This is a genomic window from Lentzea sp. NBC_00516 (genome assembly GCF_036346835.1).
Taxonomy (GTDB): Bacteria; Actinomycetota; Actinomycetes; order Mycobacteriales; family Pseudonocardiaceae; genus Lentzea; species Lentzea sokolovensis.
In genome coordinates this window covers 9469708-9524166 of the sequence record NZ_CP107840.1, presented here as the reverse complement: position 1 = coordinate 9524166, position 54459 = coordinate 9469708, and the positions used below count along the sequence as shown (strand labels likewise).

Here is a 54459-nt window from a genome sequence, read left to right as displayed (position 1 = left end):
AGCCGAACTCGCCGCGCACGCTGAGGATCCGGCCGAAGAAGCCGCCGTCGATGAGCCGCTTGAGCTTGCGGATGCCCGGCAGGTACAGCTTGTCCGCCACCACGCCGTGCTTCAGGCCCAGCGAGTCGGCCAGGCGTCCGAGCTCCAGCGCCTGCTCGACGGTGTCCGAGACCGGCTTCTCGGTGTAGACGTGCTTGCCGGCCCGCAGCGCCTTGGTGATCGACTCGACGTGCCTCGACGTGACCTGCGAGTCGAAGTAGATCTCCACGGACGGGTCCGCGAGCGCTCCGTCGAGGTCCGTCGTCCAGTGCGCGAGGTCGTGCCGCTCGGCGATCTCCTTGAGCTTGTCGGCGTTGCGGCCCACGAGGACCGGTTCCACCTTCAGCACGGTCCCGTCCTGCAACCGCACGCCCTCGTCGCGCAACGGCAGCAGTGAACGGACCAGATGCTGGCGGTATCCCATCCGCCCCGTGACGCCGTTGACCGCCACGCCAATGGTCCTGACCGCCATCGCACCTCCCTGGTAGCAGCGCTGGAAAGCGCTTTCCCGCCACGCTAATCGCGGTCCTTGACGGCCGTCAACCTCCTCGCGAGTTAGTCTCAGCGCTCACATGCACGTTGACGGAGGTGGTCGTGTCCGCCCGACAGGTGACGCTCGCCGAGGTGGCGAAGCAGGCGGGTGTGTCGCTGGCGACCGCTTCTCGCGTGCTCAACGGCAGCACGCGGCAGGTGAGCGAGGATCTGAGCGAGCGGGTCCTGCGCACCGCGGAGGAGCTCGGCTACGTGCCGAACGCGTCCGCGCAGGCGCTGGCCCGCAACTCCAGCTCGCTGGTCGGGCTGGTGGTCCACGACATCACCGACCCGTACTTCTCGTGCATCGCGGCGGGGGTGACGAAGGTGGCCGAAGCCGCCGGGCTCTCCGTCGTCCTCGGCACGACCGGGCGCCGTCCCGAGCGTGAGGCGGAGCTGCTCTCCACTCTGCGTGCGCATCGGGCCCGTGCGGTGGTGCTCGCCGGTTCCCGCACCACGGACCGTGCGGCGCAGTCGCGGCTCGCGGCCGAGATCGACGCGTTCACCGAGCAGGGTGGGCGTGTCGCGTGCGTGTCGCAGGCGAAGCTCGGCACCGACACGGTCGTTCCCGGCAACCGTGCGGGTGGTCGCGCCCTGGCCCGTGCGCTGGCCGAACTCGGGCACAAGAAGTTCGCCGTATTGGGTGGACCTTCCGAACTCGTGGTGGCCCGCGACCGGCTCGCCGGGTTCAAGGCAGGCCTCGCGGACGCCGGGATCGCGCCGCCCACGGTGATCAACGGTGCCTTCACCCGGGACGGCGGGTACGCCGCCGCGATGGAGCTGCTGGCGTCGAAGTCGCGCTCTACCTGCGTGTTCGCCGTGACGGACGTCATGGCGATGGGGGCCATGGCCGCGCTGCGCGAACGTGGCGTGCGCATCCCGGAGGACATCTCGATCGCCGGGTTCGACGACATCCCGACGCTGCGCGACACGGTTCCGGCGCTGTCCACCGTGCGACTGCCGCTGGAGGAGATGGGCGAGATCGCCGCAGGTCTCGTGCTGGACGCCGGGGGTGACGAGGCCCGCACCGTCCGTGTGGCGGGTGAGGTGGTGCTCAGGGCCTCCACTGCCCACAATTAGACTCGTCTGGCTATTCACGTACTTAGTCATGAGGAGTTGAGCCGTCCCCATGGGGTCTGGCCCTGGCTGGCATACCAACCCGGTCATCCGCTCGCTTGGAGCGCGTAGGTGACCGGAATACTTCTGAGCGTGCTCGGTCTGGTCGCCGTCGTGGCGCTGACCGCGGGCACCTTCATCGCGGTGGCGGCGGAGTTCTCGCTGACCGCGCTGGAACGGAGCACCGTCGAACGCCACGTCGCCGAGGTCGGCGACGCGAAGGCGCGGACCATCGACCGTGCGCATCGCACTCTCTCGTTCCAGCTCTCCGGCGCACAGCTCGCCATCACGCTGACCACGCTGATCACCGGTTACATCGCGGAGCCCGCGATCGCGAACCTGATCGAGCCCGGACTCACCGCGGTGGGCGTGTCCGAACCCGTGGCCGACTGGTTGTCGCTGGCCCTCGCGCTGGCGATCGCCACGGCGTTGTCGATGGTGTTCGGCGAGCTCGTGCCCAAGAACCTGGCGATCGCGAAGCCGTTGGAGACCGCGCGGGGCGTGGTCAGCATCCAGGCCGGCTTCTCCACGGTCTTCCGCTGGTTGATCAACTGGATGAACAACTCGGCGAACTGGCTGGTCCGGCGCCTGGGCGTCGAGCCGGTCGAGGAGCTGGCGTCCGCGCGGTCGCCCGAGGAGCTCGGCGCGCTGGTGCGCAGTTCGGCCGAGCACGGCACGCTGGACCAGGGCACCGCGGTGCTGCTGGACCGGTCGCTGCGCTTCGGCGACAGGACGGCCGGCGAGCTGATGACGCCGCGCGTGCGGGTCGAGGCGTTGCGCGCCGACGCGACGGTCGCGGATCTCGTGCTGAAGGCGCGGGAGACCGGCTTCTCGCGGTTCCCGGTGCACCACGGCTCGTTGGACGAGGTGAGCGGGATCGTGCACGTGAAGCAGGCGTTCGCCGTGCCTTCCGCTTTGCGCGTGTCCACTCCCCTGTCGGCGTTGACCCGGCCCGTGTACTCGGTGCCGGAGACGCTCGAAGGCGACGCGCTGCTGGACCGGCTGCGGGCGTCCGGGCTGCAGACCGCGCTGGTCGTCGACGAGTACGGCGGCACGGCCGGGCTGGTGACGCTGGAGGACGTGGTCGAGGAGATCGTCGGCGACGTGCGCGACGAACACGACCGCGGTGAGGCGGCGCCGGTGCGTTCGCTGGGCAAGGACAGCTGGATCGTGTCCGGGTTGCTGCGCGACGACGAGGTGGCCGAGGCGACCGGGTTCACCATGCCCGAGGGCGACTACGAGACGCTGGCCGGCCTGGTGCTGGCGCGGCTCGGGCGGATTCCGGACGTCGGCGACGAGATTCGCGTCGACGGGTGGAGGGTGACCGTCATGAGGATGGACAAGCACCGCGTGGCCGAGCTGCGGGTGGTGGCGTCCTCATGAACTTCCTCATCATCGCTTTGCTGCTGGCCGGTAACGCCTTCTTCGTCGGTGCCGAGTTCGCGGTGATCACCGCGCGCCGGGACCGGCTGGAAGCGTTGGCGGACAAGGGTTCTTCGCGGGCCCGTACCGCGATCAAGGCGTCGCAGCAGCTGCCGTTGCTGATCGCGGGCGCGCAGCTGGGCATCACGTTGTGCTCGCTGGGCCTGGGTGCGATCGCCGAGCCCGCGCTGGCTTCTGTGCTGGAGGGGCCCCTCGGGGCCGTCGGGTTGCCGTTGGCCGTGGTGCACGGTGTGGCGTTCGCGGTGGCGTTGGTCATCGTCGTCGCGCTGCACACGATCCTCGGCGAGATGGTGCCGAAGAACCTCGCGATCGCCGGTCCCGAACGGGCCGCGGTGTGGCTGGTTCCGGTGCACTACGGGTTCTCGCGGATGATCGCGCCGGTGTTGGCGCTGTTCAACGCTGTGGGCCGGTGGGTGCTGCGCCGGTTCGACGTGGAGCCGGTCGACGAGTTGGAGTCGGCCTACACGCCGGACGAGCTGGCGTTGCTGATCGGCCAGTCCCGGTCAGAGGGGCTTTTGGAGGACTCGGAGCACCGGCGGCTGGCGCAGACGTTGTCGTCGGCCGCGCGCACGGTCGCCGATGTCCTGGTGCCGCTGGAGAAGCTGACGACGGTGTCGGCCACGCCGACCGTGGGCGAGATCGAGAACGTGGTCGCCACGACCGGGTTCTCGCGCTTCCCCGTGCTCTCCGACTCTCGGCTGATCGGATACCTGCACGTCAAGGACGTGCTGGACCTGGAGGGCGCGACGACCTCGGTACCGCGTGATCGTGTGCGCGGGTTGCCGGAGGTGCCCGTCGACGCCCGTCTGGACGAGGCACTGGCCGCGTTGCGCCGGGCCCAGTCGCACCTCGCGCGCGCGGTGGCTGCCGACGGCACGGTGATCGGTGTCGTGGCGTTGGAGGACCTGGTGGAGGAGTACGTGGGCACCGTGCGAGACGGCACCCACGTGCGCTGGGTCTAGAGGCTTTGGCCGGGGGCTGTGCGGATTTCCAGCATCGTGCAGCCCTCGTCCGTCCGATAGGGACCGTGGGGCATTCCGGGGCGGCGGCTCGCGAAGTCGCCCGCCCGGAACGTCCTGTCCAGCGTCAGGTCGGTGAGGTCGCCTTCCAGCAGGTAGACCTCCTCGTGGTAGTCGTGGCGGATCACGCCTTGGGTCTCCAGGCCCGGTTCCCAGCGCGCGATTCTCGTGAGGGTCGAGGTGTCCGGGTCGCGGCTCAGGACGCGTTCGGTGATGCCCGGATCGGCCGGTCGCCAGTCGATCGCCTCGACCGGGAAGAACTCGTGTTCCTCGCGCATCACAGCCTCCGGTTGGCCAGGACGGGCAGCTTCGCGCGGACCTCGTCGACGAGGTGGGTGTCCACATCGGACAGGATCGTGCCGGGGGCGCCGCCGAGCCGCTCGCGCACCGAACCGATCGGGTCGGCCACGGCGCTGCGGCCGATTCCCGTGGGGGCGGAGCCGTGATCGGTGTCCGGGTCGGCCTGGCCGCAGGCGAGGATCCAGGAGGTCGCGTCCAGGGCGCGGGCCTGGACCAGCAGGTCCCACTGGTCTGCCTTGCCGGGGCCCGCTCCCCAGGAGGCGCCGAGCAGGATGACCGGCGCGGTGGTGGCGAGGGCGCGGAAGAGTTCGGGGAACCTGACGTCGTAGCAGGTGGCGAGGCCGATCGTGGTGCCGTCGACCTCGAACGTCACGGGCTTCTCGCCGGGGGTGACGGTGTCGGACTCGCGGAAGCCGAACGCGTCGAACAGGTGGATCTTGTCGTAGCCGAGGTGCAGGCCGGCGCCGGTGACGAGCGTGGTGTTGGTGACCCGGTCGCCCTCGCCGGGCGTGAACATCCCGGCGACCACGACGACGTTGTGCTCGTCGGCGATCTCGCGGACCGCCGTCGCCCACGGGCCGTCGAGGGGTTCGGCGATCGGCTTCAGTGGCACGCCGAAGCGGCACTGGGTGGCTTCCGGGAACTGCGCCACGCGTGCGCCATTCGCAGCAGCGGCGGCTACCTCGGCGCGGACGGTGGCAAGGTTCTCCTGCGGATCAGCGGTGGAACTGATCTGGCACAACGCGAAGCGCATGATCCTCCTCTGGTATACATGTTGTATGCAGGGTGCGGCCAGGGATAGCGACAGTCTGTCTGGCAGAGAAAAGGCCTACGAGTTCCTCAAGGACACGATCCTCGCCGACCCTGAGATGCAGGGGCGGTTCATCAGCGAGCAGGACGTCGCCAACCAGATCGGCGTCTCCCGCACGCCGATCCGCGAGGCCCTGCTGCTGCTCGCGGCCGAAGACCTCGTGCAGCTCATGCCGAAGAAGGGTGCGTACGTCGCGCCGTTGTCCTCGCGGCAGATCAGCGAGTTGATGGAGCTGCGCGGCGTCGTCGAGCGGTACGCCGCCGAGCGCACGATGTCCGAGGGCACCGTTCCGTTGCGGCAGATGCAGGAGCTCGTCGAGCAGCAGCGGTTCCTGGTCGAGGACGCCCGGCAGTTCATCGACGTCGACAGGCAGTTCCACGCGCTTCTGGTGGCGGCGACGGGCAACGAGCTGTTGACGAAGACCTACGAGGGGTTGCGCGCACGGCAGGTGCGCGCGGGTGTGGTCGCGTTGTACCGGGCGCACGGCAGGCAGCAGGCCGTGATCGACGAGCACAACGAGATCGTGGCCGCGCTCGAGTCCGGAGACGTCGGCGCGGCCACCGCGGCGATCACCGCTCACTTGGACACCACGCTGAAGGTGCTGCTCAGCGGCTGAATCTCGTCTTCCGGCTGAGGATCGCGGCCGAGCCAGAGCCCTGCCAGCGTCACCACGCACGCCACCGAGACGTAGAGACCGACGATCACCCACGTGCCGAACCCGGCCAGCAACGCGGTGAAGAGCAACGGGGCGATCGCGCCACCGATCACGCCGGCCAGCGTGTAGGCGAGCGAGCTTCCGGTGTAGCGCAGGCGTTCGGTGAACTGCTCGGCGATGAACGCGGCCTGCGGCCCGTACATGAACGCGTGGAAGGCCAGTCCCACCACGACACCGAGCACGATCAGCGGCCACGACTTCGTGTCGATCAGCGGGAACAGCACGAACGGCCAGATCGCGCCGCACACCGCGGCCGCCGCGTAGAGGCCGCGCCGGTTGACCCGGTCGGACAGCCAGCCGGCGAACGGCATCAGGAACAGCTGGAAGCCCGAGGCGATCAGCACGGCGACGAGGCCGACGTTGCGCGGCAGCTTCAGCTGGGTCGTGAGGTAGGTCAGCACGAACACGGTGTGCAGCGCGTACAGCACGTCCGGGCCGACGCGGCACAGCACGGCGGCGACCAACGGCCGGGTCTGGGTGCGGAACACCTCGCTGATCGGCGCGGACGGGCGGTCGCCGCGTGCCTCGATCGCCTTGAAGACCGGGGTCTCCTCCAGCTTCACCCGGATCCACAGGCCGAAGATCACGAGCACCGCGGACAGCAGGAACGCCACCCGCCAGCCCCACGACATGAACGCCTCGTCCGACAGTGCGACGCCGAGGAGCGCGAGCACGCCGTTCGCCATCAGGTTGCCGGCGGGAGGACCGATCTGGGCGGCTGACGCCCAGAAGCCGCGCTGCTTCGGGTTGCCGTACTCGCTGGACAGCAGCACCGCGCCGCCCCACTCGCCGCCCAGGCCGACGCCCTGCGCGAACCGCAGCAGCACCAGCAGCGCACCGGCCGCGGGGCCGATCGCGGCGTGCGTGGGCAACAGGCCGATGAGCAGCGTCGCGATGCCGGTGATCAGCAACGTCGTGACGAGCACGCGTTTGCGGCCGATCTTGTCGCCGAGCCGGCCGAACAGGAATCCGCCCAGCGGACGGGACAGGTAACCGACGGCGTACGTCGAGAACGCGAGCAACGTCGCGGTCAGCGGTTCGGAGCTCGGGAAGAACAACGGGCCGAGCACGACGGCCGCGGCGACGTTGTAGATCGCGAAGTCGTACCACTCCAGGGCGGTACCGGAGAGCGAGGCCACGAAGGCGCGCACCAGGGCCGAACGAGGCACGTCCTGTGGCGTTCCCGTATTCGATGTGGCTGTCGTTGCTGAATCAGGCGGCATGGCGTAATACTGCCTGTATACAACTCGTATGCGCAAGGAGTACCGGATGTCCACCGCTTGTACGCTGGTCTTTGATCTTCCCGACGGCAGCACCGCCGAGGTCGCCGTGACGACCTTGCTGAACGGCGGATACGCAGGTCGCAGCCAGGACGACGTGGCCGCTCACGTGCGCGAACTCGCCGAACTGGGTGTGCCCGCACCGTCTGTGACGCCGAGCCTCTACCCCGTGTCGCCGTACCTCGCGCAGCAGACCTCGACGGTTCCCGCGCAGCACGGCAAGACGTCCGGCGAGGCCGAGTGGGCGTTGATCGTCCCCAATGATTTCGAAGCAGGTTCAGATGTGCTGCTGACGGTCGCATGCGACCACACGGACCGCGCGCTGGAAGTGCACGGCGTCGCGTGGAGCAAGAACGCCGGCCCGGACGTGCTGGGGCGCAAGGCGTGGCGGTTGTCCGAGGTGGAGGACCGGATCGACGAGATCGAGCTCACGGCGTGGGCGGACGGCGTGGAGATCCAGCGCGGCACCCTCGCCGAGCTGCTCACCCCGCGGTACTGGGTGGAGCGGTTGCGCGAGCTGGACCTGCTCAAGCCCGGCACCGTGCTGCTGTCCGGCACGATCCCGATGCACCACGGCGTGGACCAGTTCGCGGCGAAGTGGCGGGTCGAGCTGCGCGACCCGGCGACCGGTGATGTCATCGACTGCGACTACGAGGTCACCAGGCTGCCCGAGCCCATCGGCTGAACCGGTATGTGCCCCCGGCGATCGTGTCGATCCGGAGGCCGGCGTGTTCGACGTACCTGTGAAGGAACACGACACAGGGAGGCACAAGATGGGCAAGGTCTACACGGGCGCCAGCACCTCGATCGACGGCTACGTCTCCGGCCCGGACTTCTCCGGCTTCGACAAGCTGTTCGCCTGGTACGAGGCGGGCGACGTGGCGTTCACGGTCCCGACCGGCACCATGACCTTCCACCTCACGCCGGCCAGCGCCACCTACTTCGGCGGGCTGATCCAGGCGACCGGCGCGTTGGTGGTGGGGCGCAAGCTTTATGACTTCACCAACGGCTGGGGCGGCCGGCACCCGATGGGCGTGCACACCGTCGTGCTCACCCATCGGCCGTTGGAGGACAACGAGCACTTCACGTTCGTCACCGGTGGCATCGAGGAAGCAGTGGCGGTGGCGCAGAAGCACGCGGGCGAGAAGGTCGTCGGCCTGAACTCCGGCGAGATCGCGCGGCAGGCCATCGACGCGGGCCTGGTGGACGAGATCTTCCTCGACCTGGTGCCGGTGATCCTCGGTGGAGGCACGCCGTTCTTCGCGCCCGGCAAGGGGTACGAACTGGAGGGCCCGGTCTCGGTCGTCGAGAGCGCCTCCGTCACGCACCTGCGCTACAAAGTGAAGTATGAAGCTCCGGAGACTGAGTGACGCCGACGCGCCGGAGCTGTTCCGAGCCGTCACGGAGTCGCTCGAGCATCTGCGCCTTTGGATGCCGTGGGCTGCCAACGGCTACGACGCGTCGATGCTGGCGGAATTCCTCGACGGAGCCGCCACGGGCTGGGACCGCGGGACGCTGTTCCCCCACGCCATCACCGTCGACGACGCGATCGTCGGTCTGGTGACCGCGAACCGGAACCACGGGGACGATCTCGTGGAGATCGGCTACTGGCTGCATCCGGCGCACACCGGGCAGGGTCACGCCACGGCGGCGACCGCCGAACTGGTCGAGTTCGCGTTCGCGCTGGACGGCGTGCGCCGGATCCAGATCTGGCACGACGAGGCCAACGTCGCGAGCAGCGGGGTGCCGCGGCGCCTCGGGTTCACCGAGATCGACCGCCGCACACCGCCGCGCGAACCCGCGATCGGCAACCGGGTCGGGGTGGACGTGGTGTGGGAGCTGCTGCGCTAGGGAACGATCTCCAGCTGCGCCATCATGCCGATCCACGAGTGCTCGAGGAAGTGGCAGTGGTAGACGTAGCGGCCGGCGTAGCCGGTGAACGTCGCCTGCACCTTCACGGTCTCCCCCGCCGTGATCGGGATGGTGTCCTTGAGGCCCGCGTCGCTCGGGTGGGGCGGGCCGCCGTTGCGTTCCAGCACGCGGAACTGCACGAGGTGCAGGTGGAAGTTGTGCTTCACGCCGGTCGGATCGGAGCTCTTGATGAGCCAGGTCTCGGTGGCGCCGCGTTTGATGGTGAAGTCGACGCGGTCCATGTCGAAGACCTTGCCGTTGATCACGCCGTCCGGGCGGTCGTTGGGCTTGAAGACGTAGAACAGGTCGACCTCGCGGTCCACTGTGGACAGCGGTAGCGCGGGCAGCGGGCGCAGCGCGGCCGGGACGCGGCTCGAGTCGGAGGCGCGGCGGACCACGTCGAAGCGGAGGATCTCGCCACCCACGGAGTCGGTCAGCGTGATCTTCGAACCGACCGGGTACTTCGAGAAGTCGACGACGACGTCGGCGCGTTCGGCCGAGGAGAGGAGCAGTTCCTCCGTCTCCACGGAGTTGGCGTACAGGCCGCCGTCGGAGCCGATGCGGGTGAACCTGTCGCCGGTCAGCCTGAGGTGGAAGATCCGCTGGTTGGCCGTGTTGATCAGGCGGAAGCGGTACTTGCGGGCGGCGACCTCGAAGTAGGGCTGGGGCACGCCGTTGGCGAGGACCGTGGTGCGCTTGCTCGGGTCGTCGAAGACCACGATGTTGCCGCTGTCGTCGAACTGGATGTCGCGCAGCATGATCGGGACGTCGTAGGCGCCGGACGGGAGGTTCAGGCCCCGCTCGGAGTCGTCCTCGATCACGTAGGCGCCGTGCAGTCCCAAGTAGACATGCGCGGCCTCGGTGCCGTGGCTGTGGTCGTGGTACCAGAGGGTCGTGCCCTGCTGGGAGTTCGGGTAGAGGTAGAGGCGGGTGCGACCGGGCTCGATGAGGTCCTTCGGGTGACCGTCGTGCTCGGGCGGCACGTGGCCGCCGTGCAGGTGGACGTTCGCGGCCTCGTCCATCTTGTTCTGGAACATGATCAGGGTCTTGCGGCCCGTCTTCGCCTTGATCGTCGGGCCGACGAACTGACCGCCGAAGCCCATGACCGGCGACTGCAGGCCGGGCAGGATCTCGGCGGTCGTGCGTTCGATCGAGAGCTGGTAGACCTCCTGCTTCGAGGTGGAGACCAGCGGTTTGAGCACGGGTGGGACGGGCATCGGGCGTGTCCACGGGACTATTTCCGGTCTGGTGCCCGAAAACGACTTCGACTCCTGGAACGCCACCGGCTCGTGCGCGGCGTGCGTCGTGTTCTCGTGTCCCTCGGCCGGCGCGAGCAGCTTCGGCACTCCGAACACTCCCGCCGCGATTCCGCCCGCGGCGAGCACACCTCGTCTGTTGAGCATCACTGTTCCCCTAAGCGCCCCAGGCGGATGCGATCAGGAGAACGCTCCCGCAGCGGTTGGATGCGGCGGAAACCTACGCCGGGCGATCGGGGACAACACCTAGTTCCGAGTCGGCCTCGCGTGTGCAGGGCCGACCGTCTCAAGAGGCCAGTGAGGCCTTCACCGCACGGGTGCCGTCATCCGCGAGCACCTCGTCATCACCATTCTGAATCGCTTGCAGTACTTGGGAAACGACATCCTCCGGCGCGACCTTGGGCCCCTCGATGTGCGCCGCCATGTCGGTGTCCATGTAACCGACGTGCACGCCGACCACGCTGGTTCCCTGCTCCCGCAACGCATCCCGCGTGGACTTCGTGAACGACCACCCCGCCGCCTTGGACGCCGCGTAGCCGCGGGCCGCCGGGTAGCCGAGCCACGACAGGATGCTCAGCACGTTGACGAGAGCGCCGCCGCCATTGGCTTTCAGAATGGGCGCGAACGCGTCCGTCGTGCGGACGAGCCCGTAGAAGTTGACCTCGAATTCTGCCTTGATGCTGTCAACTCCCTCGCCGGTTCCGGTGACACCGGCGTTGTTGATGACGATCGAGACGTCGCCGAGCTCCTTCGCCGCGGCCTCCACCGAAGCGTCGTCGGTCACGTCCAGCTGGACCGGGATGACGCCCTCGTCCACAACGGACGCCGGATTGCGCGCGCCGCCGTAGACCTTCGCCCCGCGCTTCACGAGCTCCTGCGTGAACGCCCTGCCGAGCCCGCGGTTGGCTCCGGTCACCAGCACCGCTGCACCGTCGAAGTCCATGACCCCTACCTCCTAAGTTGGCTTTCCCAACTCACGTTAGCGAGGTAAGTTGGATTTGCCAACTCACTGATAGGATGGTCACATGGCCCCTCGAACCTGTTCCATCGCGAACGCGCTGGAGGTGGTGGGCGAGCGCTGGTCACTGCTGGCGTTGCGCGAGGTCTTCCTCGGCAGCACCCGCTTCGACCAGATCGCCGCGAACACCGGCGCCTCCCGCGACGTGCTGACCGTGCGACTGAAGAAGCTGGTCGCGTCCGGCGTGCTGGAGAAGCACCAGTACTCCGAGCACCCGCCACGGCACGAATACCTGCTCACGGACACGGGCCGCGCCCTGCACAACGTGATGCTCGTGCTCAAGGAGTGGGGCGACACCTACGTGACCGAGGGCCCCCTCCCCCTCGTGTGGGAGCACTCGTGCGGCGCCGTGCTGGAGCCACGCGTCGTGTGCGCGGCGTGCGGCGAAGAGGCGACGCCGGAGTCGCTCACTCGTGCGACGGAGTTGACCCACTAAGTTGGGCGGCATGAGTGAGGACGACGAGGACGAGTTCGCCGAGGACGACGACTTCGAGGACGAGGAAGACCCGGACGACCTCTTCGCCGTCACGCCCGAGCCGCGCACGGTCTGTCACCTGTGCGGGGGTGCGAGCTACATCGCCGCGCCGACGCTCGCGATCATCGGTGGCGCGCCGCGGACCGTGGACAACGGGCGGGAGTGCCCGCACTGCGCCGGCGCGCGGACGTTCACCGGGCTCGTGCCGCCCCTCTAGGGCTTGACCGTGCGGTACCAGGCGAGGAACGCGTCGACCGGCACGCTGGCGATCTCGTCTCCGATGACGTCGAGGGCGAGGTCGGAGGAGCGCTTGAAGCGCACGCAGCTCTTGCCCATGTCGAGCTTCTTGCCGGTGGCCTCGTACCTGGAGCGGAACGACTCCTCGCCCTCGCCCGTCACCGTGGTCAGGTAGACGGAGTAGTGGCGTTTCTGGGCCGCCAGGGCGACGTAGCTGAGCGGCTGCTTGTTGTAGGTCGGGCCGCTCACCTCCATCGGCACGGACCAGGTGATCATCCCCCACATCATCGCCTCGACGTAGCCGCCGGGAAGGTTCGCGACAATGACTTCGCGCACGGTCTCGACCTCGGCACGCCGCTCATCAGGGAGTTCTGCGAGATACTGGTCGACCGTCGAGGCTTGGCTCTGCACCATGCGCGTACGGTAATCGCTCGTGGAGGTCTTGACCCGAGCCGAATGGCACGAACTGCGCGATTCGCACGTCGCGCGCGTACGCCGGTTCACGGGGCCGCATCAGGAGCGGAAGCTTCGCAAAGAGAAGCACCCGGTGATGGACTTCCTCTTCACCTACTACAGCCATCGGCCCGTGCGGCTCGAACGGTGGCATCCGGGGCCTGGCGTCGTCCTGGAGGACGCGGCGGAGTACCTGGAGTTTCCGCACTACAAAGCCACTGCTGACGGCGTCACGCTCGACGTCGGGAGCTTCGTCGGGCAACGGGCCAAGACGCTGGAGTTCGTGCGGGCGTTGCTCACGGCGACGCTCAGCCGCCCTGCCCGGCTCGGCTGTTTCGGGCTGCACGAGTGGGCGATGGTCTACCGGCAGCAGCCGGAGGAGGTCCGGCACAACGCGTGGCCGTTGCGCCTGGGCAGTGACGGCACGGATGAGGTGGTCGAGGCGAGCCGGATCCAGTGCGGGCACTTCGACGCGTTCCGGTTCTTCACGCCACCCGCTCGGCCGCGTAACGCTCTGCAGCCCACTCGCGACGATCAGTTGCTGAACGAACAACCCGGGTGCCTGCACGCGAACATGGATCTGTTCAAGTGGGCCTATAAACTGGAGCCCGCTACACCGTCAGAGCTGGTCGCGGACTGCTTCGAACTGGCCGCTGACGTGCGCGAACTCGACATGCAGGCTTCCCCGTACGACCTGGCGGGGCTCGGGTACGGGCCGGTGCGGATCGAGACGCCGGAGGGCCGTGCGGAGTACGCGCGCAGGCAGGCGGAGTTCGCTGAGCAGGCAAGACCGTTGCGAGAACGGCTCATCTTCGTTTGCCAGTCGATACATGGAGTGACTTCACTTCGCTGACGAAGTTCACCTGTTAGCGTGATTGGCGGTCGTCGGGGGCCGCTGAGTAGTTGTGAGGGATCGATGTCTCGACACCGCACTCTGCGGGCGAAGGTGAAGCGCGGAATCGCCAAGTGGCCCGTGCTCATCGTCGTGCTCGTGGTGCTGCTTGGCCTCAGCTGGCTCGCACTGTCGTGGGCCGGCGGAGTGCTCGACAAGCGTTCACAGGCCCTGGCCCAAAGCTGCAGCGAGGGTGACTCGGTGCTGCGTGTCTCCGTGACGCCGAGCGTCGCGGAGGCTGTCCGGGACGTCGCACGCGCCTACAGCGCGACACGGCCCGTTGTGTACGACCACTGCATCGCGATCGAAGTGACTTCCGCGGACTCCTCCGCGGTGCTGGAAGGCCTGACGACGACCTGGGACGAGTCGAAGCTCGGCAAGCGGCCCCACGCGTGGCTGCCCGACTCGACGCTCTGGGCGAACCGGCTGACCGCGTTGAACGCGAAGCTGGTCGGCTCGGCGCCGAAGTCCGTCGGCACGTCGCCGGTGTTGCTCGCGGCTCCCGAGGCCGCCGCGCCGGTGTTGAAGGACTTCCGCTGGTCGGACATGCCCGGGGTGACGGACTGGAGCAAGTACGGCCAGTCCTGGGGCCGGTTCAGCGTCGCGATGCCCGATCCGGCCGCGAACACGGCGTCCGCGCTCGCGATCCAGTCGGCACTGGCCGGCGGCGTGGGTCCCGTCACGCCGGAGTCGCTCGGGTCGGACGCCTCGAAGTCCGCGCTGACCAAGCTCGCGGCCACTGTGCCGCCGGAGGTTCCGCCGACGACGCGCGACGCGTTGCGGCGCCTGGGTGACAGCGCGACGGTCAACGCGGCGGGCTTCTCCGCCACGCCGGTGTTCGAAGTGGACCTGTTCAAGCACAACACGGGCAAGGAGGCCCCGTCGAAGCCTCTGGTCGGCGTGCTGCCGGCCGGACCGGCCCCGGTGGCGGACTTCCCGTACGTGGCACTGGGCGGCACCGAGGTCGGCGAGGCGGAAGTGCGTGCGGCGCAGGCGTTCCGCGACTTCATGACCGAACCGGGCCAGCAGGCCATCCTGGCGCGCGGCGGGTTGCGCGTCGAGTCCACTCAGGACCGCCCGTCGCCCTCGCCGGGCGTGTCCTGGTCCCCTGTCACGGAGAACCTCGTCGCCGCCGACGCGACGACCACGCAGCAGATCTCCTCGGCCTGGGCGTCGGCGGACCGCGGCGGGCAGGTCGTCACGGTGCTGACGGACGTGTCCACGTCGATGAAACCCCGGCTGGACAAGGTGAAGTCGGCCCTGCGCGGCCAGGTCGACCGATCGGTGTCTGGCTCGTTCGGGCTGTGGGAGTTCGCCCGCGACCTCGACGGTTCGAAGCCGCACAAGCAGTTGGTCGCGACCGCGCCCGTCGCGGACAAGCGTGACGCGTTGCGCAGGTCGATCGACGCGCTCAAGACCGCGGAGGGTTCGCAGCTCTACAGCGCGCTCGCGGCCTGCTACGAGACCGCGCACGACGGGTTCGTGGCCGGGCGGGTCAACCGGGTCGTGGTGATCACCGACGGCACCTCGGACGGCGGCATCGACCTGGCGGCGCTGAAGTCGCAGCTGCACGGGACGGACCTGCCGGTCAGCTTCATCGCGATCGGCGGCGACGTCGACAAGGCGGCGCTGACGGACATCGCGCAGACGACCGGCGGGTCGGTGTCGGTGGTGGAGAACGTGGACGGCGTGGAGGCGGCGCTCGGTCAGGTGCTGTCGACGAAGGCCTGACCGAGCGCGGTCAGCCAGCCGGTCAGGCGGCGTTGAAGCGGTCGGGGTCAGGGCCGGTGCGGGTGCCGTTGTCGAGCTCGGTGATCACGAGCATGTCGTCCTGGGCCAGCTCGAAGTCGAAGATGTCGATGTTCTCCTTGATCCGGTACGGCGTGACGGACTTCGGGATCACGACGATGCCGAGCTGGACGTGCCAGCGCAGCACGATCTGGGCCGGTGTCTTGCCGTACTTCTCGGCCAGGCCGACAATGTCGGGCTCGCGCAGCAACGCGCCCTGCCCGAGCGGCGACCACGCCTCGGTGACGATGCGGTGCGTCACGTGCACCTTGCGCATCTCTTCCTGTTGCAGCAACGGATGCAGCTCGATCTGGTTCACCGCAGGCGTGGTCGGGAACTCGTCGAACAGGCGCTGCAGGTGCGGGGTGTGGAAGTTGGACACGCCGATCGCGCGTACGCGGCCGTCGGCGTAGAGCCGTTCCAACGCGCGCCACGTGTCGGCGTACAGGTCGCGCTTGGGCGTCGGCCAGTGGATGAGGTAGAGGTCGAGCACGTCGCGGCGCAGGCGGCGCATGCTCTCGTCGAAGGCGCGCAGCGTGGAGTCATGGCCTTGGTCGGCGTTCCACAGCTTGGTCGTGATGAACAGGTCGGGGACGCCGGCGATGGCGTCGCCGACACCGGACTCGTTTCCGTAGGCGGCAGCGGTGTCGATGCTGCGGTAGCCGGCCTCGATGGCGGTCGTGACCGCGCCTGCCACCTGCTGCTCCGGCACCTGGTAGACGCCGAAGCCGAGTTGAGGGATCCGTACTCCGTTGTTCAACGAGATCAGCGGAACCATGCGGGTAGCTTCGCATCGTTGTAGACGTCGTGCATCGCCTTGATTGTTTCGACCAGTTCTCGTCTCACCTCGTTCGGTGCCAGCACTTCCACGTCCGCACCGAATTTGAGCAGGTCAGCGACGACGTGCCGATGTGACTCCGTGGGGAAGCCGAACTCCTCACCAGGTTCCGGTGCGGCGTCTCGGACGACGCGGGCCTGGTAGCCGCTGAGCAGGTACTGGGACTTGTCGAGTCCGGCACGCGTCATGCGGACCGTGACGCGCTCGCCGTACATGCGGGCCTCGAACTCCAGCGACCACTCCGCCCAGTACCGCGCGAGGTCGAAGTCCTTGGGACGTTCGAACGAGTCCGGAGTGGCCTGAAGGGACAGCACGCGCGAGACGCGGTAGGTGCGGCCGCTGCCGACGAAGTACCAGGTGCCCGCCTTCAGCACGAGCCCGTACGGGTCGACCTCGCGTTCGACGGTCTGGTTGCCCCAACGCCGGTAGGTCATCCGCACGCGGCGTTGCTCCCACACGGCGTCCGCGATCGTGGCGAGGTGCTCGGTCGGTTCGTCGCCGCGGAACCACGTCGGGGTGTCGAGGTGGAACCGCTGGCGGATCTGGTCGGCCCGGTCCCGAAGCTCGGTCGGCAGCGCGGCGAGGAGCTTGAGCTGGGCGGCGGCCGCGAACTCCTTGAGCCCCAGCGCTTCGGCGGGTCCGGGGAGCCCGGCGAGGAACAGCGACTGCGCCTCGTCGGTCGTCAGGCCGGTCAGCCGGGTGCGGTAGCCGTCGACCAGCTGGTAACCGCCGGCCGGGCCGCGGTCGGCGTAGATCGGGATGCCGGAAGCCGAGAGGGCCTCGACGTCGCGGTAGATCGTGCGCGGCGAGACCTCCAGTTCGGACGCCAGCTCGTCGGCCGTCATCCGGCCCCGGGACTGCAGGAGCAGGAGGACCTGGAGGAGCCTGCCGGATTTCATTCCTCAAACCTGACACGATCTGTCAGGAATAGCCAGCAGAGTGGTCCCCATGAAGGCAACCGGGACCATCGAAGTGAAGAGCTGGGACGAGAAGACCTGGGACGGCCGGTCCTACAAGGAGGTCGAGGGACGCAAGCTGACCGAGGCGCACGTCCAGTTCGGCTACGCGGGCGACGTCAGCGGCGTCGGCAGCTGCCGGTACCTCATGTACTACGGCGACGACGTGGCGTGGACGACCGCGCTGGAGGAGATCGTGGCGGACGAGGGCACGCTGGTGCTGCGGCACGTCGGCGCGTACCGGTCCTCTGTGGAGGCCGTGATCGAGATCGTCGACGGCACCGGGAAGTACCTGAACGCGCGAGGTGCGGTGAAGGTGGACTGGGCGGAGGATGGCAGCGGCACCTACACCCTGGAGTACGAGGTCTGACGATGACCAACGCCCCCGTCTACGACGCGGCCAAGACCCGGATCACCTCACTCGTCGAGGGGCGTGATCCGCAGACGCCGGTCGCGGCGACGCCCGGCTGGTCGGTGAAGGACGTGGTGGCGCACCTCGCCGGCGGTCTGCGCGACTTCGCGGACCGCCGGTTCGACGGCGTCGAGTCCGGCGAGTGGGGCGAACGGCAGGTCCGCGACCGCCGCGACAACTCGCTGGAGGACGCCTTCGCCGAGTGGGACGCGAACCTCGCGCTGGTCCAGCCGTTGTTCGACACCCCGATGGGGCCGATCCTCGTGTCCGAGGTGATCGCGCACGAGCACGATCTCCGCGCGGCGCTGGGGGTTCCCGGCGATCGGGACGGCGTGGAGGTGCGGGCGGCGCTGGTGCGGCCGTTGCAGGAGCTCGACCAGCGGATGCGGGAGAACGACGTGCCGGCGTTGCGGATCACGCTGGAGCACGGGGACCGCGTGCTCGGGCACGGCGAACCGGCCGGGACGTTGCGGACCACGTCGTTCGAGCTGATGCGGGCCATCGGCGGGCGGCGGTCGGCCGACCAGATCAAGGCGCTGGACTGGGACGGCGATCCGGACACGTGGATCGCCGCGCTGGCGTTGTTCGGACGGCACCGGCCGGAGCCGTTCGAGGAGTAACTTCCCCCGGCGTGAGCGACTGGTTGACGGACACACGCGACTCCTACGACACGGTCTCGGTCAGTTATGCCGAGCACACGCGCGACCTCCTGGACGGTCTCCCGCATCTGCGGGCGGCGCTGCGGTTGTTCGCGGAAGAGGTGCGCGGGCCCGTCGCGGACGTCGGCTGCGGCCCCGGCAACATCACGGCGCTCCTGAACGGGCTCGGCGCGGACGCGTTCGGGATCGACCTCTCCCCCGCGATGATCTCGCTCGCCCGGCAGAACCACCCCGGGCTGCGGTTCGAGGTGGGGTCGATGACCGAACCGATCGGCCACGAGGTCGGCGGGATCATCGCCTGGTGGTCGCTGATCCACGTGCCGGACGACGAGGTGCCCACTGTCTTCGAGCACTTCCACCGGGCGTTGCGGCCGGACGGGTTGCTGCAGCTCGGTTTTCACGTCGGCGACCGCACGAACCTCAAGACGCAGGGCTACGGCGGGCATCCGATGCGCGTGCACGTTCATCTGCGCAAGCCCGAGCGCGTGGCGGACTGGCTGCGGGAGGCGGGCTTCACCGTGGAGGCGCAGTGGTTGCTGGGCACCGACGGCGCGATCCTGTTCGCACGGCGTGGGTGAGACCATTTGCGCGTGTCAGAAGAACAGACGTGTCAGCGGTGCGGTGAGACGGTCGAGCTGGAACGGGAAGACTTCGAGCTGTTCGAGCGGATGCATCCCGACTGCTTCCACTTCGCGTTCGAGCACGACCTGAACAAGCCGGGCCTGAGCGTGGACGAGAACTGCGGCGACGACGCCTGCCCCGTCGGAGCATGAAAATGGGGCGCACCCCCGAGTGCGCCCCAGTTCCACTGCGGGCCTAGCTGCTGTACGCCGAGAGCGGCGGGCAGGAGCAGACCAGGTTGCGGTCGCCCTTCGCGCCATCGATGCGGCGGACGGGCGGCCAGATCTTCGGAGTCGCGCTCTGACCCGCCGGGAAGACGGCCTCTTCGCGGGTGTACGGGTGGTTCCACTCGCCGACGGTCACGCAGGCCGCGGTGTGCGGGGCGTTGCGCAGCGGGTTGTCCTCGACGGTCCACTCGCCGGCGCCGACGCGGTCGATCTCGTGCTTGATGGCGATCATGGCGTCGATGAACCTGTCGATCTCGGCCAGGTCCTCGGACTCGGTCGGCTCGACCATCAGCGTGCCGGCGACCGGGAACGACATGGTCGGGGCGTGCAGGCCGTAGTCGGCGAGGCGCTTGGCCACGTCGTCCACCGTCACGCCGGTGGCCTTGGTGATCGGGCGCAGGTCGAGGATGCACTCGTGAGCCACGAAGCCGCCCTCGCCGGTGTAGAGGACCGGGTAGTGCTCGTCGAGGCGGCGTGCCACGTAGTTCGCGGCGGCCACGGCGGTCAGGGTGGCGCGGCGCAGGCCGTCGCCGCCCATCATGCGCACGTACGCCCACGAGATCGGCAGGATCGACGCGGAACCCCACGGGGCACCCGAGATCGGGCCGACACCGGTGGCCGGTCCTGCCGTCGGCTGCAGCGGGTGGTTCGGCAGGAACGGGGCGAGGTGGGACTTCACGCCGATCGGGCCGACGCCGGGGCCGCCGCCGCCGTGCGGGATGCAGAACGTCTTGTGCAGGTTCAGGTGCGAGACGTCCGAGCCGAACTTGCCGTAGCGGGCCAGGCCGATCAACGCGTTGAGGTTCGCGCCGTCGACGTACACCTGGCCGCCCGCGTCGTGGACCAGGCCGCAGACCTCGCGGACGGTGTCCTCGTACACGCCGTGGGTCGACGGGTAGGTGATCATGATCGCGGCGAGGTCGTCGGCGTGCTCGGCGACCGTCGTGCGCAGGTGGCCCATGTCGATGTTGCCCTTGTCGTCGCACTTCACGACGACGACGCGCATGCCGGCCATGACGGCGGACGCGGCGTTGGTGCCGTGCGCGGACGACGGGATCAGGCAGACGTCGCGGTCGGCGTTGCCGTTCGCGCGGTGGTAGGCGCGGATCGCCAGCAGACCGGCGAACTCACCCTGGGAACCGGCGTTGGGCTGCAACGACACCGCGTCGTAGCCGGTGACCTCGGCGAGCCACTCCTCCAGGTCGGACACGATCTTCAGCAGACCCTTGGCGTCCTCGACCGGCGCGAACGGGTGCAGCGTCGAGAACTCCGGCCACGTGATGGACTCCATCTCCGCGGTGGCGTTCAGCTTCATCGTGCAGGAACCGAGCGGGATCATGCTGCGGTCCAGCGCGACGTCCTTGTCGGACAACGCGCGCAGGTAGCGCAGCAGCGCGGTCTCGGAGCGGTGCGCGTGGAAGACCGGGTGGGTCAGGTAGTCCGAGGTGCGGCGCAGGTCGCCCGGGATGCCGTCGGCGGTGTCGGCGTCGATCGCGTCCACATCGGACCCGGTGACACCGAAGGCCTCCCACACGGCGACGATGTGCGCGCGCGTGGTCTTCTCGTCGCAAGCGATTGCCACGACGTCGTCGTCGACCTTGCGCAGGTTGATGCCGGCCTCGCGGGCCTTCTCGACGACAGCGGCGGCCTGGCCCTCGACGCGGACCTGGACGGTGTCGAAGAACTCGCCGTGCACGACGTCGAGTCCGGCCTCGCACAGGCCCGTGGCGAGCACGGTGGCCAGGCGGTGCACTCGGGTCGCGATCGAACGCAGGCCCTCGGGACCGTGGTAGACGGCGTACATGGACGCGATCACGGCCAGCAGCACCTGCGCGGTGCAGATGTTCGACGTGGCCTTCTCACGGCGGATGTGCTGCTCGCGCGTCTGCAGCGCGAGCCGGTAGGCCAGCGAGCCGTCGGAGTCGACGGAGACACCGACGAGACGGCCGGGCAGCTGACGCTCCAGACCGGACCGGACGGCCATGTACCCGGCGTGCGGGCCGCCGAAGCCGATCGGCACGCCGAAGCGCTGCGTGGTGCCGACGACGACGTCCGCGCCGATCTCGCCCGGCGCGCGCAGCAGCGTCAGCGCCAGCAGGTCGGCGACGACGACTGCCTGCGCGCCGGCGGCGTGGATCTCCTCGATCAACGCGGCCTGGTCGCGCACGACGCCGGAAGCGCCGGGGTAGGACAGCAGCACGCCGTAGAAGTCGCCGCCCAGGCCGAGGCCCTCGATGCCCTGCGACAGGTCGGCGACGACGATCTCGATGCCCAGCGGCTCGGCGCGCGTCTCGATGACGGCCAGCGTCTGCGGCAGCGTGTCGGCGTCGATGACGAACTTGTTCGACTTGGACTTGCCCGCGCGGCGCACCAGGGTCATCGCCTCGGCGGCGGCGGTCGACTCGTCCAGCATGGACGCGTTCGCGACCGGCAGGCCGGTCAGGTCGCCGACCATGGTCTGGAAGTTCAGCAGCGCCTCGAGACGGCCCTGCGAGATCTCCGGCTGGTACGGCGTGTACGCGGTGTACCAGGCGGGCGACTCGAGCACGTTGCGCAGGATCACGCCCGGCGTCACGGTGTCGTAGTAGCCGAGGCCGATCATCTGCGTCATCGGGCGGTTCTGCGACGCGAGCTCACGCAGCTCCGCGAGCGCCTCGGTCTCGGTGGCCGGGGCGGGCAGGTCCAGCACGAGGTCGCGCTCGTGGATGGACGAAGGCACCGCGTGCTGCGCGAGCTCCTCGAGCGACCCGACGCCGATGACGTCGAGGATGCGCGCGAGTTCGGCGGGGCGCGGACCGACGTGGCGGTCGGCGAACGGGGTGCCGTGCTCGAGAGCTGCGAGCGGAATGCGGTCCTGCGTCATCAAACGCCTCCGGGGGGCTGCGGGCACACGTGTCCTGGTGCCCTCCCCGCTCTGTCCGTACCCCGAAGGGCGCCTGAGAGGTTCACCCACCTGTCAGGATGGGCTTTCACCGTCGGCGGGATCCCTAGAGATCCACTTTCCAGAGGCGTCTCGCTCGGCGGTCCTGGATGCCTGAGAGGTTCCCGGGGAGGGACTTGCTCCTTCGGCGCCGGGCTCGAAACCCGGTCTCTCCCGCCAGAGTTCGGCGACTACCCGAGAAGAATACCCGCAGGCAGCCCCGCTAGTCCCCAGGGACGCGACCTACATCTCAGTGCCAAGACCGGCGAGCGCCCCCGCGACGGGGTCCGCCGGGTCGTCGCGCAGCGCCACGAGCAGGTGCGTGGTGCCCACGACCGCGTCTCCGCGCCGGGCAGCGACGAGCTTCGCCCGTTCCATCGCACGCTCCACCTTGCCGCCGCTGACGGGCAGCGCGGCCGGGTCGATCCCTGCCTCGCGCAACGCCGCCGCCCCGCCCGACTCGAGCTCCGGCTTCAGCTTCCTGCCCGCCACCTTCAACTGGCGGTCGACCGTCAGCACCGCCTCCACCAGATCGCGAGACGACACCTCTCGCCTCGCGGCCACGGCCAGCCGTCCGGCCTCGTTGCGCACGACGGTCAGCACCGGCCCGCCCAGCCCCTGACCGCGGGCGATCCAGCGCATCAGCCAGCGCACGTACCCGCCGCCGGACTCCCCTTCCAACGCTCCCGCTTTGCGCAGCAACCGCACGGCGGGCGCTTCCTCGATCTCCGCGTGGGTTCGCGCGGCGTCCGCTCGCACAGCGGCGGCCGTCGCGCCGACGTCCACTCCGCGCAGCACGAACAGGTCGGCGGCACGGCCGGAACCCTGCTCCAGCAACGCCAGCGAGAGGTGGGTGGTGGTCAGCACGCCGTCACCGGCCCGGGCGAACGCCGAGAGCAGACACTCCTCCAGCGCACGGCTGACGGGCGGCACGGTCTCGATGACAAGGCGGTCGCAGGCGACGTTCACCAACGCCGTGACGTCCGGATGAGCCTCGGGAACGACGCCACCGTCGTCGTCGGCCCAGTGCTCGGGTCCCCGCGCCATCGCCTGGGCCCGCAACGACTTCACGCCGAGCTTGCGGCCGGGTCCGATGGTGTCGATCAGCGAGATCAGCAGGTTCTCGGTGCCGAGGAAGCCGAACTCCAGCCGGAGCGCGCGCTTCGCCGCCACTTCCAGCACCTTCACGACCTGATAGGAGGGGGTGATCGTCATGCAGGCAACGCTAGGGACCGGCAGGGTCTGATCGCTGCTGCCGACCGGCCATCCCACGGCGCCAGTCGGCCACGTTCACAGTGCTGATCGATCACAGTGCCGATCAGTCGGGGCCGGTCAGCCGGTGGCGCGCTCGCGACGCCGGCGGGTCAGCTCGTCCTCGGTCATCGGAGCGATCTCGACGCCGTCCGCGCGTTCGGCCGGGAACTCGTGGATCGTGCCGGAGATCTCGCGCATCGCACCGCTGACCGCGATGCCGAACACGCCCTGACCGCCCTGCAGCAGATCGACGACCTCTTCCGGCGAGGTGCACTCGTAGACGGTGGTGCCGTCGGAGAACAGCGTGATGCGCGCCAGGTCCTGCACGCCGCGGCGCCGCAGGTGATCGACAGCGACCCTGATGTTCTGCAAGGAGACACCGGTGTCCAGCAGCCGCTTCACGACCTTGAGCACCAGGATGTCCTTGAAGGAGTACAGCCTCTGACTCCCGGAGCCGTGCGCCATCCTTATCGTCGGCGCGACCAGCCCGGTCCTTGCCCAGTAGTCGAGCTGCCGGTACGTGATCCCCGCGATCTGACATGCCGCGGGTCCTCGGTAACCGACGAGCTCGTCCGGCAGCGAGGAGTCCGGGAACAGTTCACCCTGCAGCCCGGATTCGGCCCGCAAGGGCGCTTCCTCGACCACGCCTGCCTCCCCTCGGAACGGCCACGAAACTCATGACCGTCAAGCCGCTACGTCAGCTCACGCGAACCAGCGACATCCACTCGAGTTCGACGGTAAGACCGGTCCGAGGGCTGGTCAACGCGACGCGCGGGGAGTTGCGACCCTCAACCTCAAGTGGAGAGTCATACCGTCACCCGAACTGGGACGTTCAGGTGACGTTTAGTGATCGTTTAGCGAATAAAACGACCGTAAGTAGTCCGTTCGAGGGACATCCAAACGAACTGACTCACGGCCCATACAAGACGGAGTGCGACACCCGGAAAACTCAGGTGTCGGCACCTCTGCTGTGCCTATGTGTCCGCTCCGCGGAAGTCTTCAGGAGAGACGGAGTCGAGGAACTCGCGGAACTTCTCCACCTCGTCCTCCTGCTCGTCCGGGATGATGAGGCCCGCCTCGGCCAGCACGGACTCCTCCGCGTGGATCGGCACGCCGACCCGCAACGCCAGAGCCACCGAGTCGGACGGCCGCGCGGACACCCGCACGTCACCGTCGAACACGAGCTCGGCGAAGAAGGTGCCCTCCTGCAGGTCGGTGATCCGGACCTGTTCGAGGTTGCGCCCGAGCGCCCCGATGACGTCCTTGAGGAGGTCGTGGGTGAGCGGACGGGCAGGACGAACGCCCTGCTGCTCCAACGCGATCGCCGTGGCCTCGACGGAGCCGATCCAGATCGGCAGGTACCGCTCGCCCTCGGTTTCACGCAGAAGAAGGATCGGCTGGTTCTGGGGCAGCTCCACCCGCACGCCGACGACGCGCATTTCGCTCATCGGGCCTCGCCTCCCTCTGTTCGTTCGAGGACGACCCGGTTCACACCCGAGCATCCCCCGGCGTACATGTCCGACGCTACCCGCCAAGCGGGCCGTGTGCTCAATCGTTGCGGGCAGATAGTGATCAACACTGCACCCCTGTCCGGTAGATCAGGACTGCCGCAAGCCCGCTCTCACCAACAACGTGTGCAACGAGGTGAACAGGTCAGCCAATTCCCGAACCGTCTCGGGATCTGAGAAAGATTTCAGCACGACCACCTCGTGGTCCGCTGCCGCGCGGACCGCGCGCAGGTGCTCGCGCTCGACGCCGAGCCCGGTCATCGTCCGGATCGTGCGGAGCGCGGTGATGTCCTCGGTGGTGAACCGGCCGCCGGGGCCGGGGCGCAGCAGACCGTCGCGTTCGAGCTGGGACAGCTGCTCGGCGGTGAAACCGGTCTGGGACAGCAGATCGAACCGCGACAGCGACGTGGCGTCCTCGGGGACGGAGTCGAGCTGCTCGCGGATCACTTTGAGCGGCAGGTACCTGTCCCGTTGTGCGGACAGCACGAACCGCAACCTCTCGACGTCCGCCACGGCGAACTGGCGGTAGCCGGAGGCGGTGCGTGCCGGGCGGACCAGCCCCTCCGCTTCCAGGAAGCGGATCTTGGAGATGGTGACGTCGGGGAACTCGGGACGAAGCTGTGCGAGCACAGCCCCGATGCTCAAGCCCCCGCGTTGTGGCCGCCCGGCCGTCACGCGTCAGGCTCCCGCGGAGCCAGGACCCGTCAGGAAGACGAGGCGGAACTTGCCGATCTGAACCTCGTCGCCGTTCGCGAGGACGGCCTGGTCGACCGGCTCACGGTTGACGTAGGTGCCGTTGAGGCTGCCCACGTCGATGACGACGAACTCACCGCTTTCCCGGCGGAACTCGGCGTGGCGGCGCGAGACCGTCACGTCGTCCAGGAAGATGTCGCTGTCGGGGTGGCGCCCCGCACTCGTCGTGTCACGGTCCAGCAAGAACCGGGAACCGGCGTTCGGGCCGCGCTTCACCACGAGCAGCGCGGAACCGGCGGGAAGGGCGTCAACACCGGCAACAGCCGGCTCCGGGGCGGGGGTGCCTTCCATCTCCTGGAGGAAGTCCGCCCGGAAGACGGAGGTCCGCTCCGGGGACTGCTCCGGCGGAACGCCTGGGCCGTCGTTCGTGCTCACCTGAGCTCTCCTCCTGCTGCTGGATCCGTCACTTCCGGTAAAACCTATCGCGTTGGGGTCACCGCCTTCAGCGCGGCTCCCCTTCCGGCCGAAGATCCGGCGAAAGATCGACGTCACTCCTTCTCCACCAACGCCTTGTAAGCGTCCGCGTCCAGCAGGCCTTCCAGCGCCTCGGGGTCGTTCAGCCTGATCTCGACCATCCAGCCCTCGCCGTACGGATCGGTGTTGACGGAGTCCGGCGTCTGGACCAACGCGTCGTTGATGGCGACGACCTCGCCGTCGAGCGGCGAGTAGAGGTCGGACACGCTCTTGGTGGACTCGACCTCGCCGAACGTGTCGCCGGCCGCCACGGTGTGGCCGACCTCGGGCAGCTGGACGAAGACGACGTCACCGAGCTGTTCCTGGGCGTAGTCGGTGATGCCGACGCGCACTGTGTTCTCGCCGCGGGTGGCGATCCACTCGTGCTCCTCGGTGTAACGAAGCTCCTCGGGAATCAACTGACTGCGCTCCTCGTGCTGAACCTGTATGGGGTGATCTTTTCACGCGACCGTGCGAGGTGTACCCCGCAGGGCCAGGAAGAACTGGTAGACGTACAGCAGCGCCGACCACAGGTAGAGGGCACCGCCCCACACCGTGAACGCGTAGGCGAGCGGCTGGGCTGCCTGCGCCCACGCCGAGTCGCCCTGCGCGAGCAGCAGCAGGGGGAAGGCGTACAGCAGGTTGAAGGTGGCGGCCTTGCCCAGGTACGTCACCTCGAACGGGCCCCAGCCCCGTTGCCGCAGGATCAGCAGGCAGATGCCGACGACGATCTCTCGCCCCACGAGCACGAGGGCGACCCAGAGCGGCACGATGTCCCTGATCACGAACGCCAGCAGCGTGCAGAACACGTAGAGGCGGTCGGCGGCGGGATCGAGCAGCGCGCCGAGGTTGCTCATCTGGTTGAGCCAGCGCGCGAGCTTGCCGTCCAGCCAGTCGGAGAAGCCCGCGAAGACGAGGACGAGGATCGCCCAGCCGTCTTCGCGGGGTCCCAGCAACAGGTAGAGGAAGAGCGGAACACCGGCCAGCCGCAACACGCTGAGCAGGTTCGGAATCGTCAGCAGGCGATCAGCCGGATCACGCACACCCGCACTCTAAACGAGTGACTGCGCAAGGGCTGCCGGATGGCGTCACGGCACGCGGTGCGACTGGTTGCGGGTGGTGCCCGATGTGCGATCTCACTGTGTTCGTTTCCAGCAGGTAAATCTCAGGCTGTCCGGGTGAACGTCCATCCTCGGCGCTGCATCTCGGCACCGGTGATGGCGTGCGGGCGGCCCCGGTCGTCGCGGCCCACCCAGCGAGCGCGGAAACCCTCGAGCACGTAGGCGTGACCCCGGCTCCACACCACGCTGCACGGCGTGGTCGGCAGAGCGGAATCGCAGTCCGCGTCCTGCATCGGCTGGGTTTCCATGGCGGTTCTCATTTCAGTCCCTCCGTGACATCAGGGATGTCGCGCACCGGGGCTCCGGCGTTATCCCTGGAAACGAATTCTGTCGGACTGTGGTTCAGAACACGTGTCCTGTTTGGGTCCTAAGCGTTAACTGGATCGAACCGCGCGCCGAGCTGTTCGGGCCCGAAGCGGAACGGAAGACCGGGTCCTTGCCTGCGCAACCGTTCGTCGTACGACGATGACCGCACGGCTCGTCCAGTTCATCGGCCGGGCCTAATCTCAGCGCGTGAACCAGGTGAAATTCGGTGCGGAACTCATTTCGCGAGTGATGGACCACCTGTGCTCGCAGCTGGACGGCTGCGAGGGCGCGGGCCTGAGCGTGTGGCCGGACGGCAAGTTGATCAGGGCCCACGGGGTCGCCGTGGAACTGGACGCCGAGCAGCTGACCAGCGGCGCGGGACCGCTCGTCGAGGCCTCGCGCGACGAACGGCAGGTGTCCGGCGAGGTCGGCGGCATGCACGTCGTCGCGGTGCCGGGCAGCTGGGGGGACAGCGGGCCGGTGGTGCTCACGGTGTACCTCTCGCACGCGCCCCAGGTCGCGGATCTGAAGGCCATCGAGGAGATCGAACCGCTCATCGCGACCGCGGCGGCGGTGGTCGAGTTCTGCGCGGGCGAGGTGATGCGCGCCGACCAGATGGTGCGGATGGTCCAGCACCGCCGCTACATCGAGCAGGCGAAAGGTCTGGTGATGGGGGCGCGGCCGAGCGCGCCCGGCGAGGCGTTCGAACTGCTGGTGCGGGCGAGCCAGCGCGCCAACGTGAAGCTGCGGGACGTGGCCACCGCGTTGGTGCTGGTCGTGGGCGGGACGCTGGAGGACAGCGCGGAGGAGGCGGTCGAACCGCCGGCCGCCGCGTTCGACGTGGCGCGACGACTTTGGGAGGCACTGCGCGTTTGAACCGACCATTGTCTGGGTATGGCTAGGTCGATCTGTCCTGTCGAGCGGTCACTCCCGTACGGTGGTGTCCGCAGCGGTTGAGCCAGCAGCCGCACAGGAGCCGCTGCATTGGCGGCTCCCCTTGTTTCTGTATCGCGAGAGGGAGTACATCGGTGACTGTGCAGGACCCGCGTGCGGAGCAGACCATCGCGCTGTCGGTGAGGCAGCCGGCGCCCGGTGCCACGGTCCTCGCCGTGTCCGGCGAGGTCGACATGGTGTCCGCGCCCACGCTGCGCGACGCCCTGGTCAACGGCATCGGCGACGGCGGCACCTTCGTGGTGGACATGACTGGCGTGACGTTCCTCGGCTCCGCCGGTCTGGCGGTGCTCGTCGAGGCCGCCCGCCTGGCCCAGCGAGAGAACGCCGCTCTCAAAGTGGTGGCGACCGCACGAGCGGTGACGCGCCCCTTGGAGGCCACCGGACTGGGCGAGGTCTTCAGCCTGCACGACTCCGTCGACTCGGCCCTGGGGTAACCCGTCCGCTCAGCCGGTGCTGCGGACGGTGAGCCGGTTGCCCGCCGCTCCGAGCGCCTCGGCGACCGCGCGAAGGGCCTGTTCCACTCCGCTCTTCTCGACGCCGAGCCCGCTCAGGTCGACGGTCAGCGGCACGGTGCCGCCGCGTGCCGCCGTGGTCAGCGTGCGGCGCAGCGACGGGCCTGCCTCGGCCGGCACGTTTCCGCGCACCACCGCTACTACGCCGGAGGAGGTCTCGTGGACCTGGACGTCGCATTCAGTCGCGGCCCGGGCCACGGGCAGTGCGGGCGAACGAGCTCGACGCAGGCGCACGGTCGTGCCGCTCGCCCTGCGATCTATCTCGACCTCGTCCACGCTTTCCCGCATGAGCAGAAGTCCCCGGCCCCGCGTGGTCAGCGCGGGAGGCGGTATGCGCCACTGGCCGTGGTCGGCAACGTCGACGCGCGCCGTGCCGTCCGCGTCGACGCGGGCACGCACCTCGATGGTGCCGTCCGCCAGGCCGGGGTAGGCGTGTTCCACGGAGTTGTTGACCGCTTCACTGACCGCGAGAACGAGGTCGCTCGCCTCGTCCTCGCCGAAGCCGCTGCCCTGCAGCCATTGGCGAAGTTGGTGCCGTACAGGCGCCACCTCGTGCGCGTCTGCCGGGAATCTGAGGGCAAGGAAGTCCTCGTGCACAAGCACAGCGCCCCTCCCGTTGATTGCTTCTGCCAGGTGATTTCCCAGGCCACGACGCGAATACACGTGTGAAATGAGATCGATTCGGGTACGGCGATGACGTGCCCGCCTTCAGCAGAACGGACTACGAGGTGGCTGTGACTCAATTGTCAGGCGTCGAGCTTCGGATGGCCGCGGATCCCACGCAGCTGTCCATCGTGCGTGCGGTCGCGGCGGACATCGCGATGCGCCAGGACTTCGACCTCGACTCGATCGAGGACCTGAAGCTCGCCGTGGACGAGACGTGCTCGACTTTGATCACGCTGGCGGCCCAGGACGCGGTGCTCAGCTGCCACTTCGCGGTGGACGACAGAGGTGCCGTGCACGTCGCCGCGAAGGTGTCGGCGAAGTCCGCGGCGGGCCCGGACGAGGCCAGCTTCGGCTGGCGGGTCCTGACCGCGCTCGTCGACTCGGTGCAGACCGCGGTCGAGGAGACCGAAGGGTTCGTGGTTCACATCGACCTCGTGAAGTCCACGGCAGGGGCGGTGGATGCGTGACCGGGGCGGAAGAGGCCACCAAGACGGAGGAGACCAAGCCGGAGGCCAAGTCCTCCCGCTCGGGTGACTACGACCACCTGGCACCGTTGTTCGCCGAGCTCGCGGTCACACCCGCGGGCCCGGCGCGCGAGACGTTGCGGGACAGGCTCGTCACCGAACACCTCCCGGTCGCCCAGCACATCGCACGCAGATTCGGTCACCGCGGCGAACCGCACGAGGACCTGGTCCAGGTCGCGACGGTGGGCCTGATCAACGCGGTCGACCGCTTCGATCCCGACCGCGGCAGCGACTTCCTGTCGTTCGCGGTGCCGACGATCATGGGTGAGGTCCGGAAGTACTTCCGCGACTCCAGCTGGTCGGTGCGGATGCCGAGGCGGCTCAAGGAGCTGCACCTGGCGATCAACGCGGGTACGTCGAGGCTGTCGCAGTCGCTGGGCCGCGCGCCCACGCCGTCGGAGCTCGCCGAGCACCTTGGCCTGTCACGCGAGGAGATCCACGAAGGACTCGCGGCCGGAAACGCTTACCAGAGCGCGTCTTTGGACGACATGCTGATGTCGGAGGACTCGTCGATCTCGCTGGGCAGCACGATCGGCGAGGAAGATCCCGAGATCGCGATGATCGAACAACGCGAGGCGCTGCACCCGTTGCTGGAGAAGCTGCCCGAGCGCGAACGCAAGATCGTGGTCATGCGCTTCTTCGGCAACATGACCCAGACCCAGATCGCGCAGAAGGTCGGGATCTCCCAGATGCACGTCTCGCGTCTGCTCGCGAAGACGTTGCGTCAGCTCAGGGACGTGCTCGAGGAGTAGGCACGGACACGGCGCCGGGCCGCGACGACGATCTGGCGCCGTTCGTCCTCCCCCATGCCGCCCCACACGCCGTACGGCTCCTGAGCCTCGAGCGCGTGGGCGCGGCATTGCGCGAGCACCGGGCACTGCTCGCAGATCGCCTTGGCCTTCTCCTCCCGGGCAGCCCGCGCGTACCCGCGCTCGTTGTCCGGGTGGAAGAAGACCGCGCTGTTCTGCCCACGGCACAGACCGTCCATCTGCCAGTCCCACACTTCGGTGACCGGCTTGGGCAAACGGGTGGTGCAGGTCATCGCGACTCCCGGTGGGCTGGGGGGAAAGAGTTGCGATCACTGCGTACCCGTGGTCTGACCAGGCATAAACCTGTTACAGCCTTTCGGGTGCCCCAATACCCAGCAGGGACAGCCCCAGCGTGAGCACCCGCGACGTCAGCGCGAGCAACTGCAGCCGCGAGTCCTGCAACTCCTGCGTCTCCGCCTTCGAAACCGAAGCGCTGCTGTAGAACGCGGTGAACGCCGTGGCCGTCTCGAAGAGGTAGTTCGTGAGCTTGTGCGGCGCGAGCTCGTCGATGGCCGCCTGAATCGCAGTAGGCAGCTGCAGCAGCTTCAACGCCAGGTCACGTTCGGCCTGCTCCTGAAGGATGAGCGGCGCGTCATCTGCTGGGACGCGCCCGACCATGCGTCCGATCGCGTTGATCCGGGCGATCGCGTACTGGATGTAGACCGAGGTGTCGCCGGTGTGGGCGAGCATCTTCTCCCAGGTGAAGACGTAGTCCTTCTCCCGGTCGTTGGAGAGGTCCGCGTACTTCACCGCGCCCAGGCCGATCGTGCGGGCGAGCGCGTCCTTGTCCGCACCCTCCACATCGGACGTTTCGGGCATCACCTTGTACGCGTTCTCGACGGCCTCGGTGAGCAGGTCGATCAGCTTGATCGTGCCGCCGGCCCGAGTCCGGATCGTCTTGCCATCGGCCCCGAGGATCGTGCCGAACCCGGTGTGCACGGCGGTGTGCGCGTCGTCGAGCCACCCGGCCTGCTTCGACGTGGCGAAGATCATCTGGAAGTGCTGCGACTGCGGCGTCCCCACCACATAAATGAGCTCGTCGACCTTCCGGTCCCGCACCCAGTACCGCACCGTCGCGAAGTCCGTGGTGGCGTACCCGTACCCACCATCGCTCTTGCGCACGATGAGCGGCAACCGGTCACCCTCGCGGTTGCTGAACCCCGGCGGGAACACGCAGAGCGCGCCGTCGCTGGTCTCGATGAGACCCTTCTGCTGCAGCTCGGTGATCGTGTCCGCGAGGTAGGGGTTGTAGAAGCTCTCGCCGTAGTTGTCGCCTGCCGACAGCCCGATGCCGAGCAGCTCGTAGATCTGGTTGAAGTGCCGCTGCGACTCCCCGACCAGCTCGTGCCACAACTTGAGCGTCGCCTCGTCGCCCCCCTGCAGCAACACCACCCGACGCCGCGCCCGGTCCGCGAACCCGGGATCGCTGTCGAACTTCTGCCGGGCCTGCTGGTAGAACGCGTTGAGGTCGCTGATCTCGTGCTCAGCCCCCTGCCCCTCGTCCGTCAGGTGCTCGATGAGCATCCCGAACGGAGTCCCCCAGTCACCAAGATGGTTGTGCGGGATGACCTCGTGCCCGGCGAACGTCAGCAGCCGGCAGAACGCGTCCCCGATGATCGTCGACCGCAGATGCCCGACGTGCATCTCCTTGGCCACGTTGGGACTGCTGTAGTCGATGGCGATCCGCCGAGGCTCGTCGGTCTCCGGCACACCGAGCCGCGAGTCCCCCACCAGGCTCGCGGCCTGAGCCTCGAGCCACTCCCGCCGCAACTTCAGGTTGATGAAGCCAGGCCCGGCGATCTCCGGCGTCTCGATCGCATCCTGCGCGTCCAGGTGCTCGACGATCAGCGCGGCAACCTCACGCGGGTTCTTCCCGATCTTCTTGGCAAGACTCATCGCGACGTTGCACTGATAGTCGGCACCGTCCCGGTTGGACGGTCGGATCAGCGCTTCCTCGGCGGTGATGTCCACGTCCAGGGCGACGCGCAACGCCCGCGCGACCCGCTGGCCCAGCTCAAGCCCGACATCCCCACGCAGCACTGAACCCACCTCTCGACAACCGGCTTGTTCACACAAGTATTTCACCCGCGCCAAACCGGTTGTGACAGCGCCCGCCGAGGGCCGCGTCACCACCGCCCGAGCAACAACGCCCCGCCACCCACGAGGGCGGCCGCGCTGACCACCCCGAACACCGTCACCCATCCCAGCGCGGGCACCCCGGTCAACCAGGCCAACTGATCGGCATCGGACCGAGGCGCCTGCCTCCTCCACCGCTTGACCTGCAACTCCCACACCGGCCGAACCCCGCCCAGCAACAAGAACCAGGCGAACACATAAGCAGCAGCGTCCCGGACCTCAACAGACGCGTAGAACGAGACGAAGAAGAACACCCCACCGGTAACGATGATCGACAACACCCCGAACACGTTCCGGATCATGATCAACATGGCCGCGAGAAACCCGATGCTGATCCACAACATCAACTGAATCTGCTCGTTGGTGATCAACACAGCCGCGCCGAACCCGAGCAGCGACGGTGCGATGTACCCGGCCAGCGCCGTCAGCACCATCCCCGGCCCACGCGGCTTCCCCCGCGACACGGTGAGCCCGGACGTGTCGGAGTGCAGCTTGATCCCACTCAGTCGCCGCCCGGTCAGCACGGCCAGCAACGCGTGTCCGCCCTCGTGGGCGATGGTGATGACGTTGCGGGTCAACCGCCAGATCCCGTGCACGGCAACGGCCAGGAAGGCGGCCAGCGCGGTTCCCCACGTGATCAGCACTTCGTGCGTCAGCAACTCGGAAGGCATCGCGACATAGAAACAGACGCGCCGTGTGAGCCGTATGTGGGCTCGCACGACGCGTCTGTGCCGGACAGCAGGTTCGTCCGGATGTAGTGCTCGATGAACTAGTGCTTGATCTTGTCCTTGCTCACCCGCTCGGTCTTGGGGTCGACCACCGCCTGCTCCTGGGTGATCGGCTCGTTGCGGGCGGCGCGGGCCGAACCGGTCGGAAGCGGCTCGGTGATGGGCGCGGTCGGTCCGGTGCTGACGGTCGGGTCCATCTGCTCGACGCGCGGCGAGCCGTCCCGCTCGTCGCGGAACGCCTCCGAGCGCGGCTCGGGCACGACCGGCTCCTCGTCGAGGTCCTCGACGAGCTTGCGGCGCGCGGGCATCACCGCGAGCAGCAGGCCGAAGACGGCGAGGCCGAGGTGCAACCAGTTGTCGTTCGTGTTGACCGCCAGCGGGTTGCCGTACTGCTCGGCCGGGTTCTGGGCGAGGATCCCGGTGATCATCAGGTCCCACACGAAGAGCGCGGCGAAGCCGGCGAACAGCAGCCAGCCGTACAGCCGCGAGAGACCCGAACCGAGAGCCATCAGCAGGCCGAGCACACCGACGGCCACCATCACCGTGTTGTGCAACGGGTTCACCGAGAACCCGAGCACGAACGAGCTGGCAGCCCAGTCGCCGACCCCTGTGCGAGTGAAACCCACGATGCCGAACACGATGAACGCGATGCCGGCCAGTCCGGCCAGCAGCTGCACCGGCTGCAGACCGGCGACCTTGATGCGGTGGGTCATTTCGCCCTCCAGGCTCCGTGTCTTGTTGCCTGGCGGACTACCCCGACCTCACAGGGACCAAACGTTCGGCTTCAGCGGTGTCCCTTGCGCCCGATTCCCGCGTACGCGCCCGGCACCACGGCCGGCGCCTCGATCGACAGCCCTTCCATGAGCTGCTCGACCGGCGTCGGATGCGACACCACGAGGAACCCGCCGGCCGGGAGCGCGTGCCGATAGCGGCGCACGACACGGCCAGGCCCGGTGACGTCGTCGACGTACCGAAGAACGTCGACCATCAGCACCGCGTACGGCTCGCGCAGGTCGAAATGCGACAGCACGCCCGGATGCCGCAGCACCTGATCGGGACGGCGCAGGTCCGCTTCCACGGCGCACGCCCGCGGTTCGCCGCGCAACAGTCCACGTGAGAACGCGACCGTGACCGGATCGGAGTCCACGTAGACCACGCGCGCGTCGGGCAGCGTCTGGTGCGTGGCACCGCACGTCGGTATGCCCGAGCCGAGGTCGAGGAACTGGCGCACGCCCGCCGCCCAGCAGTGGCGGACGGCGTGGCGCAGGAACGACCGCTGCGCTCGGGTCACGAGCGGCAACTCCGGGTCGATCCTGACTGCCTGCTTGGCGAACGCGCGGTCGGCGGCGTAGTTGTGCGCACCGCCGAGATAGAAGTCATGGATCCGCGCGGCGTTCGGCCGACGTACGTCGACCTCGTAGCGTGCGAAGGCGGGGACCGCAGCCATTCGCAGAGCGTAACTGGCGCCTAGACCATTCGGGCGAAGTTTTCGAAGATTCTTTGGGTCCGTCTGACATGGACACCTCTGCGGGAGGGCCCGGTCCACCCCACTGAGACCGGGCCACGTAGCGCGTACGGGGATCGAACCCGTGTTTCCGGATTGAGAATCCGACGTCCTGACCACTAGACGAACACGCCAGGAACGAGCATTGAGACAAAAATGCTCGCAGAAATAGAAGAAAAGGAACTAGCAGGTCACAGCTTGGAGGGCGCTCCGGCCCATTCATCTGCTCGGATCATGGAACAATGATGACCGAGAACGCGCACCCGCCGCAAAGCAATTAATCGAGCCACGTCAGCGCGAGCCAGAGCGAGGCTCGCGCGTCGGCCGTTCCAAGATCACGACCGAGCAGCCGTTCGACGTGGGAGATCCGGTGCCGAACGCTGTTGCGGTGCACGCCGAGCACCCCCGCGGTCCGGTCCCAGCTGCCGTGCTGACCGAGCCAGGCCCTCAGCGTGTCGATCAGTTCGGGGCGTCCGAGCAGTCCCGCGAGCTCACGGCGGGCGAACTCGCGTGCCGCCACCGGGTCCACCAGAGAGGACAGATCGGACGCCGGAAAGGCGGGTTCGCCGGTGGCTTTGGCGCGGGCCAGCAGGGTCAAGGCCTCGGCCGCCGCGCGGTCCAGCTCGGACCGGGGCACGGAGGCGACCCCGTCAGCGGAGGGGGAATCGGCGACCGGTGACACCCCCACCGGCCCCGACACCTCCGTCCCCGCGGCCAGCAGCGCGAGGAACCCGCCACTCTCCTCTTTCGACACCAGCGGTCCGTACCGCTGGGCCAGCACGTCGTAGTCCGCCTTCGACTCCCCCGCCACCACCCGATAGGGGCCGGGTCCCAGCACCTTCTCCACCCCGGACACCCGCGACCGCAGCAATGCGGAGGCCGCGAGCCGGGCGATCTGGCCGCGTTCGCTCTCCAGGTCCCGGCGCAGCAGTCCCAGCAACGCCAGCGCGACCGCGACGACGGCCCGTTCGGCAGGCGACAGCGGGGCCGGCCGGCGCACCACGAGCACCGCGGTCTCGACCGGGTCGAGCGTGACGTGGTCTTCACCCACCTGGGTCGAGGCCGAACGGGGTCCCCTGCCCGACGCGACCCGCCCGACGAGCGAAGCGACGTCGCCGGGCGCGAACGCGGGATCCACGAGATCGGCCCGGCAGTTCAGCACCACGGCCAGCGTGGTCAGCACCGACTCGACCGGACGGACGCGGGTCGCGGCACGGGTCAGGGCGTGCTGGCTGTCCGCGAGCATCCGCTGCTCCCGCAAGGCGATCTCCGCGAGCAACGCCCCGAGTGCCTGCGAGACCGCGAGGAACGGCGTCGACGGCGGCACCTCCAGCAGCGGCATCCCCTGCGCCGCACAGGCTTCCACCAGCGATGACGGCACCGTCGGGAACTCCGGCTCGACACCGAACCCGATCGCGGAGACGCCCGACGCGACCAGCCCGGCGACGTAGGAGGGCACGTCGGACGGGAACCGCACGCCGGCCGTGAGCAGCAGCTCCTCGCCCACCAGGTAGGGCGTCGGGTCCTCCAGTTCGGACACGTGCGCCCAGCGGATCGGCCGGTCCAGCGCGTCGGCTCCACACAGGACGGTCAGCCCGAGATCGACTCGGGCCACGAGATCCCGCAGCGGGACGGTTTGCACAACCATGGTCCGCCGATTGTGCACAACGACCACTTACCAGCGCCAGCGCGCGTTCCTACCGTGACCTTCAACCCAAGGAGGTCCGACAGTGGCTCTCGACTACGCGGTGATCGCCGCCTACGTGCTCGGCATGATCGGCATGGGCTGGTGGGGCATGCGCCGCGCCACCAGCAAGAGCGAGTACCTGGTCGCCGGACGCAGGCTCGGCTTCACGATGTACTCCGGCACCATGTCGGCCGTCGTGCTCGGCGGCGCGTCGACCATCGGTGGTGTCGGGCTCGGCTACAAGTTCGGCGTCTCCGGCGCCTGGATGGTGTTCGCCATCGGCCTCGGCATCCTGCTGCTCAGCGCACTCTTCGCGCGCCGGATCGTCAAGTTGAAGGTCTACACCGTCTCGCAGATGCTCGATCTTCGGTACGGCGGCAACTCCAGCATGATCTCCGGCCTGGTGATGGCGGCCTACACGCTGATGCTCACCGTCACGTCGACGATCGCCTACTCCACCATCTTCAACGTCCTCTTCGGACTGCCCAAGTCCCTCGGCGTGATCATCGGCGGCGGCATCGTGGTGCTGTACAGCGTTCTCGGCGGCATGTGGTCGATCACGCTGACCGACATCGTCCAGTTCGTCGTGAAGACGGTCGGCATCCTGTTCCTGCTGCTGCCGATCAGCCTCGCCACCGCCGGCGGGTTCGACGGCATCCAGGCGCGGCTCAACGACCCGGCGATGTTCGAGGTCGGCAACATCGGCGTCAGCACGATCGTCACCTACCTGCTGATCTACGTGTTCGGCCTGCTGATCGGCCAGGACATCTGGCAGCGCGTGTTCACCGCCAAGTCCCCGAAGGTCGCGACCTGGGGCGGCATCACCTCCGGCCTCTACTGCCTCGTCTACGCGGTCGCGGGCGCGTTGATCGGTCTCGCGGGCAAGGCGCTGTACCCGGACATCGCGAACAAGGACGAGGCGTTCGCGACAATCGTGGAGAACCTGCTGCCGACCGGTGTGCGCGGACTCGTGCTCGCCGCGGCGCTGGCCGCGATGATGTCCACGTCGTCCGGTGCCCTCATCGCCTGCGCCACGGTGGCGTCCAACGACATCTGGCGGCGGAAGACCGATTCGGACGTCCACAACAACCGAATGTTCACGCTCGTGATCGGTGTCGTCGCGATCGCCGTCGCGGTGGCGCTCAACGACGTCGTGGCCGCGCTGACAGTCGCCTACAACATCCTCGTCGGCGGACTGCTGGTCGCGATCATCGGCGGTCTGGTGTGGAAGCGCGGCACCCGGCTCGGCGCGATGGTGTCGATGGCGGTCGGGTCGCTGACGGCGATCGGGTTCATGGTGTTCGTGGACGTGTACGCCAACGAAGCCATCTATTACAGCCTCGGCGCGTCGTTCGTGACGTACGTCGTGGTCAGCCTGGCCACCCCGCCCACCTCACCCGAGGTGCTCGCGAACTGGGACCGCCGGGTGGCCGGTGACGCGACCGAAGAGGAACTGGTGAACGCATGATCGGCCCCGTCGACTCCTCGAAGATCCCGCGCTACGCGGGACCAGCGACCTTCGCCCGGCTGCCGCGCCTCGACCAGGTGGCGCACGCGGACGTCGCGGTGGTGGGAGTCCCGTTCGACACCGGCGTCTCGTACCGGCCGGGCGCGCGGTTCGCGCCTTCGGCCGTGCGGGAGGCGTCCCGGCTATTGCGGCCGTACAACCCCGGTCTGGACGTGTCGCCGTTCGAACGCATGCAGGTCGTGGACGCCGGCGACATCGCGGTCAACCCGTTCCACATCGGCGAGGCCATCGAGACGATCGAGGGCGCCGCCACCGATCTGCAGGCCGAGGGCACCCGGTTGGTCACCATCGGCGGTGACCACACGATCGCCCTGCCGTTGCTGCGGGCCGTGTCGCGGATCCACGGGCCGGTGGCGTTGCTGCACTTCGACGCGCACCTCGACACGTGGGACACCTACTTCGGTGAGCCGTACACGCACGGGACGCCGTTCCGGCGCGCGGTTGAGGACGGCATCCTCGACACCGAGGCGATCTCGCACGTCGGCACGCGAGGACCGTTGTACGGCAAGAAGGATCTGGAGGACGACCGGCGGCTCGGGTTCGGCATCGTGACGTCGTCGGACGTGATGCGGCGGGGCGTGGACGAGACCGTGGACGCGTTGCGGCAACGGATCGGTGCTCGGCCGCTGTACGTGTCGATCGACATCGACGTGCTGGATCCGGCGCACGCTCCCGGCACAGGGACTCCGGAAGCCGGCGGGATGACCTCGCGGGAGCTGCTGGAGATCGTGCGCGGACTGCGGGGACTCAACCTGGTGGGGGCGGACGTCGTCGAGGTGGCTCCTGCCTACGACCACGCGGACATCACTTCTGTGGCAGCCTCGCACCTGGCCTATGACCTCGTGAGCTTGCTGGCACTGAAGGAGGGCGTGTGAGCATCCCGCAATCGTCATCACTTCTGTGGCAGACAGCGCACATGGTGGCCTACGACCTGGTGAGCTTGCTGGCACTGAAGGAGGGCGTGTGACTCGCAACGGTGGCGATGTCGTCGTCGAGACGCTGGAGGCGCTCGGCGCGCACACCGTGTTCGGCATTCCTGGCCAGCACGCGCTCGGGCTCTTCGACGCGCTGCGGCGATCGGAGCTGCGATACGTCGGTTCGCGGACCGAGGTCAACGCCGCCTTCGCCGCCGACGGGCACGCGCGGATCACCGGCTCGGTGACGCCGCTGCTGGTGTCGACCGGGCCCGGCGCGCTGCAAACCCTTGCCGGGCTGCAGGAATCGGCCGCGGGCTCGGCTCCGGTGCTGGGCATCTCGTCGCAGATCCCCTCGGCCGGGCTCGGTGGCGTGCGCGGCGGGTACCTGCACGAGCTGACCGATCAGCTGGCGTCGTTCCGGGACGTGGTCAAGCACGCTCGGGTCGTCCGGCACGCGTCGCAGATCCCGTCGGCGCTGGCCGAGGCGTGGGAGATCGCGCTGTCCGCGCCGTTCGGGCCGGTGTGGGTGGAGATCCCGCAGGACGTGCTGCTCGGCCCCGTTTCCGTGCCGCCGGTGACGTCGGTGTCCTGGTCGCCGCGCGAGCTGCACCCGCGTGCGGAGCTGGTCGAGGAGGCCGTGCGGTTGCTGGACGGCGCGGCCCGGCCGGTGATCCTGGCCGGTGGTGGTGCTCTTGGCGCCGCTGACGAGCTGCTGGAGCTGGCGGAGAAGCTGCGGGCGCCGGTCGTGACGACGTTCGGTGGCAAGGGCAACTTCCCCTGGGGGCACCCGCTTTCCGCGCAGTCGTGGCTGGAGGACTGGCACACCACGGAGTTCCTGGCCGACGCGGACGTGCTGCTCGTCGTGGGGTCGGGACTCGGTGAGCTGTCGAGCAACTACCGGACGTTCCGGCCGCGTGGCGCGGTGATCCAGATCGAGGCCGACCTCGGCAAGCTGGAGTCGAACTACCCTGCCCTGGGCATCCACGCCGACGCCCGCCATGCCTTGCGCGCGTTGACTTCCGGCGTGACGGCCCGCGCTGCCGACGACGTCGCCGAGGGACGGGTGATGGCGCTGCTCGCGGGCGTGCGGCAACGGTTCACGCGGCAGGAGCTCGACCTGGAGTGGCAGGTTCTCGCTGCACTGAGGGCGGCCGTTCCGGACGGCATGCCGACCTGCTGGGACATGACGATCCTGGCCTACTGGGCCTGGTCGGCGTGGGATCCGCGCGGTGGTGCGCAGTTCTCCGCCCAGGGCGCCGGCGGGCTCGGTTACGGCTTCCCCGCCGCGCTCGGAGTCGCGGCGGCCGTCGACGGGCCGGTGCTCGCGGTGTCCGGTGACGGCGGCGCGATGTACGGGATCTCGGAGCTCGCCACGGCCGCGCAGCACGGGTCGCGGGTCGTGTGGCTGATCGTCGACGACGGCGGCTACGGCATCCTGCGCGAGTACATGACCGACGCGTTCGGGCAGGCCACCGCCACCGAACTGAGCCGCCCGGACTTCGTGGCGCTCGCCGAGGCGTTCGGGGTGCCCGCCACCCGCAGCACGCCCGAGTCGCTGCGCGAGGATCTCGCCAAGGCGTTCGCCGCGGACGGCCCGCACGTGGTCGTGCTGCCCGCGGTGTTGCGCATGTTCGCCCCCACGCATCTGGAGCACACGTGATCGTCGCGAACTTCGTCAACGGCACCCAGATCTCCGCAACGGGGTCTGCTGCCGAAGAGACCTCACCGCTCATCGATCCCGCCACCGGCGAGGAGTTCGGGCGCGCGGTCGTGTCGCGTGCCGCCGAGGTCGACGCCGCCGTCCAGGCCGCCGCAGACGCCTTCCCCGCGTGGTCGCGCACGACGCCCAGCGAACGTCAGCACGCACTGTTGAAGCTCGCCGACCTCCTGGAAGCCAACGCCGAGGCGGTCGCCGACGCGGAGGTCCGGGAGACCGGCAAGGTCCGCTCGGTGCTGCTGGACGAGGAGATCCCGCAGTGCGCGGACCAGATCCGGTTCTTCGCCGGTGCCGCCCGCGCTCTGGGCACGGCCGCGGCGGGCGAGTACGTCCCTGGCCACACCTCGTACCAGCGGCGTGAGGCGGTCGGGGTGATCGCGCAGATCACGCCGTGGAACTACCCGCTGATGATGGCCGTCTGGAAGATCGCTCCCGCACTGGCCGCGGGCAACACGGTGGTGCTCAAGCCCGCCGACACCACGCCGTCGTCCGCCGTGCTGCTCGCGTCGCTGGCCGCGCAGGTGCTGCCGGCGGGCGTGTTCAACGTCGTGCTGGGCGACCGCGACACCGGCCGGTCGCTGGTCGAACACCCCGTGCCCGCCATGGTGTCGCTGACCGGCTCGACTCGCGCCGGTGTCGAGGTGGCCCGCAGTGCCGCCGCGACGGTGAAGCGCACGCACCTCGAACTCGGTGGCAACGCGCCGGTCCTGGTGTTCGACGACGTGGACGTGGCCGCCGCCGCGGAGGGCATCGTCGGCGCCGCGTTCTACAACGCGGGCCAGGACTGCACGGCCGCGTCACGCGTGCTGGTGCACTCGGCCGTGCACGACGAGTTCGTCGCGGCGCTGGTGAAGGCGGCTTCTGCCCAGGTTCCCGGCACCGACTTCGGGCCGTTGAACAGCCAGGCCCAGCTGGACCGGGTGCTCGGCCTGCTGTCCCGCTCCGCCGCCACCGTCCACTGTGGAGGAAAGCGGTACGGCTCGGCCGGGTTCTTCCTGGAACCCACCGTGGTCTCCGGCCTCACGCAGGACGACGAGCTGGTCCAGGAGGAGGCGTTCGCCCCGCTGATCACCGTGCAGTCGTTCGCGGATGACGACGAGGCGATCTCTTTGGCCAACGGGGTTCCGCAGGGGCTCGCGTCCTCGATCTGGACCCGCGACACCGGACGGGTGGCGGCACTGACTGCCCGGCTCGACTTCGGCATCGTCTGGGTCAACACGCACGGCCTCGTCGCGTCCGAGATGCCCCACGGCGGTTTCGGTGCCTCGGGCTACGGCAAGGACCTGTCGATGCACGGCCTGGAGGACTACACGCGCGTCAAGCACGTGATGATCGCGCACTGAGCATTGCTTGGTACGGCATCGGGTAGTGCAACAGGCTGGCCGGGACGAACGCGGACACGAGCCGGATCATCCGGATCCACCGGCGCAACCTGCGTTCGTCGCGGTCCGTCCACTCCAGACCGAGCTTGTCCCGCAACGCCTCCGGCAGCGTGCCGACCGCGAAGTCCGGCAGCACTCGCGCCGCGACCGGCCGCACCAACGGCCAGAGAGCGCTCGGCAGATGTTCGGTGCCCGGCGCCTTGCCGGACCGCAGCTCGAACGCCTCCAGCAGGCTCTGCACCCCGTCGGTGCACGCCAGCTGGGTGGCGACCACGTCGTCGAGGTAGGCGCGCAACGCGGTGAGATCGCCCGGCATCGTCCTGATGCCGAGCGTCTCGCCTGTCTCCCGCCACTCCCGGTACAGGCGCTCCTCTTGGATCGCGGGCATCCTGGGACGCAGCAACCGGTACGCCGTGAGCAGCGAGTCGAAGCTGGTGGCGTGCACCCAGCGGAACAGCTCCTCGTCCGCGCCGGGGATCAACGCGTGCGACCGCACCAGCCGATCCGCCTCTCCCGCGGCCTGCTCGCCACCGAACAACCGCAGCTGGGACGAGGTGATGGTCCTCGTCAGCCGGGCGAACGGGTCGGCGCGGTAGCCGTCGCGCACCGCGGCGGCGATCACCGGGTGCGCGACCTGCATCAGCACGGCGCGGCCCAGCACCACCAGCTCGAACCGGGTGTACCAGCCGAGCCGCCACGTCACCGACTCCGGTCCCAGCGTCACGACCATGATCATTCCCCGGTTCCGGCCACCCGATGAAGATCAACACCCGAAAGGGCTACAAGGGGTGGACGAACCCCTTCATCAAGTACTTCTCGTACTGGAGCGGGTCGAACGCGCCCCAGTCGGCGACGTCGTTCTCGCGGTACTCGAACTGCTCGGCCAGCACGTACCCGTCCCGGAAGTCCGGCGTGGTCAGCGAGTAGCCGCCGTCGACCAGGCCGACGGCGACCCGGCTCAGCACCGGCGGGACCTTCATCTCCCGGATGCCCTCGAAGATCAGCAGGACCTCGGTGGGCTCGGACGGCCCTCGCTCCGAGCAGAAGCAGATCTTCCTGTCCGCCACGTGATGCCAGAGCACGGAGAAGTCCCTGGGCACCCACAGCGGGAACGGGTTGCGCCACCCTCCCCAGAAGCCGCGGCCGCCTGCCCAGCTCAGGGTCAGGTCGATGAGCTCCTGAACGTGACCGCGCGTGTCCATCTCGAATTCGAAGCGCTTGCGCGCCTCGATCTCCAGCCGCTGCCCGATCACCCGGACCAGCTCGCGCACCTCGTCGTCGTCGAAGTTGTTGAACGCGAGCCAGTCAGGGCCGCGGTCCCGGTGCGCGGTGAGCCGGGCGGCGAGCGCCGGGCTCGGAACGAGGCGCTCGAGCACCTCGGCCACCCAGTCGATCATCCCGGTGGAGGCGTTCCAGCTGAACGTCCAGGCGGGATCCTCGCCGGGCCTGTTCAGGAAGACGTAGGAGGACACCCGCCGAAGCGTAGTGACTGTTGACCTCCAGTTAAGTGGAGTTCGTAGCGTCAGCGGCATGTTCGCGATTCGGCAGTACGAGTTCGGCCCGGCGGAGAACCTCAGGTTCGAGGAGGTTCCCGACCCGGAGCCCGCCGCGGGCCAGGTCCGCGTCACCGTGGCCGCCGCCGGCGTCCACCTCGTCGACACCACGATCCGCAAGGGCGGCTTCGGGCCCGTCGGCTTCCCGATGACGCCAGGACGTGAGGTCGCCGGTGTCGTCACCGCTCTCGGCGAGGACGTCGAGCCGGAGTGGCTCGGCCGCCGGGTCGTCGCGCACCTGGGCCAGGCGAACGGCGGCTACGCCGAACTCGCGGTGGCCGGCGTGAGCGCCCTGCACGCGCTGCCCGACGACGTGTCGTTCGAGGCGGCGGTCGCCATGATCGGCACCGGTCGCACGGTGGTCGCGGTGCTCGACTCGGCGAAGCTCACGAAGGACGACGTCGTGCTGGTGACGTCGGCGGCCGGCGGCATGGGCGCGTTGTTCGTGCAGGAGGCGCGCAACGTCGGCGCGCAGGTCATCGGCCTCGCGAGCACCGAGAAGCTCGACCTCGTCATGGACAACGGCGCGGACGCCGCCATCGACTACACCCAGCCCGGCTGGGCGGACGGTCTCAAGGACATGACCGTGGTGCTGGACGGTGTCGGCGGCGAGGCGGGCGCCCTGGCGTTGAAGACGCTCGGACCGGGCGGGCGGCACGTCATCTACGGCTGGGCGTCCGGGACCATGACCCCGATCAGCACGGAGGCGTTGTTCGCGAACAGCCTCACCGCGACCGTCGCGCTCGGGCCCGGCCTGATGCGGCGCGGGCTGCGAGTGCTGGAGGACGAGTCGATGGCGGGGCTGGCGAGCGGCCGGTTCGTGCCGCTGGTCAACCCGGCGTTCGCGCTGAAGGACGCCCCGAAAGCGCACGAGGCACTGGAATCCCGTGCCACGGCCGGAAAAGTGGTGCTCAGGCCGTGACCCAGCGGTCGGCCATGCCGATGAGTTCGTCGACCACGGCGTGGATGATCGCGTTCCGCGGTTCGGCGATCGGTTGCACGGCCTCGGTCGCTGCCTTGAGGTCGGCGCGGATGACCCGCACGATCTCGGCGGCCTGCTCCTGGTCGTAGAAGCTCAGCCCGAAGTAGCCGTATTCGCCGGCCACGATCTCCCGCAGCGAGACGGCCAGTCGCTCGTCCCGCACGTGGTCCGCGCACACCTCGACGGCCCACAGCATCGCGGCACGGGACGGGTTCCACGTCTCGTAGTCGCGGTCGGGGAAATCGGGCCAGTCGAGGTTGAAGATTCCGGACATGCGGAAAAGGATAATGGGGCCGTCCAAAGAGGACGACCCCATTGTCCGTCGGTCACGCCTGAACCGGCACCTCGACGTACTTCTTGCCCGCGAAGTTCTCGACCACCACGGACTGCACGTCCTTGGGGTCGACCAGCGCGGAACCGTCCAGGTTCGTGCCCTCGGCGGCGCCCTTCTTGGACACCACCCAGGAGCCTGCCTCCTGGCGGCTGCCGTCCTTCGACACAACGAAGATCCGGCACTTCTCGCCTTCGGGAATGCCGTTGATCGCCATGTTCGTGCGGACCCATCCGGCGGCGGGGACGACCTTCACCGTCATCGACGCCTTCGTCACCGGGTCCGTGAACGTGGCGAGCCTGGTGCCCGCCGGGTCCGGTGCCACCGTCGGTGTGGGAAGGGCCGAGTTCACTTCGGGTGAAGTGGCCTTACCGACGAAGACTCCGGCGCCCAGCACCAACGCGGCCACTACGGCCGCCGCGGCACCAAGCGTGAACTGACGACGCCGTGCGACGCCACCTCGTTCCGAACGCACCTGGCGCAAGGTGCGCTGCAACAACAGATCGCCGCCCTCGGGCGGCCCGTCCAGCATGGCCTCCGGCGGCACCTCGCCGAGGAAGGCCTCCATGTCGCGGAGCTCTCCGAGTTCACGCGCGCATTCAGGGCAGGACGCCAGGTGCTCGTCCATCTCCCGCACCTCCTGCTCGTCCAGTGCTCCAAGAACGTAAGCACCGAGCAGTTGCGGGTCGTGCTGCGTGGTCATCCGGCCACCCCCTTCAGTGCGACCTTCTGACCTCCGAAGGTCTCCCTCAAGGCTCGCAACGCGTAATACGATCTGGATTTCACCGTTCCCGGTGGCACCCCGAGCGCCTGCGCCGCCTCCGTCACGCTCCGGCCGCGGAAGTAGATCTCCATCAGCACGTCGCGGTGGTCGGAGGACAGCCTGTCGAGCGCTTCGAGCACCACCACCGAGTCGACGACCTGGTCAGCGTGGTCGCGCTCGATCGGTGGCGTCGTCGGGGACTCCGCCACCTCCTGAGGGCGCGCTGCCTTCGCACGCACCCTGTCGGTGACGATGTTGCGCGCCACCGTCAGCAACCAGCCGCGCACCGATCCCTTGCCGTTCACGAGGGCGTCGGGATGGCGCCACGCTCGGACCAGGGTCTCCTGGACCACGTCCTCGGCAGCCGCCCGATCGCCGGTCAACCGCGTCGCGTACGCCAGCAGCGCCCGACCGTGCTCCTCGTAGAGCGATCGGATCAGTGCCTCGTCGGCCGCGGTCTCCCGTTTGCGGGAGAACAAAGCCGCCATCCACCCACTCCTCCCCGCCCGCGAACACCTCTTGCGGGCGTCCTGTTCAAGACCTCAGCCGACACACGAGCGACAGAGAGCTTCGGTTCAACGGATTTGAACCAGAAAATAGAATTGCCGGATGTTAGCGGGACCGGTTGAGGTGGCCGACCAGCTCCGCCATCTGCGCGTCCGGCATGACGTTGATGTACATGCCGTGGTCGGTGGCCGGGTCCCTCAGCTCCTCCTCGAAGCTGTCGATGGCGAACGGGTGACCTGGTGGAATGTCGTAGCCCACGGTGACGTGCAGCCGCGGGATCGGGAACGTCTTGGCCGGGCACATCCCGCCGGCCAGCGGGAACACCACGTGGGTGCGGTGCGAGGCGCTGTCGGTGTTGTTGCCGTCCCAGCAGCTGCCGAAGTCGTAGCTCCGCAAGGTGGTCGCGTTGCCGCACAACGGATATTTCGTCGTGTAGCGGCCCGGCCGGTCCGAGCAGCCCCACCGGGCGCGCGTGTTCGGGCCGTAGTCGTTGGTGAACGCCGACGGATCGCCGGTGATCAGGCGCAGGAACCGCGGCATCGGCAGGACGGCGCTCACCGGGCTGCCGTCGTACCGGACCTCCACGCTCTTCGGCCTGAGCACCTCACCGGTGTTGCCGTGCAGGCCGCCGCCGTCCGCGTGCGCGTCGTGGCCGGTGCCGTCGGTCAGGCGCAGCACGGGCCAGTAGTAGGTCGAGAGGTCGTCCTTCTCGCACGTCGTGGACGCGGCCGCGAGAGAGTCGTCGGTCGACTTGGCGTCGGCCGACCTGTTGCCGACGTACTCGTGCGTGTGGTGCGCGCCGAACGGGATGCCTGGTGAGACAACGGGGTTGTCGGCGTTGAGGTGACGTTCCTCGTTCGCACCGCACCGGATGACGACGTTCGGCGTCTTCGGTTCGGTGAGCACCTGGTCGAGCTCGCTGACGTACTGGTCAGAGGACGGCGCGCCGCTGGACGTGCCGTTGAGCAGGACCGCGGAGCCCGCGACGACGAGGACCGCGACCACCGCGACCGCGAGGGTCGCCGGTTTGTTCCTGGTCACGGTCACAGCCTGCCAACCCGTTCGGGCAAACCGAAGTGGCCTGTCTCAACTGGACCGGTCACCGCTGCTCCACGAGTTTCGCGTACGAACCGCGCAGGTGTTCCTCCGCCGCACACCCTGCCTTCGTGGCGTCACCGGAGCGCAGGACCGCGACCAGACCGGCGTGCTCCGGCACGACGTTGCCCTGGTAGGAGGGGTCGCCGACGATCCGCGCGAGCAGGAACAGGTGGACCTGACTGCGGATCGCCTGCCAGGCCTCCGTCAGTCGCCGGTGGCCCGTCGCCGCGTACACGGCGTCGTGGAACTCGATGTCGAGCGCGACCCGTTCGGCGTCCGTCCGAGCAAGTTCCATTGCTCCGACAACCGCGTCGAGAGCGTCGAAATTCCGGGCTTTGACCGCCGCCGTCCGCATCGCGAGGACGTCCAGCGCCGTCCGCAGCGTGTAGAGCTCGTCGACGTCCTCCGGGTCCAGCGGGCGCACCCACGTGCCGCGGTGCCACTCGGACACGACGAGACCCTCGCCTTCGAGCAGCACGAGCCCTTCGCGCACCGAACCGCGGCTGACACCGAGCTGACTCGCGAGGTCGACCTCCTTGAGCGCGCTGCCGGCGGCCAGTTCACCGCTCAGGATCGCGTCTCTGATCCGGTCCGCGGCCTCCCCCGCGACACCTTTGCGCAGGACCGGCCGGACAGCGGGGAGAGGCATGTCCAAATGTTGACATCGCCGAAACAGGAGGGTCAAATTCGTGGGTCGAGCGGAAGGAAGTCGCCACGTGACCCAGACCGTCCCTCGTTTCCACCTCGCGGTGCCCGTCACCGATCTGGGGGAGGCCCGCACGTTCTACGGCGGCGTGCTGGGCTGCCCGGAAGGCCGGTCGAGCGACAGCTGGATCGACTGGAACCTCTTCGGCCATCAGTTCGTGACGCACCTGGTCCAGGGGCCGAGACCCGAGGCCGCGCACAACGCCGTCGACGGCCACGACGTGCCGGTGCCGCATTTCGGGGTGCTGCTCACCGTCGAGGCGTTCCTGCTGCTCGCGGACAAGCTGCAGGCAGCGGGCACGGAGTTCACGATCGCGCCCTACCGCCGGTTCGCCGGGCAGCCCGGCGAGCAGTGGACCATGTTCCTCCGCGACCCGTCGGGGAACGCCATCGAGGTGAAGGCGTTCGCCGACGACTCGCAGGTCTTCGCGACCTGAGTCCTGCTCCTGCTCCGCGTCCTCACTACTGCGCGTCTTCGCTACTGGGCGGTCACCAGCGGCCGCCGATCGTGGTTCACCACGCTGACCCCGGCCACGTCCCCTGCCCGCACCATCGCGGACCCGGCCAAGGTCACCTCACCGTCGTGCGCCCTCCACGAGCCGGCGGTGAAGGTTCGTCCGTCCTTCGTGTGCACGACCAGCCAGCAGGCTTCCCCGTCCTGCATCCCGTCGACCGTCGCGACCAGTTTCAGGCCACCTTCGGTGTCGGTGACCCGCACGGCCATGTGCGCGCCCGTCGACGAGGTCCCCTGCAAGAGCGCGTCGGCGGTGCCACCCACCCCCAGGCCCTGGCCCATCCAGACGCCCCCAGCGAGCACGCCAGCGACCACGAGGGTCGACGACAGGGCCGTGATGCGGCCTCGGCGGCGCACGGCCTGATGTCTCTCTTCGCGGACTGTGCCCAGCGTGCGCTGGAGCAGGTGGTCCGCGTTCGGTGGAGGCCCGTCGAGCGTGGCCTCCGGTGGCAGTTCTTCCATCAGCATGTCGTTCTCGTTCAACTCGTTGGTGCCCAGGACTTTCGGTGCCATGCGCTGGCGGACGCGGCAATGGACACGGTTACGCGGAACGATTCACTCAAATTTCTCCTTCTCCAGTCCCGCGTCGGCGGTGACCAACACCTTCAAAACGAGCCGTGGAGGAAGTTGGTTCAACGCAGATACAAGGACGTTGTGCAGCCCACACGAGACGGTTGACCTGGGCCTCCAGCAGCTCCTACGCTCTCATATATGATGTATGACCGGGTTGGAGCACTTCCGGCGTCCCGGACGGACTTCGTTCTGGAATCGATCAAAGAAGCGATTCTTTATGGAAAGCTGAAGCCCGGACAGGCGCTCGTCGAAACCGATCTCGCCGCGACGCTGAACGTCTCGAAGACGCCCGTGCGCGAGGCGCTCAAGACGCTCGCCGGATCGGGACTGGTCGTGATGAGCCCGTACAAGGGGGCCACGGTCCGCACGGTCGACGCCGAGATGGCCTCGTCCGTCTACGACGTCCGGATGCTGATGGAACCCGAGGCGCTGCGCCGTTCCGTCGCACTGGGGGCCGACTTCGCCGAGGCCCGATCGGCGTTGGACGACACCTCTGACCTGGCCCGGCGCAGTCTGGCCAACCGCCGCTTCCACCGCGCGCTCTACGCCGGGTGCGGCAACCCGTTGCTGGTCCGGATCCTCGACGGGCTGCGCGACCAGGCCGCGTTGATCACCGTCGCGGGCTGGGGCATCAGCCCGACCTGGGACGCCGAGGACGCCGAGCACCGCGCGATCCTCGTCGCCGCCGAGGAGGGATTCGGCGACGCCGCGGCCGACCTGCTCCGCCGCCACATCCAGACCTTCGCCGACCGAGTAGTCGAGGAGCTTCCCGATGTCGTTCGATGACCTCTCCGAACAGCTGGCGTCCGTCGTGGCGATCACCGTGACCCCGTTCGACGCGGACGGGGCGATCGACGAGAAGAACTACGCCGCGATCGTGGACCGGATGGTCGACGGCGGAGTCTCGGTCGTGACGCCGAACGGCAACACGAGCGAGTTCTACACGTTGTCCTCCGCCGAGACGGAGCGCGCGCTGCAGATCACCGTGGACGCGGTCGGGGACCGCGCCTCGATCGTCGCCGGGGTCGGGCACGACCTGTCGTCCGCCGTCGCCGCCGCCCGGTTCGCGGATCGGGCCGGTGCTCAGGGGATCATGATCCACCAGCCGGTGCACCCGTACGTCTCGCTGGACGGGTGGGTCGACTACCACCGGGCGATCGCCTCCTCGGTGCCCGAGCTGAGCGTGGTCCTCTACGTGCGGAACCCGCGGATCGGTGGCGCGCAGATCGCCGCGCTGGCGGACACGTGCCCGAACGTCGTCGGCGTGAAGTACGCGGTACCGGATCCGGTGCGGTTCGCGTCGGTCGCGCGGGACGCCGGACTGGAGCGGCTGACGTGGGTCGCCGGACTGGCCGAGCTGTCGGCGCCGGGGTACTTCGCGGTCGGAGCTTCCGGATTCACGTCGGGGCTGGCGAACGTCGCGCCGCAGCTGTCGGTGCAGATGTTCCGTTGTCTGCAGGCAGGTGAGTTCGGCGCGGCGATGGAGTTCTGGGAGTTCATCCGCGAGTTCGAGGAGTTGCGGGCCGCCTCCGAGTCGGCGAACAACGTGTCCGTGGTGAAGGAAGCGTTGGCGCAGCTCGGTTTGTGCCGTCGGGACGTGCGTCCGCCTGCTTCGGTTCTGTCCGAGGCTGATCGTTCTGCCGTGGGTGTGCTGCTGAACTCGTGGAGTCTGCTGTGACGTTCGCCCAGAAGAAGCTCCGGAGCGCTGCGTGGTTCGAGGGCGAGGGACTGCGGGCGTTCTCGCACAACGCCCGCATGCGGCAGCTCGGCATGAATCCGGGTGAGCACCTCGGCAAGCCGGTCATCGCGATCCTGAACACGTGGAGCGGCATCAACCCGTGCCACATGCATCTGCGCGAACGGGCCCAGCAGGTCGAGCGCGGGGTGTGGGAGGCGGGCGGCTATCCGTTGGAGTTCCCGGTCTCCACGTTGTCGGAGACGTATCAGAAGCCGACTCCGATGATGTACCGGAACATGCTGTCGATGGAGACCGAGGAGATCCTCCGCTCCTATCCCGTCGACGGCTGCGTGCTGATGGGCGGCTGCGACAAGACGACCCCGGCGTTGCTGATGGGCGCGGCTTCCGCCGGACTGCCCACGGTGTTCGTGCCCGCCGGGCCGATGCTGCGCGGGAACTGGCGGGGCGAGAAGCTCGCGTCCGGCACGGACATGTGGCGGTTCTGGGACGAGAAGCGGGCGGGCACGATCTCGTCCGCGGACTGGGCGGAGATCCAGTCCGGGCTGGCCCGCTCCCCCGGCACGTGCATGACGATGGGCACGGCCTCGACGATGACGGCCGCCGCGGAGGCGTTGGGGCTGACTCTGCCCGGGGCGTCGTCGATTCCGGCCGTCGACTCGGCGCACTACCGGATGGCGGCGGCGTCCGGCATGCGCGTGGTCGAGATGGTGCGCGAGGGACTGACGATCGACGACGTCGTGTCGGCGGAGGCCTACGAGGACGCGATTCGGACCGTGCTGGCGCTGGGCGGGTCCACGAACTCGTACATCCACCTGATCGCGATGGCCGGGCGGTCGCGGATCTCGTTGTCGCTGGACGACTTCGACCGGTTGTCGCGTGAAGTGCCGGTGCTGGCCTCGGTGCAGCCCGCCGGCGAGCACCTGATGGAGGACTTCTACTACGCGGGCGGGCTGCGCGGGCTGCTGTCGCGGTTGCGGGAGTCGTTGCACCTCAAGCGGATCACGGTGACGGGGCGGACGTTCGGCGAGGACCTCGAAGGCGCCGAGGTGTACGACTCCTCCGTGATCCGGCCCCTGGACGACCCGATCTCCCCCGAGGGCGGACTGGCTGTGCTGCGGGGCAATCTGGCTCCTGACGGTGCGGTGATCAAGTACGTGGCGGCTGATCCCGCGTTGTGGCGGCACACCGGGCCCGCCGTGGTCTTCCACGGCTACAAGGATCTACAGGCACGGATCAACGACGCTTCGCTGGCAGTCACGAAGGATTCGGTGATCGTGCTGGCCGGTGGCGGCCCGAAGGGCGGGCCCGGCATGCCGGAATACGGGATGCTGCCCATCCCGGACAAGCTGCTGCGCGAGGGTGTCCGGGACATGGTGCGCGTGTCGGACGCGCGGATGAGCGGAACTTCTTATGGCGCATGCGTTCTGCACGTGGCACCAGAGGCGCACATCGGCGGGCCGCTGGCGTTGGTGCGGGACGGCGACCTCGTGACGCTGGACGTCGAGGCGCGGGTGTTGCGCGTGGAGATCTCCGACGAGGAGATGGCGCGTCGCCGGGACGCGTGGACACCGCCGCCGCCGAAGTTCGAACGCGGGTACGGCGCTTTGTACTACGAGCACATCACGCAGGCCAACGAGGGCTGCGACTTCGAGTTCCTGTCACGCCCCGGTGCGAATCCGGAGCCCAACGCGCACTGAGTCCTATTTGGACTCGATGCGGCCCTGCTCGGTGGCCACGTCCTGCCAGTCGGTGGTCCCGAGCAGCTGACCGCGCAGGTAGGCCGTGGTGAGCTGCTGCACGACCGCGACCCGTTCGGGGTTCTCGTCCGTGGTCTCGGCGACGTCGTAGCCGGAGACGCCGCCGAACCCGTGCTCCGCGCCGAACAAGGTCAGCAGGTCCTTCGGGCCGGGCGCCAGGTGGTACGGGTCGGCGTGCCAGTCCGGCCCCATGGTGGTGAGGTGCGCGGAGGCGTCCGCGTCACCGGCGACCACGAGGGCGGGCGCGGTCATCTCGCTGAAGTCCGTGGTCTGCATGAAGGAGTAGTTCTCCTTCACCACGTCGGTGACGGCGTCACCGCGGCCGGTCGAGCCGAGCAGCACGCCCGCCCTGATCCGGTCGTCCCTCAGGCTCACGCCCTCGGTCTTCATGCCCAGCAGCAGGCTCGCGGTGTGGCCGCCCATCGAGTGGCCGACGACCGCGATCTTCGTGCGGTCCCAGCGGTTCTGCAGCTGCGGTACGGCCTTCTCGATCTCGTCGAGCCGGTCGATGACGTGCGACATGTCCTCGGCCCGTTCGCGCCAGAACATCGGCGCGCCGGGCGTGGTGGCGGGCAGGTTCAGGGACCTGCTGCTCAGGTGGGTCGGCTGCAGGACGACGAAGCCCTGTTCGGCCCAGTGGTTCGCGAGCGGCGCGTAGCCGTTCAGCGAGGACAGGTGGTTCGAGTAGCCCTGCCCGTGCGAGAGCAGCAGGATCGGCAGGCCGACGCCCTCGGTCGGCGCGGAGACCTTCACCTGCAGGTCAACGGGCCTGCCGGGAACGTCGAGAACGACAGGGCTCACCGTGAAGACGGTCATGGGTTTCCCTTCGAGTACAGTCCACTCAAGCGGAGCGACGTTCCGGAACGATACGGAGCACTGTTCCGCTTTGTCAACCGTCCGCGAAGGGAGCGCGCGTGCCACCACGCAAGCGAGCCGACGCCGTGCGCAACGAGCAGACCCTGCTCACGGCCGCGGCCGAGGTGTTCGTCAGGTCCGGTGTCGACGCGCCGATCCGCGAGATCGCGGCAGAGGCCGGCGTCGGCATGGGCACGATCTACCGCCACTTCCCCACCCGCGCGGACCTCGTCGTGGCCGTCTACCGGCACCAGGTCGAGGCGTGCGCGGAGGCGGGCCCGGTCCTGTTGTCCACTTCGGACTCGCCATTCGCGGCCCTGCGGGCGTGGATCGACCTGTTCGTGGACTTCCTGGTGACCAAGCACGGGCTCGCCGGCGCGATGCAGTCGGACAGCAGCGGGTTCCAGTCGTTGCACGAGTACTTCCTGGACCGGCTCGGCCCGGTGTGCGAGTCGTTGCTCTCGGCGGCGGTCGAGGCCGGTGAGATCCGGGACGACGTGCGGCCGTTCGAGCTGATGCGCGGCATCGGGAACCTGTGCATCGGGCGCGACGACGATCCGCGCTACGACCCGCGGCGGTTGATCTCGTTGCTGCTGAACGGGTTGACGGTCAGAAGACCTTGACGATGCGGTCGATGCCGTTCTCGTCGCGCACCACGAGTTCCCTGCCCTCGCGCATCTGCGCCTCCAGGAACTCGTAGAGCTGCACGGCCCGGTTGACGATGTCGACCTTCTTCATGCCGGTGC

64 protein-coding genes, 1 tRNA gene and 2 riboswitches (2 of these 67 cut by a window edge) are annotated in these 54459 nt (G+C 68.7%); of the genes, 29 read left to right on the top strand and 36 right to left on the bottom strand.

Annotation, left to right across the window (positions count from 1 at the left end; all coding sequences use genetic code 11):
• Positions 1-511, bottom strand: partial view of a Gfo/Idh/MocA family protein gene (locus tag OG205_RS44420; RefSeq protein ID WP_330273737.1) — the start only. 632 nt of this gene lie to the left of the window's left edge; only the first 511 of its 1143 coding nucleotides appear in the window; it begins with the start codon at positions 509-511; its stop codon lies off the left edge, out of view.
• A gap of 122 nt (positions 512-633) precedes the next feature.
• On the opposite strand from OG205_RS44420, the gene OG205_RS44415 reads away from it, so the two are divergent.
• The 3 genes from OG205_RS44415 (at position 634) to OG205_RS44405 (ending at position 4091) form a co-directional block, all read left to right on the top strand.
• Positions 634-1650, top strand: coding sequence for a LacI family DNA-binding transcriptional regulator (locus OG205_RS44415; RefSeq protein ID WP_330273736.1), 1017 nt, complete (start codon positions 634-636; stop codon positions 1648-1650).
• Between the two features lie 108 nt (positions 1651-1758).
• Positions 1759-3069, top strand: a complete 1311-nt coding sequence (locus OG205_RS44410) for a hemolysin family protein (RefSeq protein WP_330273735.1) — start codon at positions 1759-1761, stop codon at positions 3067-3069.
• Entirely contained in the window at positions 3066-4091 is a 1026-nt protein-coding gene (locus tag OG205_RS44405; RefSeq protein WP_330273734.1) for a hemolysin family protein, read from the top strand. The genes OG205_RS44410 and OG205_RS44405 overlap by 4 nt, the downstream gene beginning before the upstream one ends.
• On the opposite strand, the gene OG205_RS44400 is transcribed toward OG205_RS44405, so the two are convergent.
• The gene (locus OG205_RS44400; RefSeq protein WP_330273733.1) at positions 4088-4426 is read right to left on the bottom strand and encodes a cupin domain-containing protein; all 339 of its coding nucleotides are present in this window, start codon (positions 4424-4426) and stop codon (positions 4088-4090) included. The genes OG205_RS44405 and OG205_RS44400 overlap by 4 nt on opposite strands.
• Positions 4426-5202: a carbon-nitrogen hydrolase family protein gene (locus OG205_RS44395; RefSeq protein WP_330273732.1), complete on the bottom strand. Its 777-nt coding sequence runs from the start codon at positions 5200-5202 to the stop codon at positions 4426-4428. Before OG205_RS44395 ends, OG205_RS44400 begins: the two co-directional genes overlap by 1 nt.
• Between OG205_RS44395 and OG205_RS44390 the strand changes: the two genes are divergently transcribed.
• Positions 5171-5875 carry a GntR family transcriptional regulator gene (locus tag OG205_RS44390; RefSeq protein ID WP_330273731.1) on the top strand — a complete coding sequence of 235 codons (705 nt, stop codon included), beginning with the start codon at positions 5171-5173 and terminating at the stop codon, positions 5873-5875. The two genes, OG205_RS44395 and OG205_RS44390, sit on opposite strands and share 32 nt — an antisense overlap.
• On the opposite strand, the gene OG205_RS44385 is transcribed toward OG205_RS44390, so the two are convergent.
• Positions 5836-7197, bottom strand: a complete 1362-nt coding sequence (locus OG205_RS44385; RefSeq protein WP_442916688.1) for an MFS transporter — start codon at positions 7195-7197, stop codon at positions 5836-5838. The genes OG205_RS44390 and OG205_RS44385 overlap by 40 nt on opposite strands.
• Before the next feature lie 46 nt (positions 7198-7243).
• Here OG205_RS44385 and OG205_RS44380 point away from each other — a divergent pair, with 46 nt between their 5' ends.
• From OG205_RS44380 to OG205_RS44370, 3 genes are all read left to right on the top strand, one after another.
• Positions 7244-7939, top strand: a complete 696-nt coding sequence (locus tag OG205_RS44380; RefSeq protein WP_330273729.1) for a DUF2848 domain-containing protein — start codon at positions 7244-7246, stop codon at positions 7937-7939.
• Positions 7940-8027: 88 nt separating this feature from the next.
• Positions 8028-8624, top strand: a complete 597-nt coding sequence (locus OG205_RS44375) for a dihydrofolate reductase family protein (RefSeq protein ID WP_330273728.1) — start codon at positions 8028-8030, stop codon at positions 8622-8624.
• Complete coding sequence (locus tag OG205_RS44370; RefSeq protein ID WP_330273727.1) at positions 8602-9105, top strand: GNAT family N-acetyltransferase; 504 nt, start codon at positions 8602-8604, stop codon at positions 9103-9105. Before OG205_RS44375 ends, OG205_RS44370 begins: the two co-directional genes overlap by 23 nt.
• On the opposite strand, the gene OG205_RS44365 is transcribed toward OG205_RS44370, so the two are convergent.
• Entirely contained in the window at positions 9102-10568 is a 1467-nt protein-coding gene (locus OG205_RS44365) for a multicopper oxidase family protein (protein ID WP_330273726.1), read from the bottom strand. The two genes, OG205_RS44370 and OG205_RS44365, sit on opposite strands and share 4 nt — an antisense overlap.
• Positions 10569-10707: 139 nt before the next feature.
• Positions 10708-11364, bottom strand: coding sequence for an SDR family oxidoreductase (locus tag OG205_RS44360; RefSeq protein ID WP_330273725.1), 657 nt, complete (start codon positions 11362-11364; stop codon positions 10708-10710).
• A gap of 82 nt (positions 11365-11446) precedes the next feature.
• Here OG205_RS44360 and OG205_RS44355 point away from each other — a divergent pair, with 82 nt between their 5' ends.
• Positions 11447-11875: a winged helix-turn-helix transcriptional regulator gene (locus OG205_RS44355; RefSeq protein ID WP_330273724.1), complete on the top strand. Its 429-nt coding sequence runs from the start codon at positions 11447-11449 to the stop codon at positions 11873-11875.
• 10 nt (positions 11876-11885) lie between these two features.
• Positions 11886-12131 carry a hypothetical protein gene (locus OG205_RS44350; RefSeq protein ID WP_093604692.1) on the top strand — a complete coding sequence of 82 codons (246 nt, stop codon included), beginning with the start codon at positions 11886-11888 and terminating at the stop codon, positions 12129-12131.
• Here OG205_RS44350 and OG205_RS44345 read toward each other — a convergent pair.
• Positions 12128-12565, bottom strand: a complete 438-nt coding sequence (locus tag OG205_RS44345; RefSeq protein WP_330273723.1) for an iron chaperone — start codon at positions 12563-12565, stop codon at positions 12128-12130. The genes OG205_RS44350 and OG205_RS44345 overlap by 4 nt on opposite strands.
• Before the next feature lie 19 nt (positions 12566-12584).
• Between OG205_RS44345 and OG205_RS44340 the strand changes: the two genes are divergently transcribed.
• Both OG205_RS44340 and OG205_RS44335 read left to right on the top strand, forming a co-directional pair.
• Positions 12585-13457, top strand: a complete 873-nt coding sequence (locus OG205_RS44340) for a 3-methyladenine DNA glycosylase (RefSeq protein WP_330273722.1) — start codon at positions 12585-12587, stop codon at positions 13455-13457.
• Between the two features lie 63 nt (positions 13458-13520).
• Positions 13521-15227: a substrate-binding domain-containing protein gene (locus OG205_RS44335; RefSeq protein ID WP_330273721.1), complete on the top strand. Its 1707-nt coding sequence runs from the start codon at positions 13521-13523 to the stop codon at positions 15225-15227.
• Positions 15228-15249: 22 nt separating this feature from the next.
• Here the strand turns inward: OG205_RS44335 and OG205_RS44330 are convergent, their stop codons facing one another.
• Positions 15250-16062, bottom strand: coding sequence for an aldo/keto reductase (locus OG205_RS44330; protein ID WP_330273720.1), 813 nt, complete (start codon positions 16060-16062; stop codon positions 15250-15252).
• Positions 16050-17021 (bottom strand): helix-turn-helix transcriptional regulator, encoded by a 972-nt coding sequence (locus tag OG205_RS44325; RefSeq protein WP_330273719.1) that lies wholly within the window; start codon positions 17019-17021, stop codon positions 16050-16052. The genes OG205_RS44330 and OG205_RS44325 overlap by 13 nt, the downstream gene beginning before the upstream one ends.
• A 49-nt stretch (positions 17022-17070) precedes the next feature.
• Between OG205_RS44325 and OG205_RS44320 the strand changes: the two genes are divergently transcribed.
• Genes OG205_RS44320 through OG205_RS44305 form a run of 4 tightly spaced genes read left to right on the top strand, consistent with a single transcriptional unit; the run spans position 17071 to position 18922 of the window.
• Positions 17071-17448: a DUF3224 domain-containing protein gene (locus OG205_RS44320; protein ID WP_330273718.1), complete on the top strand. Its 378-nt coding sequence runs from the start codon at positions 17071-17073 to the stop codon at positions 17446-17448.
• A gap of 2 nt (positions 17449-17450) precedes the next feature.
• Entirely contained in the window at positions 17451-18110 is a 660-nt protein-coding gene (locus OG205_RS44315) for a maleylpyruvate isomerase family mycothiol-dependent enzyme (protein WP_330273717.1), read from the top strand.
• Between the two features lie 11 nt (positions 18111-18121).
• The gene (locus tag OG205_RS44310; protein WP_330273716.1) at positions 18122-18727 is read left to right on the top strand and encodes a class I SAM-dependent methyltransferase; all 606 of its coding nucleotides are present in this window, start codon (positions 18122-18124) and stop codon (positions 18725-18727) included.
• Between the two features lie 12 nt (positions 18728-18739).
• Positions 18740-18922, top strand: coding sequence for a hypothetical protein (locus OG205_RS44305; RefSeq protein WP_330273715.1), 183 nt, complete (start codon positions 18740-18742; stop codon positions 18920-18922).
• Between the two features lie 43 nt (positions 18923-18965).
• Here the strand turns inward: OG205_RS44305 and gcvP are convergent, their stop codons facing one another.
• From gcvP to OG205_RS44260, 9 genes are all read right to left on the bottom strand, one after another.
• A complete protein-coding gene (gcvP, locus tag OG205_RS44300) occupies positions 18966-21860 on the bottom strand; it encodes an aminomethyl-transferring glycine dehydrogenase (RefSeq protein WP_330273714.1) in 2895 nt (964 codons plus the stop codon).
• A gap of 49 nt (positions 21861-21909) precedes the next feature.
• Positions 21910-22005: riboswitch (glycine riboswitch) on the bottom strand.
• A gap of 3 nt (positions 22006-22008) precedes the next feature.
• Positions 22009-22104, bottom strand: a riboswitch (glycine riboswitch).
• 56 nt (positions 22105-22160) lie between these two features.
• Positions 22161-23132 (bottom strand): Clp protease N-terminal domain-containing protein, encoded by a 972-nt coding sequence (locus OG205_RS44295; protein ID WP_330273713.1) that lies wholly within the window; start codon positions 23130-23132, stop codon positions 22161-22163.
• 117 nt (positions 23133-23249) lie between these two features.
• A complete protein-coding gene (locus OG205_RS44290) occupies positions 23250-23816 on the bottom strand; it encodes a MerR family transcriptional regulator (protein ID WP_030476305.1) in 567 nt (188 codons plus the stop codon).
• 329 nt (positions 23817-24145) lie between these two features.
• On the bottom strand, positions 24146-24619 hold the full coding sequence (locus OG205_RS44285; RefSeq protein ID WP_030468959.1) for a bifunctional nuclease family protein: 474 nt from the start codon (positions 24617-24619) through the stop codon (positions 24146-24148).
• A 150-nt stretch (positions 24620-24769) separates the two neighbouring features.
• Complete coding sequence (locus OG205_RS44280; RefSeq protein ID WP_330273712.1) at positions 24770-25324, bottom strand: MerR family transcriptional regulator; 555 nt, start codon at positions 25322-25324, stop codon at positions 24770-24772.
• Positions 25325-25357: 33 nt separating this feature from the next.
• On the bottom strand, positions 25358-25807 hold the full coding sequence (gene garA, locus OG205_RS44275) for a glycogen accumulation regulator GarA (RefSeq protein ID WP_093604716.1): 450 nt from the start codon (positions 25805-25807) through the stop codon (positions 25358-25360).
• A gap of 113 nt (positions 25808-25920) precedes the next feature.
• Entirely contained in the window at positions 25921-26304 is a 384-nt protein-coding gene (gene gcvH, locus OG205_RS44270) for a glycine cleavage system protein GcvH (protein WP_330273711.1), read from the bottom strand.
• 42 nt (positions 26305-26346) lie between these two features.
• Positions 26347-26928 carry a CDP-alcohol phosphatidyltransferase family protein gene (locus OG205_RS44265; protein WP_330273710.1) on the bottom strand — a complete coding sequence of 194 codons (582 nt, stop codon included), beginning with the start codon at positions 26926-26928 and terminating at the stop codon, positions 26347-26349.
• 122 nt (positions 26929-27050) lie between these two features.
• The gene (locus OG205_RS44260; protein WP_245822549.1) at positions 27051-27266 is read right to left on the bottom strand and encodes a hypothetical protein; all 216 of its coding nucleotides are present in this window, start codon (positions 27264-27266) and stop codon (positions 27051-27053) included.
• A 253-nt stretch (positions 27267-27519) separates the two neighbouring features.
• On the opposite strand from OG205_RS44260, the gene OG205_RS44255 reads away from it, so the two are divergent.
• A complete protein-coding gene (locus tag OG205_RS44255) occupies positions 27520-28188 on the top strand; it encodes an ANTAR domain-containing protein (protein ID WP_330273709.1) in 669 nt (222 codons plus the stop codon).
• Positions 28189-28340: 152 nt separating this feature from the next.
• On the top strand, positions 28341-28700 hold the full coding sequence (locus OG205_RS44250) for an STAS domain-containing protein (RefSeq protein ID WP_245822551.1): 360 nt from the start codon (positions 28341-28343) through the stop codon (positions 28698-28700).
• Between the two features lie 9 nt (positions 28701-28709).
• Here OG205_RS44250 and OG205_RS44245 read toward each other — a convergent pair whose 3' ends face one another.
• Entirely contained in the window at positions 28710-29381 is a 672-nt protein-coding gene (locus OG205_RS44245; protein ID WP_330273708.1) for an ATP-binding protein, read from the bottom strand.
• 131 nt (positions 29382-29512) lie between these two features.
• Between OG205_RS44245 and OG205_RS44240 the strand changes: the two genes are divergently transcribed.
• Together OG205_RS44240 and OG205_RS44235 are read left to right on the top strand one after the other, a co-directional pair.
• Complete coding sequence (locus tag OG205_RS44240) at positions 29513-29911, top strand: ATP-binding protein (protein WP_330273707.1); 399 nt, start codon at positions 29513-29515, stop codon at positions 29909-29911.
• Positions 29908-30720 carry a SigB/SigF/SigG family RNA polymerase sigma factor gene (locus OG205_RS44235; protein ID WP_330273706.1) on the top strand — a complete coding sequence of 271 codons (813 nt, stop codon included), beginning with the start codon at positions 29908-29910 and terminating at the stop codon, positions 30718-30720. Before OG205_RS44240 ends, OG205_RS44235 begins: the two co-directional genes overlap by 4 nt.
• On the opposite strand, the gene OG205_RS44230 is transcribed toward OG205_RS44235, so the two are convergent.
• From OG205_RS44230 to OG205_RS44200, 7 genes are all read right to left on the bottom strand, one after another.
• Complete coding sequence (locus OG205_RS44230; RefSeq protein ID WP_319978808.1) at positions 30693-31010, bottom strand: WhiB family transcriptional regulator; 318 nt, start codon at positions 31008-31010, stop codon at positions 30693-30695. The two genes, OG205_RS44235 and OG205_RS44230, sit on opposite strands and share 28 nt — an antisense overlap.
• Before the next feature lie 73 nt (positions 31011-31083).
• Positions 31084-32817 carry an arginine--tRNA ligase gene (gene argS / locus OG205_RS44225; RefSeq protein ID WP_330273705.1) on the bottom strand — a complete coding sequence of 578 codons (1734 nt, stop codon included), beginning with the start codon at positions 32815-32817 and terminating at the stop codon, positions 31084-31086.
• 86 nt (positions 32818-32903) lie between these two features.
• Entirely contained in the window at positions 32904-33584 is a 681-nt protein-coding gene (locus OG205_RS44220; RefSeq protein ID WP_330273704.1) for a M50 family metallopeptidase, read from the bottom strand.
• A 98-nt stretch (positions 33585-33682) separates the two neighbouring features.
• Positions 33683-34354, bottom strand: a complete 672-nt coding sequence (locus tag OG205_RS44215) for a DUF4383 domain-containing protein (RefSeq protein ID WP_330273703.1) — start codon at positions 34352-34354, stop codon at positions 33683-33685.
• 71 nt (positions 34355-34425) lie between these two features.
• A complete protein-coding gene (locus tag OG205_RS44210; RefSeq protein ID WP_330273702.1) occupies positions 34426-35088 on the bottom strand; it encodes an SAM-dependent methyltransferase in 663 nt (220 codons plus the stop codon).
• Between the two features lie 119 nt (positions 35089-35207).
• Positions 35208-35279, bottom strand: a tRNA-Glu gene (locus OG205_RS44205).
• A 143-nt stretch (positions 35280-35422) separates the two neighbouring features.
• Positions 35423-36793, bottom strand: a complete 1371-nt coding sequence (locus tag OG205_RS44200) for a PucR family transcriptional regulator (protein ID WP_330273701.1) — start codon at positions 36791-36793, stop codon at positions 35423-35425.
• Between the two features lie 82 nt (positions 36794-36875).
• Here OG205_RS44200 and OG205_RS44195 point away from each other — a divergent pair, with 82 nt between their 5' ends.
• From OG205_RS44195 to OG205_RS44180, 4 genes are all read left to right on the top strand, one after another.
• Positions 36876-38300, top strand: a complete 1425-nt coding sequence (locus OG205_RS44195) for a sodium:solute symporter (protein ID WP_330273700.1) — start codon at positions 36876-36878, stop codon at positions 38298-38300.
• A complete protein-coding gene (gene speB / locus OG205_RS44190) occupies positions 38297-39235 on the top strand; it encodes an agmatinase (RefSeq protein WP_330273699.1) in 939 nt (312 codons plus the stop codon). The genes OG205_RS44195 and speB overlap by 4 nt, the downstream gene beginning before the upstream one ends.
• 88 nt (positions 39236-39323) lie before the next feature.
• Positions 39324-40937 (top strand): thiamine pyrophosphate-binding protein, encoded by a 1614-nt coding sequence (locus tag OG205_RS44185; protein ID WP_330273698.1) that lies wholly within the window; start codon positions 39324-39326, stop codon positions 40935-40937.
• Entirely contained in the window at positions 40937-42337 is a 1401-nt protein-coding gene (locus OG205_RS44180) for an aminobutyraldehyde dehydrogenase (protein ID WP_442916868.1), read from the top strand. Before OG205_RS44185 ends, OG205_RS44180 begins: the two co-directional genes overlap by 1 nt.
• On the opposite strand, the gene OG205_RS44175 is transcribed toward OG205_RS44180, so the two are convergent.
• A complete protein-coding gene (locus OG205_RS44175; protein WP_330273697.1) occupies positions 42312-43106 on the bottom strand; it encodes an oxygenase MpaB family protein in 795 nt (264 codons plus the stop codon). The two genes, OG205_RS44180 and OG205_RS44175, sit on opposite strands and share 26 nt — an antisense overlap.
• Before the next feature lie 49 nt (positions 43107-43155).
• A complete protein-coding gene (locus OG205_RS44170) occupies positions 43156-43848 on the bottom strand; it encodes a hypothetical protein (protein ID WP_330273696.1) in 693 nt (230 codons plus the stop codon).
• 58 nt (positions 43849-43906) lie between these two features.
• Between OG205_RS44170 and OG205_RS44165 the strand changes: the two genes are divergently transcribed.
• The gene (locus OG205_RS44165) at positions 43907-44851 is read left to right on the top strand and encodes a zinc-binding dehydrogenase (RefSeq protein WP_330273695.1); all 945 of its coding nucleotides are present in this window, start codon (positions 43907-43909) and stop codon (positions 44849-44851) included.
• On the opposite strand, the gene OG205_RS44160 is transcribed toward OG205_RS44165, so the two are convergent.
• From OG205_RS44160 to OG205_RS44140, 5 genes are all read right to left on the bottom strand, one after another.
• Positions 44841-45185: a hypothetical protein gene (locus OG205_RS44160; protein ID WP_330273694.1), complete on the bottom strand. Its 345-nt coding sequence runs from the start codon at positions 45183-45185 to the stop codon at positions 44841-44843. The two genes, OG205_RS44165 and OG205_RS44160, sit on opposite strands and share 11 nt — an antisense overlap.
• Before the next feature lie 52 nt (positions 45186-45237).
• Complete coding sequence (locus OG205_RS44155) at positions 45238-45945, bottom strand: anti-sigma factor family protein (RefSeq protein WP_319978796.1); 708 nt, start codon at positions 45943-45945, stop codon at positions 45238-45240.
• The gene (locus tag OG205_RS44150) at positions 45942-46493 is read right to left on the bottom strand and encodes a sigma-70 family RNA polymerase sigma factor (RefSeq protein ID WP_319978795.1); all 552 of its coding nucleotides are present in this window, start codon (positions 46491-46493) and stop codon (positions 45942-45944) included. Before OG205_RS44150 ends, OG205_RS44155 begins: the two co-directional genes overlap by 4 nt.
• A 124-nt stretch (positions 46494-46617) precedes the next feature.
• Positions 46618-47553, bottom strand: a complete 936-nt coding sequence (locus tag OG205_RS44145; RefSeq protein ID WP_330273693.1) for a DUF1996 domain-containing protein — start codon at positions 47551-47553, stop codon at positions 46618-46620.
• A gap of 58 nt (positions 47554-47611) precedes the next feature.
• Positions 47612-48259 (bottom strand): GntR family transcriptional regulator, encoded by a 648-nt coding sequence (locus OG205_RS44140; protein WP_330273692.1) that lies wholly within the window; start codon positions 48257-48259, stop codon positions 47612-47614.
• A gap of 67 nt (positions 48260-48326) precedes the next feature.
• On the opposite strand from OG205_RS44140, the gene OG205_RS44135 reads away from it, so the two are divergent.
• Complete coding sequence (locus tag OG205_RS44135; RefSeq protein ID WP_330273691.1) at positions 48327-48752, top strand: VOC family protein; 426 nt, start codon at positions 48327-48329, stop codon at positions 48750-48752.
• A gap of 41 nt (positions 48753-48793) precedes the next feature.
• On the opposite strand, the gene OG205_RS44130 is transcribed toward OG205_RS44135, so the two are convergent.
• Positions 48794-49342 (bottom strand): anti-sigma factor, encoded by a 549-nt coding sequence (locus OG205_RS44130; RefSeq protein ID WP_330273690.1) that lies wholly within the window; start codon positions 49340-49342, stop codon positions 48794-48796.
• Between the two features lie 198 nt (positions 49343-49540).
• Between OG205_RS44130 and OG205_RS44125 the strand changes: the two genes are divergently transcribed.
• The 3 genes from OG205_RS44125 to araD are packed head-to-tail and all read left to right on the top strand — an operon-like array spanning position 49541 to position 52798.
• Positions 49541-50188, top strand: a complete 648-nt coding sequence (locus OG205_RS44125; RefSeq protein WP_330273689.1) for a GntR family transcriptional regulator — start codon at positions 49541-49543, stop codon at positions 50186-50188.
• Positions 50175-51080, top strand: a complete 906-nt coding sequence (locus OG205_RS44120; protein ID WP_330273688.1) for a dihydrodipicolinate synthase family protein — start codon at positions 50175-50177, stop codon at positions 51078-51080. Before OG205_RS44125 ends, OG205_RS44120 begins: the two co-directional genes overlap by 14 nt.
• Entirely contained in the window at positions 51077-52798 is a 1722-nt protein-coding gene (araD, locus tag OG205_RS44115; protein WP_330273687.1) for an L-arabinonate dehydratase, read from the top strand. Before OG205_RS44120 ends, araD begins: the two co-directional genes overlap by 4 nt.
• Before the next feature lie 3 nt (positions 52799-52801).
• On the opposite strand, the gene OG205_RS44110 is transcribed toward araD, so the two are convergent.
• A complete protein-coding gene (locus OG205_RS44110; protein WP_442916687.1) occupies positions 52802-53674 on the bottom strand; it encodes an alpha/beta hydrolase family protein in 873 nt (290 codons plus the stop codon).
• 98 nt (positions 53675-53772) lie between these two features.
• Here OG205_RS44110 and OG205_RS44105 point away from each other — a divergent pair, with 98 nt between their 5' ends.
• A complete protein-coding gene (locus tag OG205_RS44105) occupies positions 53773-54336 on the top strand; it encodes a TetR/AcrR family transcriptional regulator (protein ID WP_330273685.1) in 564 nt (187 codons plus the stop codon).
• Here OG205_RS44105 and OG205_RS44100 read toward each other — a convergent pair.
• On the bottom strand, positions 54323-54459 hold the 3' portion of the coding sequence (locus tag OG205_RS44100) for a hypothetical protein (RefSeq protein ID WP_330273684.1). Its footprint extends 88 nt past the window's final position; the window shows 137 of its 225 coding nt (coding positions 89-225); the start codon falls outside the window, past its right edge; its stop codon occupies positions 54323-54325. The genes OG205_RS44105 and OG205_RS44100 overlap by 14 nt on opposite strands.

Excerpts from the sequence above, each read along its gene's own strand:
- OG205_RS44405 (WP_330273734.1), top strand. The coding sequence starts at position 3,066 with ATGAACTTCCTCATCATCGCTTTGCTGCTGGCCGGTAACGCCTTCTTC.
- OG205_RS44400 (WP_330273733.1), bottom strand. The coding sequence starts at position 4,426 with ATGCGCGAGGAACACGAGTTCTTCCCGGTCGAGGCGATCGACTGGCGA.
- OG205_RS44395 (WP_330273732.1), bottom strand. The coding sequence starts at position 5,202 with ATGCGCTTCGCGTTGTGCCAGATCAGTTCCACCGCTGATCCGCAGGAG.
- OG205_RS44385 (WP_442916688.1), bottom strand. The coding sequence starts at position 7,197 with ATGCCGCCTGATTCAGCAACGACAGCCACATCGAATACGGGAACGCCA.
- OG205_RS44380 (WP_330273729.1), top strand. The coding sequence starts at position 7,244 with ATGTCCACCGCTTGTACGCTGGTCTTTGATCTTCCCGACGGCAGCACC.
- OG205_RS44375 (WP_330273728.1), top strand. The coding sequence starts at position 8,028 with ATGGGCAAGGTCTACACGGGCGCCAGCACCTCGATCGACGGCTACGTC.
- OG205_RS44370 (WP_330273727.1), top strand. The coding sequence starts at position 8,602 with ATGAAGCTCCGGAGACTGAGTGACGCCGACGCGCCGGAGCTGTTCCGA.
- OG205_RS44365 (WP_330273726.1), bottom strand. The coding sequence starts at position 10,568 with ATGCTCAACAGACGAGGTGTGCTCGCCGCGGGCGGAATCGCGGCGGGA.
- OG205_RS44360 (WP_330273725.1), bottom strand. The coding sequence starts at position 11,364 with ATGGACTTCGACGGTGCAGCGGTGCTGGTGACCGGAGCCAACCGCGGG.
- OG205_RS44355 (WP_330273724.1), top strand. The coding sequence starts at position 11,447 with ATGGCCCCTCGAACCTGTTCCATCGCGAACGCGCTGGAGGTGGTGGGC.
- OG205_RS44350 (WP_093604692.1), top strand. The coding sequence starts at position 11,886 with ATGAGTGAGGACGACGAGGACGAGTTCGCCGAGGACGACGACTTCGAG.
- OG205_RS44345 (WP_330273723.1), bottom strand. The coding sequence starts at position 12,565 with ATGGTGCAGAGCCAAGCCTCGACGGTCGACCAGTATCTCGCAGAACTC.
- OG205_RS44335 (WP_330273721.1), top strand. The coding sequence starts at position 13,521 with ATGTCTCGACACCGCACTCTGCGGGCGAAGGTGAAGCGCGGAATCGCC.
- OG205_RS44330 (WP_330273720.1), bottom strand. The coding sequence starts at position 16,062 with ATGGTTCCGCTGATCTCGTTGAACAACGGAGTACGGATCCCTCAACTC.
- OG205_RS44325 (WP_330273719.1), bottom strand. The coding sequence starts at position 17,021 with ATGAAATCCGGCAGGCTCCTCCAGGTCCTCCTGCTCCTGCAGTCCCGG.
- OG205_RS44320 (WP_330273718.1), top strand. The coding sequence starts at position 17,071 with ATGAAGGCAACCGGGACCATCGAAGTGAAGAGCTGGGACGAGAAGACC.
- OG205_RS44315 (WP_330273717.1), top strand. The coding sequence starts at position 17,451 with ATGACCAACGCCCCCGTCTACGACGCGGCCAAGACCCGGATCACCTCA.
- gcvP (WP_330273714.1), bottom strand. The coding sequence starts at position 21,860 with ATGACGCAGGACCGCATTCCGCTCGCAGCTCTCGAGCACGGCACCCCG.
- OG205_RS44295 (WP_330273713.1), bottom strand. The coding sequence starts at position 23,132 with ATGACGATCACCCCCTCCTATCAGGTCGTGAAGGTGCTGGAAGTGGCG.
- OG205_RS44285 (WP_030468959.1), bottom strand. The coding sequence starts at position 24,619 with ATGAGCGAAATGCGCGTCGTCGGCGTGCGGGTGGAGCTGCCCCAGAAC.
- OG205_RS44260 (WP_245822549.1), bottom strand. The coding sequence starts at position 27,266 with ATGAGAACCGCCATGGAAACCCAGCCGATGCAGGACGCGGACTGCGAT.
- OG205_RS44230 (WP_319978808.1), bottom strand. The coding sequence starts at position 31,010 with ATGACCTGCACCACCCGTTTGCCCAAGCCGGTCACCGAAGTGTGGGAC.
- OG205_RS44220 (WP_330273704.1), bottom strand. The coding sequence starts at position 33,584 with ATGCCTTCCGAGTTGCTGACGCACGAAGTGCTGATCACGTGGGGAACC.
- OG205_RS44215 (WP_330273703.1), bottom strand. The coding sequence starts at position 34,354 with ATGACCCACCGCATCAAGGTCGCCGGTCTGCAGCCGGTGCAGCTGCTG.
- OG205_RS44210 (WP_330273702.1), bottom strand. The coding sequence starts at position 35,088 with ATGGCTGCGGTCCCCGCCTTCGCACGCTACGAGGTCGACGTACGTCGG.
- OG205_RS44200 (WP_330273701.1), bottom strand. The coding sequence starts at position 36,793 with ATGGTTGTGCAAACCGTCCCGCTGCGGGATCTCGTGGCCCGAGTCGAT.
- speB (WP_330273699.1), top strand. The coding sequence starts at position 38,297 with ATGATCGGCCCCGTCGACTCCTCGAAGATCCCGCGCTACGCGGGACCA.
- OG205_RS44175 (WP_330273697.1), bottom strand. The coding sequence starts at position 43,106 with ATGGTCGTGACGCTGGGACCGGAGTCGGTGACGTGGCGGCTCGGCTGG.
- OG205_RS44165 (WP_330273695.1), top strand. The coding sequence starts at position 43,907 with ATGTTCGCGATTCGGCAGTACGAGTTCGGCCCGGCGGAGAACCTCAGG.
- OG205_RS44160 (WP_330273694.1), bottom strand. The coding sequence starts at position 45,185 with ATGTCCGGAATCTTCAACCTCGACTGGCCCGATTTCCCCGACCGCGAC.
- OG205_RS44155 (WP_319978796.1), bottom strand. The coding sequence starts at position 45,945 with ATGACCACGCAGCACGACCCGCAACTGCTCGGTGCTTACGTTCTTGGA.
- OG205_RS44150 (WP_319978795.1), bottom strand. The coding sequence starts at position 46,493 with ATGGCGGCTTTGTTCTCCCGCAAACGGGAGACCGCGGCCGACGAGGCA.
- OG205_RS44140 (WP_330273692.1), bottom strand. The coding sequence starts at position 48,259 with ATGCCTCTCCCCGCTGTCCGGCCGGTCCTGCGCAAAGGTGTCGCGGGG.
- OG205_RS44130 (WP_330273690.1), bottom strand. The coding sequence starts at position 49,342 with ATGGCACCGAAAGTCCTGGGCACCAACGAGTTGAACGAGAACGACATG.
- OG205_RS44125 (WP_330273689.1), top strand. The coding sequence starts at position 49,541 with ATGATGTATGACCGGGTTGGAGCACTTCCGGCGTCCCGGACGGACTTC.
- OG205_RS44120 (WP_330273688.1), top strand. The coding sequence starts at position 50,175 with ATGTCGTTCGATGACCTCTCCGAACAGCTGGCGTCCGTCGTGGCGATC.
- OG205_RS44110 (WP_442916687.1), bottom strand. The coding sequence starts at position 53,674 with ATGACCGTCTTCACGGTGAGCCCTGTCGTTCTCGACGTTCCCGGCAGG.